The organism is Paenibacillus alginolyticus DSM 5050 = NBRC 15375, from assembly GCF_000422905.1.
Classification (GTDB): Bacteria; Bacillota; Bacilli; order Paenibacillales; family NBRC-103111; genus Paenibacillus_E; species Paenibacillus_E alginolyticus.
In genome coordinates this window covers 1-56,330 of record NZ_AUGY01000053.1, presented here as the reverse complement: position 1 = coordinate 56,330, position 56,330 = coordinate 1, and the positions used below count along the sequence as shown (strand labels likewise).

The 56,330-nt window shown below is 43.8% G+C and carries 50 protein-coding genes, 1 tRNA gene and 4 pseudogenes; 8 read left to right on the top strand and 47 right to left on the bottom strand.

What is annotated here, in order from left to right:
* Window positions 1-467: 467 nt before the first annotated feature.
* Together G519_RS0122695 and G519_RS0122690 are read right to left on the bottom strand one after the other, a co-directional pair.
* Window positions 468-971: an LURP-one-related/scramblase family protein gene (locus tag G519_RS0122695; protein WP_029196656.1), complete on the bottom strand. Its 504-nt coding sequence runs from the start codon at window positions 969-971 to the stop codon at window positions 468-470.
* A 40-nt stretch (window positions 972-1,011) separates the two neighbouring features.
* Window positions 1,012-1,923 (bottom strand): DMT family transporter, encoded by a 912-nt coding sequence (locus G519_RS0122690; protein WP_036633621.1) that lies wholly within the window; start codon window positions 1,921-1,923, stop codon window positions 1,012-1,014.
* Between the two features lie 169 nt (window positions 1,924-2,092).
* On the opposite strand from G519_RS0122690, the gene G519_RS0122685 reads away from it, so the two are divergent.
* Window positions 2,093-2,935, top strand: a complete 843-nt coding sequence (locus G519_RS0122685; RefSeq protein ID WP_029196654.1) for a TrmB family transcriptional regulator — start codon at window positions 2,093-2,095, stop codon at window positions 2,933-2,935.
* A 101-nt stretch (window positions 2,936-3,036) separates the two neighbouring features.
* Here G519_RS0122685 and G519_RS0122680 read toward each other — a convergent pair whose 3' ends face one another.
* The 11 genes and pseudogenes from G519_RS0122680 to G519_RS0122640 form a co-directional block, all read right to left on the bottom strand.
* Window positions 3,037-4,608: an FMN-binding glutamate synthase family protein gene (locus G519_RS0122680; protein WP_029196653.1), complete on the bottom strand. Its 1,572-nt coding sequence runs from the start codon at window positions 4,606-4,608 to the stop codon at window positions 3,037-3,039.
* A gap of 243 nt (window positions 4,609-4,851) precedes the next feature.
* A complete protein-coding gene (locus G519_RS0122675; protein ID WP_029196652.1) occupies window positions 4,852-5,355 on the bottom strand; it encodes an AAA family ATPase in 504 nt (167 codons plus the stop codon).
* 91 nt (window positions 5,356-5,446) lie between these two features.
* Window positions 5,447-6,013, bottom strand: a pseudogene (locus G519_RS51080) (sugar phosphate isomerase/epimerase family protein); the annotation flags it as partial.
* 153 nt (window positions 6,014-6,166) lie between these two features.
* A pseudogene (locus tag G519_RS52285) lies at window positions 6,167-6,880 on the bottom strand (ABC transporter permease); the annotation flags it as partial.
* Between the two features lie 33 nt (window positions 6,881-6,913).
* Window positions 6,914-7,576 carry a TVP38/TMEM64 family protein gene (locus G519_RS0122665; RefSeq protein ID WP_029196651.1) on the bottom strand — a complete coding sequence of 221 codons (663 nt, stop codon included), beginning with the start codon at window positions 7,574-7,576 and terminating at the stop codon, window positions 6,914-6,916.
* A gap of 113 nt (window positions 7,577-7,689) precedes the next feature.
* On the bottom strand, window positions 7,690-8,982 hold the full coding sequence (locus G519_RS44085) for a polysaccharide deacetylase family protein (RefSeq protein WP_036633620.1): 1,293 nt from the start codon (window positions 8,980-8,982) through the stop codon (window positions 7,690-7,692).
* 40 nt (window positions 8,983-9,022) lie between these two features.
* The gene (locus tag G519_RS44080; protein WP_051253598.1) at window positions 9,023-10,135 is read right to left on the bottom strand and encodes an MGDG synthase family glycosyltransferase; all 1,113 of its coding nucleotides are present in this window, start codon (window positions 10,133-10,135) and stop codon (window positions 9,023-9,025) included.
* Between the two features lie 101 nt (window positions 10,136-10,236).
* Window positions 10,237-10,395, bottom strand: a complete 159-nt coding sequence (locus tag G519_RS49155) for a cation transporter dimerization domain-containing protein (RefSeq protein WP_084160277.1) — start codon at window positions 10,393-10,395, stop codon at window positions 10,237-10,239.
* 26 nt (window positions 10,396-10,421) lie between these two features.
* Window positions 10,422-13,031 carry a phosphoenolpyruvate synthase gene (gene ppsA / locus G519_RS0122650; protein WP_029196650.1) on the bottom strand — a complete coding sequence of 870 codons (2,610 nt, stop codon included), beginning with the start codon at window positions 13,029-13,031 and terminating at the stop codon, window positions 10,422-10,424.
* Between the two features lie 472 nt (window positions 13,032-13,503).
* Entirely contained in the window at window positions 13,504-14,730 is a 1,227-nt protein-coding gene (locus G519_RS0122645; protein WP_029196649.1) for a multidrug effflux MFS transporter, read from the bottom strand.
* Window positions 14,731-15,080: 350 nt separating this feature from the next.
* The gene (locus G519_RS0122640; protein WP_029196648.1) at window positions 15,081-16,244 is read right to left on the bottom strand and encodes a DUF4317 domain-containing protein; all 1,164 of its coding nucleotides are present in this window, start codon (window positions 16,242-16,244) and stop codon (window positions 15,081-15,083) included.
* 539 nt (window positions 16,245-16,783) lie between these two features.
* Between G519_RS0122640 and G519_RS0122635 the strand changes: the two genes are divergently transcribed.
* On the top strand, window positions 16,784-17,548 hold the full coding sequence (locus G519_RS0122635; protein WP_029196647.1) for a ParA family protein: 765 nt from the start codon (window positions 16,784-16,786) through the stop codon (window positions 17,546-17,548).
* Between the two features lie 15 nt (window positions 17,549-17,563).
* Window positions 17,564-17,764 (top strand): hypothetical protein, encoded by a 201-nt coding sequence (locus G519_RS53620; protein ID WP_369073731.1) that lies wholly within the window; start codon window positions 17,564-17,566, stop codon window positions 17,762-17,764.
* A gap of 113 nt (window positions 17,765-17,877) precedes the next feature.
* Here the strand turns inward: G519_RS53620 and G519_RS0122625 are convergent, their stop codons facing one another.
* From G519_RS0122625 to G519_RS0122595, 7 genes are all read right to left on the bottom strand, one after another.
* Complete coding sequence (locus tag G519_RS0122625) at window positions 17,878-18,732, bottom strand: protein phosphatase 2C domain-containing protein (protein WP_029196646.1); 855 nt, start codon at window positions 18,730-18,732, stop codon at window positions 17,878-17,880.
* 139 nt (window positions 18,733-18,871) lie between these two features.
* Window positions 18,872-20,419, bottom strand: a complete 1,548-nt coding sequence (locus tag G519_RS0122620) for an extracellular solute-binding protein (RefSeq protein ID WP_029196645.1) — start codon at window positions 20,417-20,419, stop codon at window positions 18,872-18,874.
* Window positions 20,420-20,472: 53 nt separating this feature from the next.
* A complete protein-coding gene (locus tag G519_RS0122615; RefSeq protein ID WP_051253597.1) occupies window positions 20,473-21,351 on the bottom strand; it encodes a carbohydrate ABC transporter permease in 879 nt (292 codons plus the stop codon).
* Window position 21,352: 1 nt separating this feature from the next.
* Complete coding sequence (locus tag G519_RS0122610) at window positions 21,353-22,318, bottom strand: ABC transporter permease (protein WP_051253596.1); 966 nt, start codon at window positions 22,316-22,318, stop codon at window positions 21,353-21,355.
* A 169-nt stretch (window positions 22,319-22,487) separates the two neighbouring features.
* On the bottom strand, window positions 22,488-24,782 hold the full coding sequence (locus G519_RS0122605) for an AraC family transcriptional regulator (RefSeq protein ID WP_029196642.1): 2,295 nt from the start codon (window positions 24,780-24,782) through the stop codon (window positions 22,488-22,490).
* 129 nt (window positions 24,783-24,911) lie between these two features.
* On the bottom strand, window positions 24,912-25,853 hold the full coding sequence (locus tag G519_RS0122600; RefSeq protein WP_036633618.1) for a DUF1861 family protein: 942 nt from the start codon (window positions 25,851-25,853) through the stop codon (window positions 24,912-24,914).
* 126 nt (window positions 25,854-25,979) lie between these two features.
* Window positions 25,980-27,245, bottom strand: coding sequence for a hypothetical protein (locus tag G519_RS0122595; RefSeq protein WP_029196640.1), 1,266 nt, complete (start codon window positions 27,243-27,245; stop codon window positions 25,980-25,982).
* 118 nt (window positions 27,246-27,363) lie between these two features.
* Between G519_RS0122595 and G519_RS47745 the strand changes: the two genes are divergently transcribed.
* Window positions 27,364-28,275 (top strand): helix-turn-helix domain-containing protein, encoded by a 912-nt coding sequence (locus G519_RS47745; protein WP_161632948.1) that lies wholly within the window; start codon window positions 27,364-27,366, stop codon window positions 28,273-28,275.
* On the opposite strand, the gene G519_RS0122585 is transcribed toward G519_RS47745, so the two are convergent.
* From G519_RS0122585 to G519_RS0122575, 3 genes are all read right to left on the bottom strand, one after another.
* Window positions 28,265-29,155 carry a carbohydrate ABC transporter permease gene (locus tag G519_RS0122585; RefSeq protein WP_084160275.1) on the bottom strand — a complete coding sequence of 297 codons (891 nt, stop codon included), beginning with the start codon at window positions 29,153-29,155 and terminating at the stop codon, window positions 28,265-28,267. The genes G519_RS47745 and G519_RS0122585 overlap by 11 nt on opposite strands.
* Window positions 29,156-29,167: 12 nt before the next feature.
* On the bottom strand, window positions 29,168-30,046 hold the full coding sequence (locus G519_RS0122580) for a carbohydrate ABC transporter permease (protein WP_029196637.1): 879 nt from the start codon (window positions 30,044-30,046) through the stop codon (window positions 29,168-29,170).
* A gap of 100 nt (window positions 30,047-30,146) precedes the next feature.
* A complete protein-coding gene (locus tag G519_RS0122575; protein WP_244280180.1) occupies window positions 30,147-31,499 on the bottom strand; it encodes an ABC transporter substrate-binding protein in 1,353 nt (450 codons plus the stop codon).
* A gap of 422 nt (window positions 31,500-31,921) precedes the next feature.
* Between G519_RS0122575 and G519_RS0122570 the strand changes: the two genes are divergently transcribed.
* Window positions 31,922-33,016, top strand: a complete 1,095-nt coding sequence (locus G519_RS0122570) for a hypothetical protein (RefSeq protein ID WP_307720103.1) — start codon at window positions 31,922-31,924, stop codon at window positions 33,014-33,016.
* 309 nt (window positions 33,017-33,325) lie between these two features.
* On the opposite strand, the pseudogene G519_RS53300 reads toward G519_RS0122570, so the two are convergent.
* From G519_RS53300 to G519_RS0122500, 16 genes and pseudogenes are all read right to left on the bottom strand, one after another.
* Window positions 33,326-35,233 (bottom strand): annotated as a pseudogene (locus tag G519_RS53300) (glycoside hydrolase domain-containing protein); the annotation flags it as partial.
* A gap of 679 nt (window positions 35,234-35,912) precedes the next feature.
* Entirely contained in the window at window positions 35,913-36,410 is a 498-nt protein-coding gene (locus tag G519_RS0122560; RefSeq protein WP_029196634.1) for a hypothetical protein, read from the bottom strand.
* Window positions 36,411-36,500: 90 nt separating this feature from the next.
* Complete coding sequence (locus tag G519_RS50400; RefSeq protein WP_154669601.1) at window positions 36,501-36,665, bottom strand: hypothetical protein; 165 nt, start codon at window positions 36,663-36,665, stop codon at window positions 36,501-36,503.
* 165 nt (window positions 36,666-36,830) lie between these two features.
* Window positions 36,831-37,376: a tyrosine-type recombinase/integrase gene (locus tag G519_RS44065; protein ID WP_307720102.1), complete on the bottom strand. Its 546-nt coding sequence runs from the start codon at window positions 37,374-37,376 to the stop codon at window positions 36,831-36,833.
* A gap of 123 nt (window positions 37,377-37,499) precedes the next feature.
* Window positions 37,500-37,673 (bottom strand): hypothetical protein, encoded by a 174-nt coding sequence (locus G519_RS52275; RefSeq protein WP_244280178.1) that lies wholly within the window; start codon window positions 37,671-37,673, stop codon window positions 37,500-37,502.
* 460 nt (window positions 37,674-38,133) lie between these two features.
* A complete protein-coding gene (locus G519_RS0122545; protein ID WP_029196633.1) occupies window positions 38,134-38,487 on the bottom strand; it encodes a DsrE family protein in 354 nt (117 codons plus the stop codon).
* Window positions 38,488-38,509: 22 nt separating this feature from the next.
* On the bottom strand, window positions 38,510-38,818 hold the full coding sequence (gene trxA / locus G519_RS0122540) for a thioredoxin (protein ID WP_029196632.1): 309 nt from the start codon (window positions 38,816-38,818) through the stop codon (window positions 38,510-38,512).
* Between the two features lie 259 nt (window positions 38,819-39,077).
* Window positions 39,078-39,782, bottom strand: coding sequence for a Crp/Fnr family transcriptional regulator (locus G519_RS0122535; protein WP_051253594.1), 705 nt, complete (start codon window positions 39,780-39,782; stop codon window positions 39,078-39,080).
* Between the two features lie 262 nt (window positions 39,783-40,044).
* Window positions 40,045-40,119, bottom strand: a tRNA-Ala gene (locus G519_RS0122530).
* Window positions 40,120-40,309: 190 nt separating this feature from the next.
* Window positions 40,310-41,353: an alpha/beta fold hydrolase gene (locus G519_RS0122525; RefSeq protein ID WP_051253593.1), complete on the bottom strand. Its 1,044-nt coding sequence runs from the start codon at window positions 41,351-41,353 to the stop codon at window positions 40,310-40,312.
* Window positions 41,350-41,619 (bottom strand): hypothetical protein, encoded by a 270-nt coding sequence (locus G519_RS0122520; RefSeq protein ID WP_029196629.1) that lies wholly within the window; start codon window positions 41,617-41,619, stop codon window positions 41,350-41,352. Before G519_RS0122520 ends, G519_RS0122525 begins: the two co-directional genes overlap by 4 nt.
* Before the next feature lie 206 nt (window positions 41,620-41,825).
* Window positions 41,826-42,260, bottom strand: coding sequence for an ankyrin repeat domain-containing protein (locus G519_RS47740; protein ID WP_084160274.1), 435 nt, complete (start codon window positions 42,258-42,260; stop codon window positions 41,826-41,828).
* A complete protein-coding gene (locus G519_RS53615) occupies window positions 42,227-42,580 on the bottom strand; it encodes a copper amine oxidase N-terminal domain-containing protein (protein WP_084160273.1) in 354 nt (117 codons plus the stop codon). Before G519_RS53615 ends, G519_RS47740 begins: the two co-directional genes overlap by 34 nt.
* Window positions 42,581-43,646: 1,066 nt before the next feature.
* The gene (locus G519_RS0122510; protein ID WP_051253592.1) at window positions 43,647-44,429 is read right to left on the bottom strand and encodes an N-formylglutamate amidohydrolase; all 783 of its coding nucleotides are present in this window, start codon (window positions 44,427-44,429) and stop codon (window positions 43,647-43,649) included.
* A gap of 189 nt (window positions 44,430-44,618) precedes the next feature.
* On the bottom strand, window positions 44,619-45,062 hold the full coding sequence (locus tag G519_RS0122505) for a hypothetical protein (protein WP_029196626.1): 444 nt from the start codon (window positions 45,060-45,062) through the stop codon (window positions 44,619-44,621).
* Between the two features lie 123 nt (window positions 45,063-45,185).
* Window positions 45,186-45,482: an HDIG domain-containing metalloprotein gene (locus G519_RS0122500; RefSeq protein ID WP_029196625.1), complete on the bottom strand. Its 297-nt coding sequence runs from the start codon at window positions 45,480-45,482 to the stop codon at window positions 45,186-45,188.
* Between the two features lie 280 nt (window positions 45,483-45,762).
* On the opposite strand from G519_RS0122500, the gene G519_RS0122495 reads away from it, so the two are divergent.
* Window positions 45,763-46,827 (top strand): LLM class flavin-dependent oxidoreductase, encoded by a 1,065-nt coding sequence (locus G519_RS0122495; RefSeq protein ID WP_029196624.1) that lies wholly within the window; start codon window positions 45,763-45,765, stop codon window positions 46,825-46,827.
* A 422-nt stretch (window positions 46,828-47,249) separates the two neighbouring features.
* On the opposite strand, the gene G519_RS0122490 is transcribed toward G519_RS0122495, so the two are convergent.
* The 4 genes from G519_RS0122490 to G519_RS0122470 form a co-directional block, all read right to left on the bottom strand.
* The gene (locus tag G519_RS0122490; protein WP_029196623.1) at window positions 47,250-48,071 is read right to left on the bottom strand and encodes an NAD(P)-dependent oxidoreductase; all 822 of its coding nucleotides are present in this window, start codon (window positions 48,069-48,071) and stop codon (window positions 47,250-47,252) included.
* 60 nt (window positions 48,072-48,131) lie between these two features.
* Window positions 48,132-48,518: a MerR family transcriptional regulator gene (locus G519_RS0122485; RefSeq protein WP_029196622.1), complete on the bottom strand. Its 387-nt coding sequence runs from the start codon at window positions 48,516-48,518 to the stop codon at window positions 48,132-48,134.
* Window positions 48,519-48,910: 392 nt separating this feature from the next.
* Window positions 48,911-50,383: an MFS transporter gene (locus G519_RS44055; protein WP_051253591.1), complete on the bottom strand. Its 1,473-nt coding sequence runs from the start codon at window positions 50,381-50,383 to the stop codon at window positions 48,911-48,913.
* Between the two features lie 23 nt (window positions 50,384-50,406).
* Window positions 50,407-50,985, bottom strand: a complete 579-nt coding sequence (locus G519_RS0122470; RefSeq protein ID WP_029196621.1) for a hydrolase — start codon at window positions 50,983-50,985, stop codon at window positions 50,407-50,409.
* Between the two features lie 127 nt (window positions 50,986-51,112).
* Here G519_RS0122470 and G519_RS0122465 point away from each other — a divergent pair, with 127 nt between their 5' ends.
* A complete protein-coding gene (locus G519_RS0122465; RefSeq protein ID WP_029196620.1) occupies window positions 51,113-52,000 on the top strand; it encodes a TetR/AcrR family transcriptional regulator in 888 nt (295 codons plus the stop codon).
* A 244-nt stretch (window positions 52,001-52,244) separates the two neighbouring features.
* Here G519_RS0122465 and G519_RS0122460 read toward each other — a convergent pair whose 3' ends face one another.
* Window positions 52,245-52,913: a TetR/AcrR family transcriptional regulator gene (locus tag G519_RS0122460; RefSeq protein ID WP_029196619.1), complete on the bottom strand. Its 669-nt coding sequence runs from the start codon at window positions 52,911-52,913 to the stop codon at window positions 52,245-52,247.
* 114 nt (window positions 52,914-53,027) lie between these two features.
* Here G519_RS0122460 and G519_RS0122455 point away from each other — a divergent pair, with 114 nt between their 5' ends.
* Window positions 53,028-53,855 (top strand): SDR family NAD(P)-dependent oxidoreductase, encoded by an 828-nt coding sequence (locus G519_RS0122455; protein WP_029196618.1) that lies wholly within the window; start codon window positions 53,028-53,030, stop codon window positions 53,853-53,855.
* Window positions 53,856-54,107: 252 nt separating this feature from the next.
* Here G519_RS0122455 and G519_RS49135 read toward each other — a convergent pair.
* The 3 genes and pseudogenes from G519_RS49135 to G519_RS0122445 form a co-directional block, all read right to left on the bottom strand.
* Window positions 54,108-54,296: pseudogene (locus tag G519_RS49135) on the bottom strand (SUMF1/EgtB/PvdO family nonheme iron enzyme); the annotation flags it as partial.
* Window positions 54,297-54,370: 74 nt separating this feature from the next.
* Window positions 54,371-54,775: a VOC family protein gene (locus tag G519_RS0122450; RefSeq protein WP_029196617.1), complete on the bottom strand. Its 405-nt coding sequence runs from the start codon at window positions 54,773-54,775 to the stop codon at window positions 54,371-54,373.
* A 202-nt stretch (window positions 54,776-54,977) separates the two neighbouring features.
* Window positions 54,978-55,925 carry a helix-turn-helix transcriptional regulator gene (locus G519_RS0122445; RefSeq protein ID WP_029196616.1) on the bottom strand — a complete coding sequence of 316 codons (948 nt, stop codon included), beginning with the start codon at window positions 55,923-55,925 and terminating at the stop codon, window positions 54,978-54,980.
* Window positions 55,926-56,330: the final 405 nt, after the last annotated feature.

The following is a 56,330-nucleotide window of genomic DNA, read 5'->3' as shown; positions in this document are numbered from 1 at the left end:
CTCGGCCTGAGTACAAATGAGAACAAACCTCATCAGCGAAGGAAAAGTCAACGAGTTCAGCAGCCCGACTCCAAATCGGATGTTCAGGAAGACATGCAAACACCTCAATGTCACTGAAAGATAATTGCTCAAATTGTTTATATCGGACTCTGCTCATAGGAATCCCTCCGGAAATGGTATATTTCAAGTATACCATTAAACGAGAGTATTGGAGAGTAAAATAAAGAAAACAAGCGATTATTTGGAGAAAATCACTCGTTTTGGAGTTTGTATATACGACAGAATATTTAGATTGAATCGACAGTCTCCATTCTACAACTTCAACATGCCAAATGGCCTTTGAGAGTGGGAATTGTTGTAGAAAATGCAACATTGGTAACCATAGATGCTCATTTACATGAAGTAGTAATTGAAAGACAACAAGGTGAGTTCTGATTATTCATATGAAAATCTATTTTGGTCATCATTCAATGAGTTGTGTTGTTTGTCGCAGCGCTCTGCCTTTTCTGAATCGCATACATGCCCATGATCACCGCCACAAGTTCGTAAGTATCCAAATGTTCGCATTGATTGTTCAGAAGAAATGCTCCTGAAGAAAACCAACCGTTTACTTGTTCGAAACGAGCAACAATTGCACCGGATTCATCGGATATCTCATATTCCTTTGAAAATGCCGGGGAAATAATCTCATAGCTGCCTCGCCCTTCGGTTTCATATGTGAATTTCTTGGTGAAAAACGCAAATCTGCTTCTCAACACGCCTAACTGTCCCCCATCGGCATCGGTAACTTCCCATTTGCCTGAGAATATCGGAAAGCTTCCTTTGCACAGCAGCTGGCTATTCTGCCCATACACATCGATTGCAGAGCCAAAAGAGCTCTTCAAATCTAGGTGACCGACGTTTACTTCCTGTTCGTCCAGAATCTCCGTAACACCGGCATTAAAAAAATTATCCCGAAAGTATAAATTCAATACACTCGCCTCCCTCACGCGGAATACTCCGATAACTAGTTCACTTTTCCCTCACACTCAGAATAACCCCAACAATTATAATCATTCCACCTATCAAATCAAATATATGTAAGACTTCATGTAGGAATACGCTTGAGAACAACACGCCAAAAAGAGGGACGAGGTTCATCAGCGCCATTGCAGTACCGGAGCTGAGGTTGCGCAGTCCATAATTATAAAGCATAAAAGCTGCTATTGAGCAGAAAACCCCAAGATAGAGCAGCATCCAGAGAGACTCTACGCTAGGCACCTGCCATCTTGACCGCTCAATCAGAGCAAGCGGAATGAATGCAAGCGTCCCTGCAATCGTCTGGTAAAACGAAACGGTTACCATTGAATAGTTTTTGACAACTTTGCGGGTAGTAAAGTTATAAGCTGCAAACACAACGCCTGCCAGAATTAAAATGATGTTACCCGTCAGCTGACCTGAACTCTCCTCCGAACTGCCGCCCGAAATCTGATACACTCCGAGAACTGCCATCACAATCCCAAGCCCCTTCAGCCAGGAAATTTTTACACGATAAAAAATGAACTCAAGCAGCGCTGTTATGGCCGGGTAAGAAGCGACGATCAGCGCGGCACTCGATGCCGTTGTCAGCTCAAGCCCGATATTCTCCAACGCAAAGTAAAGAGTCGTTCCCAATATTCCGCTCAGCGCCATCAATCCCATATCCTTCGGTGCAGGCCTTATAAATTCTTTTCTAGACAGCATAATCGCGCCTAAAATGACCGAAGCAATTAAAAAGCGTGCCGCCCCCAATGTAAGAGGAGGAAAGGAATTGAATGCAATCTTAGTCCCAACAAACGAAGTGCTCCATAGTAAAATGGCAGTAATGACGGCGATTAGGTAAAGGCTGCTGCTTTTTTGGGCCTTTGCTAATAGTACCTTTCGGATTTCATGTGATGTATCCATGCTGTACCTCCAAGTAATTCTATGGAATTTCATGTAGTAGCTACTTTTGTAGCAACTATATGCAATGGTACACCATTGGCACTATCGTCTGTCAAGTGTAATAATGGAGTAGATCGGATCCGTGAAAAAATCGGCCTAATGTACGATGCGGAGGGTAGGAGGTTAAAAAATGAAATTAGAAATCATTAAGATGTTGCAGGATTTGAATTTTACTGAATATGAAGCCAAAGCGTACCTTGCGCTTCTAGATAAATCTCCTTTATCGGGGTATGCGATTTCTTTGAACTCGGGTGTGCCGCGTTCTAAAATTTATGAAGTGCTAAGCGGAATGGTGGAGCGCGGCGAAGTTATGGTCAGTCACGAAGATCCTTCGTTGTACACGCCACTGCAGCCGCAAGAACTGATCCGGTTGAAAAAAAGCAAAATCGAATCCTCTTTTGAAGCTGCTGAAACTGCGCTTGCCCACTATTCTTATGTATCCTTAAATCGAGAAAACATTTGGAACATCACTGGGTTTGAAGCCATTTTGAGCCGTGCGGCGGAAGCGATTAATCGGGCGACTGGGCGTGTTTTGCTAGAAATCTGGACAGAAGAAGCCAAGCTACTGGAACCAGAACTGCGGAGGGCTGCTGCACGTGGTGTCGAGATTCTGATTGTCGTCTATGGAGAACTACAGTTCGATTTTGCGCAAGTGTACCCGCACGATTCGAGTGAAGAGATTACACGGGAATACGGCGGCCGTTGGATTGTGGCGAGTATAGACGACCGCGAAGTGGTTGCCGGTATAGTTTCTCTTGGAACGGACAGCCGCGCCGCTTGGACCATGCACCCCGGTCTCGTCATGCCGATCACCGAGGTCATCATCCATGACTTATACATCTATGAGATTATGCAAGTTCACCGTGGAACGCTAGAACAGACATTCGGACCCAATCTGATCGAACTGCGAAAAAGGTATAACTTCGGGCCAGCTGGCTACAGCTTGGCGATGAAGCTAGGCTTTGGAAATTAACTTAAAAGCATTTTGAAGTAACGCCGTATCTAACCTCAATGGTTGATACGGCTTCTTTTTTTAAACTTCGGAAGTGGTAGGTGCTTCATATCCTATTTATATTAATCAGATTCTGGATAAGGAAACAAATCAACGATTCGCACACATTGACCGCTTTCGTTCGTAAACACAACATGTTCTCGCCTAAATCCACGAGGGCTCTCCAAGCCACAGGCCGCAGCCAGCGAGAATAAGCCTTCCCTCAGTTGAAGAATGTAGTTCATTACCCGCCATTGCTTTTCCTCTGGCGCCAGCGCAGCCTGATACTTGGAATCCGTAGTTGTAATGCCTGTCGGACACTTACCGGTGTGACACTGCATCGCCATGATGCAGCCGTTAGCCATCATAAAGCCGCGAGCGGAGTTAACACAGTCGGCACCCAGTGCTAGGGCGATTGCAACTTTATCAGGCGTTATGAGTTTACCGGAAGCGAAAATTTTGAAACGGTCGCGTACGCCGAATTTTCTAGCTAAATCGTCGAGGATGAGTAAAGCGGCAAAGAGCGGCAATCCCATACCATCCGCCATCGCCTTAAATGTCGCTCCAGAACCACCCTCGGAACCGTCTACGGTAATGAAATCCGGATAGATATCCAATTCTAGCATAGAACGGAAAAACGGCTCTAGCCGCTTCGGATCACCGACGACGATTTTGATGCCCACCGGCTTACCTCCTTCTTCTTGTAGGGTGCTTATGAAACGGAGCGCTTCCTCCGGATTGGTTAGAAATTCAAACCGATTCGGTGAATTCACCGTTTTCCCAACAGGCACCAAGCGAGCTGCCGCGACTTTCTCGGTTACCTTTGAGCCTTCGAGGTGCCCGCCACGTATTTTGGCGCCCTGATGAAACTTCAATTCAAAAGCCTTGATATTGGGGACCTCAGCTTTGTGCTTGTATTCTTCTATGGAGAAGCGGCCGCTATTATCTCGGAAGCCAAACATGCCAGGCCCGATCTGTGAAATGATATCGACCCCTGTTGCAAGATGTACATCAGCAACCCCGCCTTCACCGGTATTGATCCATGAGCCGCTCGCCATCCTTGCTCCGCTACCTGTGGACTGAATATAATGCTCGCCGACTGCGCCGTAGGAAGTGGCTGAAGCACCGAACATGCCTTTGAGCCGCCAAGGGTTTTTGCGGTTTTCACCTACCACTATGACATCGTCATCATCCAGCAACCAAGGTCTCACTTGTTCTTCAACGAATTTTTCCTTCCGAGTAAAAAGCCCCTCGTCGGTAATTACATATTTTTTTCCGGGTACCACCCCTTTGTTATCCACCCTAAGTTCGCTAGTCAATTTCGGAAACATGGCATTGGACAAATAGAAACCGGGCTTCTCATAATCGCGCCTGCCGCCGAATGAGATGAGATCCGTTCGGTATTTCGCCGCATACACAATACCCACAAAATCGGCTCGCGAGAAAGGCTTCCCTTCCGTATCATTGTCAAACCAGTATTGGCGGAACTCAGGCCCGAGCTTTTCAAGCAAGTATCGCAGCCAACCAAGGAACGGGTGGGAGCGGATGATGGAATGCTTTGGTTTTTTGGATAAAGCATACATATAACCAAAAAAAATGAGTGGTGGCAAAATAATGATAGCCATCAGTATGACCAACAGGACAATATGTACCATATAGAAAAACCTCCGAATCTCTAAACGTGAATTAAATATAGTATTCCATCTTATTCCAATTTAAGACATATTAGTAATGGTTAGCTCCGTTAATCTGCCCATTCATACTACGTTGCCCCGTTTAGGCCATCAGCAAAAAGAGACCCAAAGCAACGGCTGCGGGTCTAAGTCTTATATTTTAAGGGAGGTCAGGTTCAATTATTGGGGAAGTATAAGATTCTTGTAATTCTCCTATTGGTGAACTTACCCATGCATATGTCCACGCACCCATTCACTTATTTGAAAAGCCACTTCATGTACCTCCGTTTTAGACGTATCGACGGTCGGCATCGGTGGTGTATATGCTTTGTCAGCATTTTCAAGCAACCACTTTGCAAAGGATTTATGTTCTTGAATCATCTCCTCTGGCCAATTCCTGGCGCGTAATCGTAATTCACGGGTTTCATCGTCACAATGTAGGTTCAAATAGTAAATATGCTTGAAATATGGATAATCCTCACACTTTTCAACATCCCAAGGCATCATGGTTCCGCATATTAGTGATACTCGCCCACTTCCGGCAATATTTCTTGCAACACGGAGCCAAATATTTTGAATTTTGCTCCAGTCGTCTCCAACAAATGGATGAATGGAATCAATATCGAAAATATCAACATCAGGCAATAATCCTCTGAGCTCCTTAATCACTGTTGTCTTTCCTGCACCACTTGCACCTGTCACAATAAACAACGGAATTTTAACGTCCATGCCTCTTCCCCCTTGAAAAAGTAGAAAACCCAAATATTGTAAAGTGAGAAAAAACAGCCCATCCATTCTGGACGGCTGCCTTTGTCTTCACCTAAATTTCATTCCACAACTTTCTTAAGTTATTCATACCAATTCGCGAGCCGATTTCGCAGTCTTCCATCCCTTCGAATTCTACGGTTACATAGCCGTCATAGCCCGTGTTTTTGATCAGCTTTATGATTTCCCTGATCTCGATGTCCCCATGACCAACGATCGCGCCTCTTAAATAATTGCCGTTTGTAGTCCGAAACCAATTGCCTTCTCCGGGGTCTTGATAGTACGGTCTGAAATAAAAATCTTTAAAATGGATTAAGGAAGCGTAAGGCAGATTTTTGCGAACGCCGACAAGCGGGGCTTCGTCAACGCACATAAAGTTGCCTACATCCAATGTCGTTTTAAAATTGGGACGGTTCACTTCGGCCAGCACTCGCTGCACCCGGTCACTCGCCTGCACCGAGAAACCGTGATTTTCAATCGTTGTCGTTATGCCGTAGTTTGCCGCATAGTCGGCAATAATTTGGCTTCCACGAACGATGAGAGGTAAACTGGTTTCAAAGTATTCGATTGTCATTTTCTCCGGAGGCAGTGTAAAGGCGGTAACATCATGGCGCATATGCCTAAAAATGATGAAATAGACAACAATGACTGTGACTGAGAACGGTAATGTCATACTTGCAATATTTGGAGAGCCATTGAGATATTGAGTCAAATCCGTATTTTCGAATAAGTAGAATTTAGCCCAATTATATTGTGCTAAGAAACCAACGATGCTTGTACCAGCAAACATGATCCCCACAGATAATGCAATGGCAATCGAACTGCTTCGCGAAACAGTGGAAATCATAAATGCCATAGTCACGATCATCACCATCTGAATACATTGATATAAATAAGTGTTAATCGCATGCTGTACAATATTTGTTTCATGCGCGATTGTATCACTTGAAGCGTAAATATACGGGGCACTCATATCGTGAAAACCATGTAATATCCCTGAGACAAGGAAAGCCGTAATAAACAAGATCACAAACAATACAATGGAAAAGGTAAAGGTTGATATATATTTCGAAAGAAGAATTTTAGCTCGAGATGCGGGACGTATTAGAAGAAGTTTAATGGTACCATCGGTGAATTCACCCGCCACACTATCTGCCGCAATAATGACTGTCATAACTGAAACAACTATCATTAAGTCCGCGGCATTTAGCATATTCCCCCATAAGGTTTCTTCAGTGGGCGGGATATTGTGATCAATATGATACTGATTCATATTAATCCTTGAAGTAATCCTTGCTTTCCAATCTGGTCCCCTATTCATATTATTCAGCAATTGTGTATCATTTTGGATCTGCTGCTGCATATTAATTTTCCAATCCGCACTAGCTACCTGCGAAGGTTTTACACTGTATGTTTGTGCAATTAGAAATCCGATTGTAGTAAGAATTAAGCCCAATATGAGCAACCACGTCCGTAAACGTTGATAAATTTTAGTTTGACTTGAACCAGGCTTTATTATCTTTTAAATCTTACTTTTGTTCCCAATTTTTCTTTGAATCATCCAACTTATACCGAACAGCAAGATAAATACAACAAGTCCAATCGCCCCCCACATAAGCGAACCGCGGCGGACTCCTGCATAAATACCGCTCATAGCTAATGTGTAAGGAAGAATACCAAGACCTGTTGTCCAGATAAAATTCCATAACTTCACATTCAAAAAACCAGCAGCATAATTAACAAAGTGATAAGGAACAAGCGGAACGAAACGAATTAGCAAAAGTCCAAAAATCTCATACTTATTGATAAACTCTTCCACTTTCTTAATAAACGGTTGGGCCATTTTACCGAAAATAGGTTTAGCGACCCATTTAGTGAGATAGAGAGCACCTACCGCTCCTGCCAAACCGCCTATCCATGAGAAAATGCCTCCCCATATCGGGCCATAAATTTCCATAAGGATAATGGATATAAATTCTCCTGGTACGGGGAGGATATTAGCTGCCGATTGAACGATAACTCCGATGAGCATACCGATAAATCCTAAGTTTTGAATAGTCTTCAAAAGCTTCTGTGCTTCTCCGGTATGAAGAAGATAGATGTAATAGCCGATTATGGCTGCGATAATCAGTAAACTTATTCCACTGATGAGTCGAGTATTAGGAATACTTTTATGGGCTAACACTTAATATTCAACTCCATGAAATAATTTGGCTAAGTAAGACTAGTATTTCCTGTACATGCATATAAAACCCATTTAACGTGTAGAAAATCCTGTTGCAGACAGCAGTTCAACAATCATAGAGATGGTGAACTGCTGTCTGCTGGATATCTTCTTATCACTTCACTCGCTGAGATAGCTACTATTCGGGGTGATAATTGACCCTTCATTAAACGTTTTCTGCCTTGGGGGTGAAATATAAACATAAGGAATCTTAAATAGATATGACTAAGCAATCTAAGCATACCTTTAGGTAGTTCTTTTACGGTAAATCCCATTTGTTTGGAGCCTCGATGAATCATTGTTATTCCATAAATGCCTCTAACTTCTTGATGAAGCTTAAGGTATTGAGTCAGCGTTGGAAGAAACCGTTGTACGTCTCGTATGAGATTTACAGCTAACTGAACACTCGTGCTCGACTGGGAAATCATTTGAAACAATTTTTCGTTATTAAAATGAAGTTCAACGACTAAATCGCCGTCGCTAAGCTTCTCATCATTCTCTAAATAGATCGTACTCCCATGATACTTGCATAGTCTAATATAAAAGATCTGATAGTTAGGATCTAAAGGTCTTACATTAAATAACCAATAAAAGAGCATCTCCCACTTCAACCAAAAGTAAACAATCGTTTTTTTTAAAAGCTGCAAGGGTTCTTGTTTGCGCGGCCCATCTAATTTCATCTTGCTATCGATTCGAAGAAAGATGTATTCTCGTCTTTTACACTCCTCCAGAAATTCACTCAAAGCCTCAAGCATAAATATCGGAGCGTTTTGATCGGCACCAAAAGTCTGACCGCTATCGTGCAGCAAAATAATATCATTATTACTCAGCTTAGAAAGCAGTTCGTTTCTAATTCGGTTCTTTCCACCGCTGCTTCTCCAATCCCCGACCATTAGCGACCATAAGACCATATGGAATTGCTTTAGTAAGATTAGATCGAAGATATTGATAATCCCCCAAGGAGGGCGATAATAAATGGGTTTTTCGCCAATTATGTTCTCAATGGCTTTTACAGAGTCGCTTAATTGTTTTTTGACCTTCATAGGGGTCATTAAGGCATTTGCCCAGTGGACATAATTGTGAATCCCAATTAAATGCCCTTCTTTATGCATGCGCATAATCAATTCCGGGTATTTCTCAGCTTTTGATCCAAGTACAAAAAAAGTGGCCTTTACCTGGTAAGCCGCCAATAGATCAAGCAGTTGAGGCGTATAATCCGGGTCCGGACCATCGTCGAATGTTAAAGCAATCCCATTCGCCCTCTTCCCCTTTGTATAGACACCAAATCCACCTAAACGAACTATAAGCGTGGGTAAAATAGTATACACCAACAAAATTACCAGAAGAAACCAAACTAATTTACTCATAGCTATCACTCTCTTCCCAAAAATACTACTGCAAATTTACTTAAGAATAGGTGGCAGACTTCCTATCATATAAGTTCTTAAGTATATCTTTAACAATCGTATCGGCAGCTTTTGTTTGATTTAAAGCAGCCATTTGTGATTTCAATCGCTTTGCATAAGAAGAGTTGGTTAAAAAACGTTCAATTTGCTCCAATAAATGATTAATATCATGAGAAATAGCAGCAGCACCTTTTCTGGAAAAATAAATAGCGTTATCTTTCTCTTGTCCAGGGAATGGCCGATATATAAAAACTGGAATTTGCAGTGTAAGTGATTCAGCCAAGGTTAATCCTCCTGCTTTACTAATAATACATGAAGCTTGAGCCATTAATTCAGTGATCTGTTCGACAAACCCATAAATGGTTACATTCGGAAAATTGTCAAAGCGGTTGTTAAGCATTTGTTCTAATTTTTTATTTCGGCCGCATACAACCGTAAGATGATAACCGTCGATGAATTGAAGCTTTTTAATCAATTCTTCCGTTAATTCACCATTAGGATGTGAACTAGCAAATAGAAGAACCATCTTTCGATTCTTATGTATGCGTTGATTCGTTTCAAAAGCTTCTCGAACCGGAATCCCTGTAACTTCAATATGGGATTCATGTATACCAACGTTCAACATATCTCGTTTAAGTTCATTAGTTGCCACATAGTATTTATGTATATGGGGATGGAGCCATCTTGCATGGATAACATAATCTGTGATGATGGTGTAAGTCGGAATCCCAAAAGCACGACCGATAGCAGGTGCAGCACCGTAAGGGAAAGTGTTGATAATGACGTCAGGTTGATAATTAGATACAATGTTTTTGAGATGTCTATACCCCAAACGATTTAAAACAGTAAGTAAGGGATTATGGGACTTGGCATCCTGTGTTAGATAATAACTCCATCCATAATAATTGAAACCGTATCTAGCTGCTCCAAAGCTTCCCTTATACACGTTACATGAGATTTTGTTGATGAGAGGATGTGCTTCTTGCATTAAATCAATAACTTGTACAAATTCAACGCCAAGTTTTAAAAAATGCTCTTTTAATGCAATTGACGCAAGTAGATGCCCTTCTCCATAACCAGCGGTAAGAATTAAAATTCTAGAGTGGTAAGTCAACTAAAAGCCTCCCAATATGCAGGTAAGATCATATCTATTATATAGAGTATGTGTTATTTACATAACAACAATTATAAACTTTGAAACTTTTCCGATAAAGTCTATTCCCGTTCTAAGGGTTCAATATGAACATGAGTGATTTTATGCTCAGCCATCATACGTTCTTCTATTTTTTCTGTAATTTCGTGACTTTCCACTACATTCAAGTTGCCATTTACGTGGATCGTAACATCAACTAAAATATGATTTCTCGTCTCCATTACTACAATAGATTTACTGCATTTAATTACAATATTTCGATATACCCTTCTGTTCCATTCACGCGAATTCGTTGCCCGTCTTTTATCAGCTTGGTAGCATTTTCCACTCCGACAACTGCTGGCAAGCCATATTCACGTGCGATAACTGCTCCATGGGTCATCAATCCACCAACTTCGGTGACTAGTCCTTTAATGGATACGAACAATGGTGTCCAGCTAGGGTCAGTAAACGTGGTGACTAATATATCTTCATCTTCTAGATTAGCATCTTCCATGTTTAAAATGACACGCGCTCGCCCCTCTATAACTCCGGTAGAAACAGGTAGACCTACAATCGCTTTGTCTGGCAGATTTTCTCGTTTGTACTCACCCGCAATGATTTCACCATCAGACGTGATTACACGTGGGGGAGTTAGTTTTTCAAAAAATTTGTAATCGTCTTTTCGTTTGCTGATGATCTGGTCATCCAGTTTATTGGTGCGTACGACTTCGTGAAGTTCTTCAAAATTGAGGTAGTAAATATCTTCTTTTTCAAGAATAACGCCCGCTTGTACGAGTTGCTCGGCTTCTTTCAGTATAGCCTGCTTATAAACGAAGTAGCGATTAACCCAGCCGTATTTTGGATATTCACGATAACCGATGAAATTCCGGATTAGGTCGATCACTCGTTTTGTTTCTTTGGCTTTTTGTTCCCCATCCGGTAATTGCTTCAATCGATCTAATAATTCTTGTTCTTTTTTCAAAGCTTCCTGACGCCCTTGCTCAAATTTCCGATTGCTGGCATTAGGCTCAAAGTTTTTGATGTTACCCAGAATCATGGGGACAAGTGTACTAGGTTTTTCACTCCATCGAGTTCTGGAAATATCGATTTCTCCAGCACATCGCATTCCATATTTGTGGAGATAATTATAGAATGCGTCTTGAGTTTCCTTGCCACCATCAAACTTAACCAGTTCATCCAAAAAGTGATCATCTTTTACATGGTGTAAATAATTTATTACTTCCGGATAAGGACGAATCACATCTGCTACATCCAATAGCGACAGACCCATTTCCGAAGTAATGTTGTTTGGTACAGATTGAGAAAGCGTATCTGCTGCGTTTTTTTCACCTAACCACTCGTACATTTTTTCATTGATCCATGACGAAGCATTCATAGCAGTCATAAAAACCTTTGAACTTTGTGGGTCAAATAAGAACTTCTTTAATTCCTGGAGATCTTCCAGAATAAAATCAAATAAATCTGCTCCTGATTTCCTTTGGATGTTTTGTTTTAATTCTTCTATCGATGTTTGACTGTTCTTAATCAAATCAGAAACGATTGCCGGATCGTTTTCGATTTGTGCTTGAAAACCTGCAGACGACCTACCTTTACTGCTATTACCGGGACTCAGTTCTTTTCTATCATCTGGTAACAATTTTATAAAATCTCGTTCTATTATGGTCATGAGTGCGCCTTTTATGAGCGGATCGGATCCCACGGTATTTAATAAAGCTTCCCGGCCGACAGATGTAGCCAGTCTAGGTGCAACATCAACAAACAACCTCCCACCGACTTTACGCATAGGTGCAGGAGTAATTAACAGGTAAAAAGACAATCCCAATGGTTTTATGGGATCTGTCATCATTTGTTGATGACCAACAGATAAATAGACGTGATTTTCTTGATCATTCGCTTCAGGGATCGGGTATAAGGTAGTGATCGGCCGACTCTGGACAATATAAAATGTATCATCAGCCAAACACCATTCGATATCTTGCGGGCAACCAAAATAAGCTTCGATCTGTCTTCCGATTTGTGCCAGCTGTAAAATTTGTTGCTCAGTGAGTGTTTGAGACATCTGCTGATCAGGATCGATATGCTTTGTCTCTGTTCCGCCTTCTTTCCTTCCATAGATAGCCAATTTTTTGGTTGCGATCCTCTTCTCGACGATTTCCTCTTCACGCACTTTATAACAATCGGCAGATACCAAGCCGGAGACCAAAGCTTCTCCAAGTCCAAAACTGGCATCGATGGATAGCAATTTTCGGTTAGAAGTAATGGGATCAGCGGTAAATAAAATCCCTGAAGCCTGCGGGAAAACCATCTTTTGAACGATAACGGATAAATAAACTTGACTGTGGTCAAATCCATTTTGCATACGGTAGATTACCGCGCGCTCCGTGAACAGGGAAGCCCAACATTTGCTGATATGCTGCAAGATCGCATCGTTGCCGATGATATTTAAATAAGTATCTTGTTGACCGGCAAAAGAAGCATGCGGCAAATCTTCAGCAGTCGCGCTAGAACGCACTGCATAAGCATGTTCCTCGCCAAATTGGGAGAGATAGTGAGCAACTGCTTTCACAACATCGGAAGGGATTTCTACTTCCGTAATGATTTGTCGAATCTTTCTGCTGATTTCACCAATTTGGTCACGATCCTCTACTTTTAGCATGGTTAGTCGATTGAGCAAAGCATGATACGTTTCGTTTTGTTCGATGGCTTTTTGGTACCCCACTGTTGTAACGCAAAATCCCTCCGGTACTTGTATTCCTTCAATTCTTGATAATTGCCCTAAATTTAACCCTTTTCCGCCAACGAGCAAAAGCTGCGTTTTTTCCATTTCCTGAAAACCGAGAACCAAAGAACTCATTCAATATCTCTCCTAACCATTAAATTGAAAAAACATTTGACAAGAGTTTACCGGCATGGTACACTTAAAGTGTAAGATTCAAACTTTATGTCAACATAAATCGTAAAAAACCGTAAGCTGATTATATCATCGTGTCTGTTTATATGCAATATTAAAGAACCTGATAAAACTATCCAGGTTCTTTTTTGAGATGAAAATTTGAAATTGACAACGATTTCGGACGCATAACGATTATGGAATTTCACACAAAAACAAAACTGAATCCTTCTGGAAATATTCAGGAACACAAACAAATGTGATATTCCATAATTAAATAGATAACGGAGCCCGCAAGCCTGCGGCGCTCCGTTTTTGATATTTCAAAATTGATTAGAATTTAATGTACCCAGCGGTAAAAATAAAGGATTGTAGCAGAATTCATTAGAAAAAAATTCTTAGCCTTTTAACTACGTATGCATAAATATACAAAGTCTTAGCTTGATATTGGAAAACGCTCCAAGCCGTCTTTTTCGACCCTTTTTTTCACTAAGAAGAAATAAGACAGCATCGCTGCTGCGCTAGTGGTCAAAATAATGACACCCAGCGGTACAGCCGTGCCTTCCCCGGCAATGCCGACTAGCGGAGAAACGACCGCACCGAGTAAAAAGGGAATGACGCCCATCAGCGCAGCCGCACTGCCCGCCATATGCCCCTGGCTCTCCATCGCAAGTGGAAAAGCTGCCGTGGATGTGATACCGATGGCCGCTACAAAGAAGACGAGCGGAATCACGAGTGCGTACAGCGGCCCGTGGAAAATGGCCACCAATAAGACGGCTATGCTGGCTGCGCCGGCAAGCCCTAGACCGAACAGCAGGAAGGTCTGCTCCGACACACGGTGAGTCATTCGACCGACCAATTGCGAGCCGATGATCAAGGAGATGCCGTTCGATCCGAACAACAGTGCAAATACAGTAGGGGAAACTCCATAAATATTTTGATAAATAAAAGGTGTTCCGGAAACGTACGCGAAAACCCCCGCGATCATGATCCCCTGCGCGAGCATATAGCCCGTAAATGAGCGGTCTCGCAAAAGCGATCCGTAGTTTCGCAATTGCTGAGCAAAATTGCTGGGACTGCGGCGCTCGACAGACAGCGTCTCTTGTAGGCTCCATTTTGTCATGGCAAAGAGGTAAGCCCCCAGCAGCGCCAAAGCAATAAAGACGCCGATCCAGCTCGTGAGCGCTAGAACACCGCTTCCCGTCACCGGTGCCACAAGCGGGCCCAAATTGCCGACAAGCAAGAGCAGCGAGAAGAATTTGGTGAGCTCGTGACCGCTAAACATATCGCGTGCGATTGCACGGGAAATGACAATGCCCGCCGATGCAACAAACCCCTGCACGAGCCGTGAAAGAATCAACAGCCAAATACTCGGCGAAATCGCACAAAATACGGATACCACAACATATATAGCCATGGAAATTAGCAGCGGCATGCGTCTGCCATAGACGTCGCTGAGCGAACCCATGACCAGTTGGCCGATGCCAAGTCCCAGTAAACAGGCGGTCAGGCTGAGCTGAACGAGGGAAGCTGTCGTACCGAATTGTTCTACAATCTGAGGAAAAGCTGGTAAATACATATCGATGGTAAAAGGCCCGAGTGTCGAAAATAAACCGAGCAGCAGCGCTAGTCTAACGGCATGCTGATTGTTTTTATTGGTCATCGTATGATGTTCTCCTATTCTTCATTCCATATCCGGAACTCATATCTGTTTTTTGTTACACCATATCATAACTGTATTGTTTTTGACAACAGTTTTATTGTGATGTAACAAAAGCAAAAAGCAGCCGATTCAGGAGTTTCCTGTACCAACTGCTTCTCGACTAATAGACGGCCGACATCACGGATGCCAAAAAATTAACTCACGGGAAAGAAATTGACACTTAAAAATGTATTTTAGTTTTACGTATTTTCCATTTTCATTGTTCTCGATCCCCATATAAAAAGCGTATCGAATGATGTTTTCATGGATAGCGTCTGGCATGCCGTAAATTTCATACATATAAGCATGGGCTACAACGTCTCCGTATTGAGCGTAAATCCTTCGATCACGACGTCTTCATCAACCTCGATCAAGATGCATCGTTTTCCTTGATAATTCACCTGTCTCACGTACTTCAAATCTTGTGGACTGACCGTAATCGTGGCTACCTTCGTATCAATCTTAATCGATTTCGATGTGAACTTCGGAAGGACGCTGCTCGCTTTGATTTCATAGTTTTTGTCGTCAACAACGTTTTGGAACGCTCGTTCCACCTTTTCCATCGTCACATTCTCCACGCCACTCGTCGATAGCATGCGTTCCACATCTTTATAATCCAACTTTGGAGGCTCTTCCTCCTCGTTGGACTCAATGACACGATGAATTTCCTCGTACACATGAGCAATCGTAGCGGCATCAAGCTGATCGCCCGCCACTTCCTTCACGATGTCTTCAAAAATGGCTCTCTCTTCTAACGCTGTCACGGTCTTCTCGGCATTTAAGACTTGATCGATGAAATGCCAATTCGGTTCATGCGCTCTCCCCGAGCAATACAGAATGCGATTCACGTCGGAATAGTTGTCCGTCACACTAGGGTAGAAAAAACCTTGTTCCGGCGTGTTCAATTTGATTATCGGATCTACGAAGACATTATACTTATATTCCCTCTCCACATAGTCGAACATGAGCGTTTTCTTCTGTTGTTCCGTAGAATTCACGCTGCACAGAATGAATAGATTCGCGAACATCTCGTTCTTTTCGCTCTCCATGGCATCTTCGTTCCTACTCTTAGTCGGCCGTGAATATTGTCCGCGAACGAAAGTAACCACTGTATCCTGCTCGTATGTGGTATCCACCAACATTTTCTCCACCAACAAAAGCATCAGATCTTGCCATTCTTCCGCATTACCAGTCACCAAACCTTGATGGAGAAGCACCTGTGTAGGCTGCTCCGCTTCCTCCTGAAACCTTAACTCATACATCTTCTGGTCTAATTCACCGGTCAGCAGTTTTTTGAAATTGAGCATATATAGTTCCTGCTTCTCCCTGTCCACTAAGGCGAACGGTTGGCGCTCATAATGGTAGATCTCGTTGGTTTCCTTCATAATATACACGTTTAAAATATCGTGAATTTTAAGCATTTCGTGATCCAATTTAAAATGCTTGCGAATATGGGCAATTTCTTTCTTTATCATAATCCGTTAGCCAACTCCTAAGAAGTGAAATAGCCTTACTAGCAAAAACCATAAACTATGGTACAAAAAATTGTAAAGGATGATCTACCTTCCTGAGCGTTCACATCAAAACAAAAACCCTTCATGAGAAGGGCTTCCACCTTTACTTCCCTTTATTTCCGTTCCAAACTTAGAGTGAATAGCACTGCACATGTCTCGTAATTGGTTTAATAACTCTATTTTTGAAGACTTGGATAAACTACTTCCTGTATGTTAATGCATTATTATAGATTTCTCAACAATTTTGAGAATCTATCATCACTAATTCTGAAAATTTTCTCAAAAATTATGACAACACAGACACAATAAAAAGAATCGAGAGAGAACAACAAAGTGACCTTATGGATAAATATAAAGAAAATTGATTTGAAAGAGAAATTCCTGGAGCTATGGTTGCATAATACACTCTCGACTTGACCGTGCATGACCCCCTTTTAAATAGAACTATTGTAGAACTATATACAGGAATAAAGGTTTACAGAAATAAGGAGGAATGGGTTATGGGAGCCATTATTTCAATCGGTAATCAAAAAGGCGGCGTTGGCAAAACGACAACCACGGCCATCACGGGGTATCTTCTCTCTAAGAAGTACAAGGTTCTCTGTGTCGACTTCGATAGCCAAGGCAATTTGACACAGTTTCTTACTCAACGAGATATACACGATTACTCCAAAATGACTATTTTTAAGGCATGTAAAAACATGAATCCCACCCCCTACATCCGCAAGTTAACCTACAACCTTCACTTCATTCCGGCTGATGAAATGCTTGCAACTCTGCCCATGCTTATCCATCAAAATCCTTCAATGAGTTCGACCATTTTGAGAGATACACTACATAAAGTAAAGGCCAGATACGACTACATACTTATTGATTTACCTCCAAATCTCGGAGAGCACACTATTAATGGTTTAGTGGCTTCCGACTATGCAATCGTCATGCTACAATGCGAACCAATGTGTTATGACGCGCTGGACAGATACATCGCAACAATGATTCACATCAAAGAGGTTAAAGAGCTGGACCTTGTTTTATGCGGCATATTGCCAACAATGATTGATTCTAGAACAATCATTGATAAAACAATCATTGATAGGGTAAGGAGAGAATACGAGGGAGTTGTGTTTCGAGCGGAAATAAAGCGAAGAAATAGAATCAAGGAGTTTTCTATTACAGGAATACAGGAATACAGTAATTCAGATACATCGGCACTAAGCAATTATAGAAATTTTGTCGAGGAGCTGGAGCAGCGTGTCCAAGCGTGATGCGATTGAGCAGTTATTAGGAAAACGGCGGAGTCAAGAAATACAGGTATACAGAAACCTGTAAATAAGAAAAAAGCAACTTTTGATTTCGATGATCAATTCCATACTGAGTTAAAGATATTCGCCGCGAAACAGAATAAGAAGATGGTTGATGTTGTGGTAGAGGCCGTAGAAGAGTATATGCGAAGACATAAAAATACCCCACCGGTCGAGTAGTGAGCAATGCCACTTGCAATCCAAACATGCTCGCTCTCAAGTGAGGATGCATCCAATGGAGAGCCTGGAATGCAAACATATGTCTGAGGCACGCTCTGCAGAAGCATGCCTCTTTAGAATTCTAAAAGAATGGCTGTTTTATCATCAGACTTTTTCACTCTTGGGAATTGCAAGCACTCTGGATCTGTTTCCTCCAGTTCGATGAGCCACTGGATATAATTTTCCAGTCCCATGAATTTGACTTTCAGGATGATCTGCCTTAAATCCTCCTCATAGGAATGCTCCCGCTGAGGATCAATTAGGCCGTCAGAAAATAGAAGCAATGATGTTAATTGTGCTCTGCTGATTCGACCATATTCCATATGATCTGCCAGTTCTGGTTCACCATTTAATACGGAATACCCTTTTGATGTATTCATCAATGCCCTTCCTGCATGAATCTGCGGCATAACAAGCTGCCATAATTCATCGCGGGAAGTGAGTCCTGACGCAATTCCCTCCGCCCAAAGCTGACGGGTGGGGCGGTCCACAACCTCCAATTGGTCTCGGGTTACAAGCCTAATTGTACCATCTTCATAAATGGCGATCAGCATGCAATCACCTGCATGTGCGAACTCAACATAGGTGTCATATACACGAACAAGTAGAGCACAAGCGCTCCACAATTGTTCTTTACGTGTCACATCCACACCTGCCGCGAGCATCTCGCTGCGCAGCTGCTTATTGGCTTCAAGCAGCATAATAGGAAGAGGCAACTTTTGCCCAACATTATCCTGGGACATATTTATTATTGTTTTAGCACTCAGCTGTGCAGCCAAATAACCGCCCGTTTCACCACCCATGCCTCTGTAAGGTTCTAACGACGTAGCCCCATCAATGACTCCGTAAAGTTGAATAATATCGTTAACAATTAGTGAATCCTCGTTCCATTCACCGTTCCCTTGCGTTGAGATCGTCTGTATCTTCATATTAACCTTCACACCTCGCAACAGCTATCTTCTGCACGATATAAAAGATGCACTTCGCCATCACTATACATGTCAATATTCCCCTCACTCATAGATGAGGCTACTCCAGTCTTTCTTATGGAGTAGCCCACGTAGTTCATTATTTTTTGGACGCTTTATAGGCATCTAGTTGTTTTTGATACTCAGCTATCACTTTATCGATACCTGCTGCTTTTAGTTTATCAATAGCTGCTTTGCTCTTCTGATCATAATCGAGCACACCATCGTAGATAGGCATGATATCTGATGTATAGACAGCCTGAATATTAGACATCTCTGATTTAACCGCAGTCGGATCGAAGAAGAAGTCTGCTGCGAAGAATGTTTGCGCATTCGGATCCGATACGAATAAAGCTTTATTAGCACTTAGCATATTCGGATCGATACGAATGAACTTCAGGTTCCCGATCATCCAGTCATCCTGCACGTAGAGATTCGTCTTACCATCGGCATCCTTCAGGTATTCAATGCCACGGTCTCCGACTTTTTTGTGCGTTTTGCCTTCAATGCCGTACATGAACAAATCATAATTTTCCTGTGAAGTGTACAGCCAATTCAAAAACTTGACTGCGGCTTCCGGATGTTTGCTGTTCGCAGCTACGGCATTAACGTTCTTCGCGTTAAACATTCTGTAATGCGGTTTATCCGGATTTAAACGTTGAAGCGTAAAATCTTCGTCTTTCATGTTTGGATAGGACTTTTTCATTTCGTTAACGTTATTAGGCGTTCCGAATAAGAATGGATATATGCCGCTATTGATTTGCTTATCGATCTGTTCTTGCTTAACGACTAGAATATCTGGATTCGTAAGTTTTTTCTGATAAGCCGTACGAAAGAAAGCCGAATCCTTTTTAAACTCTTCTGTTTCAGCCCAGCTTTTAACTTTGCCGTCCTTATCAATCAAAGCAATTTTATCTTTCACTGCAAATGGATACGAGTCATACGCCCGGTGCAGCACATCGGATGCATCACGCAACCCTCCGCGAATAGGAAGATACGGCTTAGAAGCGCCCTTATCTGTTGCCATTACCTTTTCCATAGCTGCAAGCATCTCTTCCTGGGTCTTAGGAACTTCCTTGACACCTGCTTGATTCAATAAGATGCGATTTGCCGTGAAGGAACCGTCCACAGCTGGTTCATACCAATAGGATGGAATACCATATGTCTTTCCGTCTTTTTGTACGCCGCTCCATACCGAATCAGGTATCGCTTTCTTTAATTCAGGCCCGTATTTGGCAACCTCTGGACCAACATCCTTGACAGCTCCGCGACCAATATAATTGGCCAAAGAAATCCAGTCATTCATGACGTGGAACATATCAAAATCTTCACCAGTTGAAAGCTTGAGGTTCAGCTTCTGTTCCCAAGCTCCCCAGTCAATATATTCTTTGACGATTTTCACATTCACACCGTCTGCTTGCAGCTTTTTATCAACTGCGTCTTTAACGGCTGCCCACTCTTTCGGTTCATTTCCGGGTAACACATATTTCAAGGTGACGACTTCTGCGGGTTTTGCCGATTCTTTGACGCTCTTATCATCAGTTGTAGGCGTTGCAGAAGCTACGGGCTTATCATTTGTTGATCCGCAGCCTGCAATGAAGGATACTGCCAACAGACTAGACATTGAAATCATGGATAATTTTTTCAATTTGACCCTCTCCCTTTGAGTTAATCTTATATAAACCTCTTTCGAGGAAAATATCAACCTTTAACGGAACCTACGATAAGACCTTTAACGAAATATCGCTGGAGAAAAGGATACAAGAACACAATCGGGCCAAGTGTTATCACGACTGTTGCCATCTTGGCGGATTCCGCAGGAGCCGTATACTGACTGCTTGCACCAGCCGGAATCATGCTGAGCATTTCAATGTTGGACCGGATTTTAAATAAAACGTACTGAAGAGGGTATAGGCTTTTATCATCTACTAACATGATGGCATTGAACCAATCGTTCCAGTAGGCTAGCGCATAGAAAAGAAGAATGGTCGCTAGCACGGGGACGCACAAGGGCAGGTAAATCTGAAAAGCAATTCGTACATCATTAGCTCCATCCATATAGGCTGATTCCCTGAGCGCATTAGGCAGTGCTTCCATAAAGTTGCGTACTAGAAACATATTGAATGCATTGAATAGCAGCATAGGAACAATAAGAGCAAACAGATTGTCTACCAGACCTAACTTTTTGCACATGATATACCATGGAACCAAACCGCCATTAAAAAGCAGCGTAATGAAAAAATATAAATTAAGTCCTGCTCGGTATTTCACATTCGGATTGGAGAGCGTATAAGCAGCCATGGCGGTGATAATCACTGCGATCAGGCTGCCGACCACGGTTACCGTTATCGTCACCAGATAGCTTTTGAGCAATACGGTCTTATTATTGAGTAATGTGCGATAAGCCTCTAATGAAAAATGCTCTGGAATCAACTGATACCCGTGCCGAATAATACTGTTTTCATCCGATATAGATACCATCACCGTAAGAAACATAGGCAGAATACATAGGAGCGCATAGATGGCCAGCACGATATAGATCAACATCCCCGCCGTGTCGAAGCGTTTCAGTGTCTTCATCTTAATAAAGCGCCCCTTCCTTGAAATATCTGCGGGTCAACCAATTCGCAACGAAAACAAGCACTAAACCTACTGTGGATTGGAACAAGCCTACAGCCGCTGCATTGGATGGATCTCCTATTTGACGAAGTGATCGAAACACATACGTATCAATGACATCTGTCGTAGGGTACAGCACACCATTATCACCGATAATGGCATAGATCATGCCGAAGTCCCCGTAGAAGATTTTGCCTAAGTTTAGTAAGGTCAATATGGCAATTGTCGGTGCCAAGAGAGGCAGTGTAATCCTCCAAATCTTATCCCACCGTGTAGCCCCGTCGATTTCAGCAGATTCATAAAGCGAATGATCGATGCCGGTTATCGCTGCCAAATAAATAATCGAGCCCATCCCGGCTTCTTTCCAAATCTTCATAGCCACGAGAATCCATGGCCAGGCCTCCGCTTTGGTGTACCAATTCACGGTTTCCATCCCGAAGAAAGTAAGCGCCTGATTGATCATTCCAAAATCGGTAGAAAAAAGTCCATACATCATGTAGCTGACAATAATCCATGAAAGAAAATTCGGAAATATCATCGTTGTTTGTGCGAATCGTTGAAACAAACGGCTTCTTATTTCGTTAAATAGGATCGCGATGAATACCGCGCTAACGGTGCCAGCGATAAGAAACATGACATTTAACTTCACCGTGTTTATGGTAATCAGCAGCGCATCGCTCGTTTTAAAGAAAAACTCGAAATTTTTGAAGCCGATCCACTCACTGCCGAAGACACCCTTTTGATAATTAAAATGTTGAAAAGCTATTAAGAGGTATGGGTAAGTGGCATACGAGAAAATAAATACATATAGGAGGGCCGGGACAATTAATAAGTAGGAGAACCGGTTGATGAAAAGTTCTTGCAGTACTCCTGTTTTCTTCTTGACTTTGGAAGCGTTCTCTTTTGTTAAGGACGTTCGTGTCTGCATACAGCACCTCTCACATTCGGGTTGACTTCAGCATAAAAGATTGCACCAGCGCTGTAAATTTCGAGTATCCGCATTACTTTCAATAATTCGTTTTTCGACTTATTAAAAATAAGAAATGCTATCAAAAAAGACGATTGAGTGCTCAATGAGGCCCCAATCGTCCGTATTTTTACGTATTTTGTTGATGTTGTTCCCGATAGCGTGAAGGCGTAACTCCGTATTTTTTCTTAAATAGCGTTGAAAAATAAGAAACATTGTAAATCCCGACTTGCTCGCCAATCTGAGCTACGGTTTCGTTTGTGCCTGCCAACAGTGTTTTTGCCTGCTCCATGCGAATATGTGTGACATGATCATTAAAAGATGCGCCCACCATACTTTTGAACATTTTACCGATGTAACCCGAAGTTAGTCCTACCTGATCAGCTACGATCTCCAGCGAGAGATTAGGATCGTGGTAGTGCTGCTGTAAATATAGCTTAACCTCTTCAATCACCTTGGAGTTCTTCAAAGCGGCCAAACTCGTTTTATTTTCTTCGATCATATCTACAATTCTTAAACAAAAAAGCTTCATCATGGTTTGAATTTCGTCCAACGTTTCCGCCTGTGGAAGTTCATTCAAAGCCAAATATAGCTCCTTGGGATCCGCATCCCACCACTCCACCATACTTTCAAATTCTCGCGTGATAGCCAGATGTAAAAAGCTTACATACTGTAGCGTTAGTGACGGAGAACCGCAGCGGGATAATAGGGAGGTCCATTCCGCGATCTCTTTCTGGATGGTTTTGGGCTGACAAAGCTTGATTGCATCGATAATCTTGCGCTCCATTGCTGCTGGATAACGAATATGTTCGCTAGGAACGATCGATTTCGTCGCATCGAGCAAGCTGCCATATCCCCAAAACAGCTTCAATGCCATATACCTTTGTGTAGATCGATAAGAGCGCTCTATGTCTCCAATAGCTGAAACCGTATCACCCATACTTACCGATAAAGATGTCTTGTAATAGTCTTTAACAGTCCCTTGAATTTCATTAAGGATGTAATATAACTGCATATCCGGTGAAGACTGCTCCAATTGAATAATCATCGTGATTTCATTTTCTTCAAGAATAACCTGATCCGTTCGATAGAGCTTGCTGAGCATTTCTTGTGCAATATTGCTTATGGCGAAACGAATGAGTTCCCTGTCTAGAGCGCTGAACGTGTTCTTAAAACTATGGTATTGATCAATTTGAATTTGAATAACGGCAAAGTAAGGGCCTTGCATACGAGCAAGCAACTGCTGCTCAATATCCCCTTTATAACCAGATGACTGCAAATGTCCTTTCAGCATGCTGTACATATAGCCGTTTTTCAGTAAATCAGAAGAGCGTGACAACGTCATTTCCATCGATTTGGTCACCTGCATGGAGTTAGAGAATGCCTCCGATAACAGCTTGTACTCATCCAGCCGAAGAAGTGATTTGCCTTCAGAAGCTCCACTCTCCGTTACCTTGTCTACGAGTGCTTTGATTGGGTTATACAGAGTACCAGTTACAATTAATGATATGCAAGCCCCTGTAAGGAACAGAAATAGAGCAATAAGAAGCGTCCAATTACGAAGCTCATAAATGTTCGAAAGCAATTGATCGTAAGGGCGAACGCTTACAAACACCCAATCCAATTTTTCTGACTTCACATAAGTAATGAGGAATTTATGATGGTCAAGAGATTGAACAAAACTGCCCTGACTTCCCTCATCTGATAAAATACGTTGAACATAATGGCTTTCCGAGAAGTTTTTCATAAATTGTTCAGAATCCGAATGAGAGATGACGGTGCCTTTCGAATCCATAACAAAGGTACTTGTATTGCTTGACGAACTGCTAATACTGCTCATCGTATTTTGAATATACGTTTCTTTTAAATCGAGTACGATAGCTGACTTCGTCGGCCCTGAAAAGACAGGTTCAGGAATAATTTTGAACGTTAGCAATTGAAGCGGATTGCCATTTCCATCTAAGACTTTACGAGGATAAAAGCCAAGATAACCGGTTTGATTTCTTTCCCCCATTTGCGGGTCTGGAGGCAGAGAAGCGACATCCACATAGGCGTTATTGGTGAAATTATAAATGCTGATGTTGGCTAAGAACGGATAAACGCTTTGCATCTTCGACAATAGAAGATTAGCATTATAATTCGCGACTTTATCATCATCATTGGCATACATGAAGGTGATAATCTGGTTATCACTCATCAGTTGGTTCGTAATGTTCTGTACTTGTTCAAAAACGACATTCGCCGTATAGCTTACTTGCGAAAGCATTTCTCGAGAAGAGAGATCGATTTCTTTGACTGCTCTATTTGAAAACATGGAATATAAAATGGTGCATAATAAACCGATCGTCACCATAATTAAGAACAAGTAGGACAATATTAGTCTTCTATATACGCGATAGTGTTGTATACGCTTTAAAAATCCCATGATGTAGTCCCCCTTGACTCCATCATAACCCATCCACCTTCATGAAAGCATCCTTGAAAAAGATGACTCTATTTTAAAAATCAGCAAAAACCCCACCTGATCGATAATCAGGAGGAGCGATGTTCTTACCTATTTTTCGTATTCCTCGAATGGATCATCAATAAGCAGTTTATGTGCTTCTGCATCGCTTACACCTGCATACAGCATCGCCCTTCCATCCTCTAATCGATGAAGACCTCCGCTAAAAATAACATCAATGAGATCGTTTCTCTTGGCAGGTCCTTGTGGAAATTGATCACGTGTTGCGATAATCTTAATTGGACTTCTTTGTGAAGTCTTCGGATCGAAAGCAAACGTCATCGCATGATAATGGCGAATCTCGCCTTCTTCCATGTAAGAGATGTGACCAAGAACACCCGCGAGACCGTTGTTCAACAAGTGTACTTCATTTACGCCGCCCCATTCATCCTTCAGAAACTGATCCGTGAATACAGGAGCTGCATCGATCACAGCTTCATTCAAATCTTCGAGCTTTTCAATTTCTGTATAACCAATGACAGCACGGGCTCCGTCAACGCCAAATGGTCGTGTAAATACACCTATTCGACCGTTTGCATACTCGATTAGGCGGATATCTTTCATATGATCAGGACCGCAGGCAAAGTAAGTTAAATCTTGTATATCCGTTCCCTTATAGAACAAGGTACGCCATGTTACGACCTGCTTAGGATTCTCCGTATCAAAGACGACCTCGACACCACCGAAAACTAACTCCCCGGAGATAAACGTGATAAACGGATCCTGCAAATCAAAGGAAACGCTCCCCTCCCTCGGTATCCATGTACCGCTGTGATTTACGAAGAACATAACCTCTGAACGCTCTGAATCACGAGACTCCACACGACCAGCAAGAACCATCTCGCCGCCGTCTATAAAAGGAGCCGCAATATTATATACATCCTTATCGCCAACGCCTGCGAAAACAAGCTTTTCCGCACCGTAAGCTTTCTTGTTGAATGCCTCTAGCAGCTGCTTGGAGGACTTTACTTCGTTACACAAAGAAAGTGTCAATGTACCTTCTCCCCATTCCTATTTGTGATGTTTTTGATCATAAAGTAGGCATAGAGAAAAGTAAATTTCGATTTTTAGGAATTACTATTGAGAATTTACAATCGTTGGTTTTTATATAGGTAATAGCTATTTCTCTTCGGCAGCAGCTATCTCTTCTGCCTTTCGAACTTCACTGAAAAAATGATCTAACTCATGCTTCGCAACTTCACGTATAAATCCTAGTTCTTCACCAAATAGCTCAGGAGTCCATGTACGGCCGAAGGAAGCATGGACCACCTCATCTGCCCAATCGTAATCCTGGAACTGAGTCATTAATGGATGCTTCACTTGATCTCTGCAGAATTCAAATTCCCCTACTTTCCCCGGTCGCTTCATCGCCCCTTCTTCGATTCCAATACTTAGCCACGCGTATTGGGCACTCGGGATTTTTTCTATATTGATATCATAATCAGACGTATATTGCGGGCGTGAACGCCAATTCAACCCTTCAGCCTCCAGAGCTGCTTGACCAAACAACGCATGGCGAACCTCATCCCACAAGTGCCTTGCTAAGTCCCGATAGAATGCCCACGGCATTCCTTTTTGTGACCATAACACAGCCGCAATCAGTTCCGCCGCCGTCATCTCTTCCTGACGTACTCTCATCATACCGACAAGTCTGTCATCATTCGGCTTCTCGAATTTCATTCCCATACTTGTACGGTAAAGGGTTGTTTCACCCATACGTGCTTCTCGTTGCGATTTTTTGGGCAATTGATAGACCTGGAATGATCTTACACGTTCTGGTATTTCTGTAGACCTTTTCATTTCGTTGCTCATTCCACCTGCTGCAAGGATGCATCGCTTTAACAATGTACATAGTTCTTCAGAACCAGCCTCTTCCCATTCCCCCTCGTTCTTCAGGTGAGCAATTGCTGCTTCCCCCCAATTTACTTGTTCCTCCAGATCGAGAAGGATTGAGCGTAATATACGAATAGTCGGTTGATCTACAATTTGTTGTGTACGTTGTATATGGCTCTTATAAGCTTCAATAAGCGCTGGTTTAATCACTGTATACACGCCAGCTATCCATTCGGAATCTGTACGAGCATGAAGAATTTCGTCCATAAGCAGCGTTAAAGCTGGATCTGGTTCCTGCCCAACGTTAGCAAGAGGCGTACGCAGATGGCTCACACGTGTACGAAGCTGATCCGCTGCTTCTGCATCCTCATAGATGTGTCGTCCCATCGCAGTTTTGATGTCCCAGTTATGTCGTGCAGGCAGCTGAGCTGCACCTATAAACATAAGACGCTCATGAATGAACCTATATCTCTGCAGTATCTTAGCGTTTGCATCCACACCAAAAGCACCAATTGAATGTGGATTAGCAATTCCTGTAAATGTAATTTCCAACTTGATTCCCTCCTATAACGAGCGCTGAATAATTTCATTTTCTCTTAATGTGAATTCGTTTACAATAGATAAAGAAAGGATTTCAATGGATTTATTTGATCAGAAAGGGTGCCTCCAATTGAATGAAAAATTGCCTACTTTACACTACTGCGGTGACTTTATTGTTCGACGTAACTGGAAGCTGGGACCACGTATTTTAGACGATAATGAGTTGGTGTTTTTCCCTCAGGGAAATGGAACTATCTACCGAAATGGAGATCAAGTTTATACATTGAATCAGCCCTGTTGGGTCCTTACGAAGGCAGGGGAAACTCACAGCTATCATTTCGGAGAGACCGCAGCAACTCGTCATCTTTTTCTGCATTTCAATGGTGGTGAATGGTTCGCGCCTACGCTATTTAGTACGAAATGTTGTGATGTAATACCGGTTAGGGAAGGTGGACTACCATCGGCTATAATCAGCCAGATCCTCCACATCGCTCATGAAGAGAAAGATATTAATCGATGCAATATCTTATTGTCAGCTCTGCTTAGCGAACTTGAATACTTGGGCAATAAAAGCAAAAACACTTCAGTCCTCTCTATGGAATATTTAAAAAATAAAAAAGAGGCCGTAACCGACCCCGCCTATCCGCTCGTGGTGAGCAAAGCATTAACCTATATTCGTAATAGGCTCCTTGAGCCTATCACCGTAGCCGATATTGCAGCTCATTGTCAGTTATCTCATGAACACCTGACTAGAGTCTTCGTACGTGTCATCGGAATTCCTTTGCGTCAAATGATCATTCAATTGCGGCTAGAACGCGCTTCTCATATGCTTCGTCATAGTACACTTAGCATTAAAGAAATCGCCTCGCAGTGTGGATATGCTGAGAATCATTACTTTTCACGATCTTTTACCGCCTATTACGGTATGACAGCGACAGAATACCGCAAAGAATACACAGACCCACGTGTCCAACACATCGTTCCTGACGAACGATTAGAAGAAAATTATCCGATTAATGTTTATTTTCACATTAACCCTTAATGCCTGTCATAGATATGCCCTCGATAATATTACGTTGAAGAACAAGATAAACGAGCAGTACAGGCATGACGGCAATAGCAGAACCGGACATCATTAACGTCCAGTCAGTCACATAGAGTCCCTTAAACGTACTAAGCATCAAAGGTACGGTAAAGTTGTCGGTTGAGCTCAGGAAAATAACAGGTTTAAAAAAACTGTTCCAATTTCCCAAGAACGAAACTATCGCCAACGAGGCTAGTGCCGGACGAATGAGAGGGACCATGATACGCCAGTAAATCTTCCACATGTTCGCACCATCTACGTAGGCTGCTTCTGATAAGTCACGTGGGATACCCATAAAAAATTGCCTCAATAAAAATACACCAAAAGCACTGAACAATGCATCCGGAACAATGAGCGATAAATGCGTATCGAGCCAGCCGAGATTTTTCAAAATGATGTATAGCGGAACGATCGTAACCTGTTCGGGAACCATCAACATGGAAAGAAACAGGATAAAGAGAACATTACGAAAGGGAAAATCAATTTTAGCAAATGAAAAAGCAGCCATAGAGCATGTTAACAATTGACTCAGTACCACGATCACAGAAATATAAGCACTGTTTATGTATGCCTTATCAAATGGCATAGCTGTTAGAGATCGGCTAATATTCTCCCATCTCCATGGATTTGGAAATAAGGTCGGCGGTACTTGAAAGATTTGGGCTAAGTCTTTTAAACCGCTGAATGCCATCCATAGAAACGGGCCAAACATGACTACAGAGGCTAAAATTAACAGCACATGCAGAATGATGGTGGATACTTTACTACCTATCTGGCTGCTCTTTTGTTTACTGGATACTGTTCCTGCTGGAACTAATTTCTGATTTACCGTTTTCATGCGAAATCCTCCTTAATCCGCGTAATGGACCCATTTGCGTGAAATATAGGTCTGTGCAATGGTAAAAGTCAGAATAATAACAAAAAGCATAGTAGCCGCTGCCGCACTGCGTCCGAATTGAAAGTTTTTGAAGGCTAGCTCGTACAAATGATACACAATCGTATAACTAGCTTTTGCTGGACCACCGCTCGTCATAACGAAAGCCGTATCAAAGATTTTAAACGAGTCAATAATGCCAATAATGGTAACAAATAAGGTAGTTGGTGACAAAAGGGGCACAGTAATTTTCCAGAATTGCTGTGACCTTGATGCACCGTCGATCATGGAAGCCTCATAGTAATCTCTGGATATTCCTTGTAAACCAGCCAGAAAAATGATCATGTTAAACCCCAATTTTTGCCAAATGCTTACAATCGCCAAAGATGGCAGGACAAGGTTCAAGTTGGTCAACCATTGTGGCCCTTTAATGCCGAACAAGCTATGCAGCAGAAAATTGATGATACCGAAGTCACCATTAAGCAGCCACATCCATACAATCGCGACAGCGACAGAGCTTGTAACTACTGGCATGAAGAAAAACAAGCGATACATAACACGATATCTCACTTTATTCAAAGCAACAGCGACCAATATCGCAAGAAAAATACCCATTGGGACCGTTAAAAAGGAATAATAAAGGGTATTCACTAGTGCCTTCTGGAAATCAGGATTATGAAAGGCGTAACTGAAATTATTAAATCCAATAAAAGTCGCAGGCTGAAATCCATCCCAATCTAATGTACTCAAAACAAAGGTTGTGATCAGAGGGATAAGTGAAAAGGAAAGCAGTCCGATTAATTGTGGAGCAATAAAGAAATACCCCCAGAATGTATTAGAACGTTTACGGTTCATGCAAGTCCTCCCCTATAAATGGTTTCAAAAAGAATAAAAAGGAGGGACGGAATACAAACATCCTTCCCTCCTTCATGTCACACATTACCGTACATGCATTCTATTTTTTCGCTTTTACTTCGTCGATCTTCTTATTAACACCTTCGCTTATTTTCTTTAATGTCGTCTGAGCATCCTGTTTGCCTAATAACAAGAGGTCGTAGTTATCTTTCACAACATCAGAAGCTCCAGGAACAGCTGATTCGGAAGGCCATAGGGCATAACCAATCTCACGAGCATCGAGGAAATATTGCGCATGTGCCGGCTGTGCATTCTTATCCAATACGAGATCATCTACACCGCTAATCGAAGGAACTGCATTCCCCCCCTTAAGACGGAAGTTTTGACCATCCTTGGAAACAAAGTAGGATAGAAACTCATAAGTCTCTTTAGCATGAGCTGTCTTTTTATTCATAACCATGTAAGCTGTTGGAATGCCAGCTGGTTCCATTTTTTTGCCAGTGTTAGTTGGCAGTGGGACAATGTCGTATTTTAAAGAAGTGTTTGCATTAAACTGCGGAACCCACCAACGGCCAGCAATCCCAAATCCGACTTGGTTCGACATGAACATGGCATCTGGGCCTTGTCCTTTAGGAAGTGAACCTGAGAATACAAAGTTTTTGTTCTTTGTGTTTTCCGCAAGATATTGGAAGGCTTCAACCGTTTTCGGATCCTGATCTCCAATGAATTTGCCATCCTGAGGCTTATCGTAAGCTTTACCTCCGTTTAACGTTACCCATGAATAGACCGGGGATGACCAATCTTCAAGTACAAGGCCATATTTATTTTTGGACTTTAGCTGCTCCGTTAATTCTTGTAGCTTCTTCCAATTCCACTGCCCTGATTCGTACAATTTCTGTGGATCGTCGGTGATACCTGCTTCAGTCAATACTGTCTTGTTGTAGTACATGACTAACGGATTACAGTCGACTGTGACTCCATATATTTTATCGCCTTTCTTCGAACCGCCCCATAATCCTTCAGCAAAATCCTCGGCTTTGATTGGGCCATTGCCTACTTTCATCAATGGTGTCAATTCTTCGATTGAACCGTTACTAATAAGTTTAACGACAGTTTGATCTCCAGCGTAAAATGCGTCTGGCGCAGTGCCACCCTGCAGTTGAGTAATGATTTTCTCTTCGTAGCCATCGTTCGGTACGGGTACCAGCTCCCATTTCACATTCGGATGATCTTTATTATACTGATCTGTCAGTTCATAAAAGCGCTTTAACTCTCCTGGATTACCCCAAGTACTCCACTTTAATTTGATAACCTCTCCATTTCCAGCCTTAGACGTTGATCCCTTCGTTGCATCCGCTGCATTGCCGCCTGCCGGTGCAGAAGAGCTGCAAGCAGTAACAATCATCGTTAGCATCAGGACGGAGCTGGTTGTTAACCCCCACGTTTTTTTCATTACCATTCTTCCAATCGACTCCTCTCACATATTTAGATATAAAACCACTGGAATAAATTGGACTGCTATGAGTTAAACATATTTTAGAATATGATGATAGCGTTTTCAATGAACTTTCCCGAATAGTAGATGGATTTTTTTGATCAAGTATCTATTATTTTTTAGATCCAATTATCGTCGTATTTTGCTGATTAATGTGGAATTTTCACTCACTATCATTCGACAAAATCAACGAAAAAAAGTCAAAAAAGTTAACCTTAAGACTATGAAATTGATCCATACTCAATTTACAATGGAACTTTGAACCTAAACATCATACAATGGTGCTCTATCACATATTCATAGGAGCAGCCCAATCCTCATTTTAAAGTTTGACTTGTATGAAGACGTTCAAAAAAATATTAGTCGTTGGGGGCATTCACTTGGCTAAACATAACGAAATAAAGTTAAGTCATAAGCTTCAACAAGCTTCCGTGAAAGTCGGGTCTGCGCGAACTGCAGCGGCTAAATGGGTCATGCACCACGCCAGCCTAGAAGCTTATTTCCATGGGGCGTATTTCAGCGGCTCGACGGTAGGGCTGCCTGATGACGCTGAGTTGTCGGCAGCCTCCGATATCGATGTCGTGATCGTTACCACACATGCAGAGCCCCCACTCAAACTTGGGAAGTTCATCTACGATGGCATCCTTGTGGAGGCCACGTATTTGTCTTGGAACGAACTCGCCTCGGTCGATGGGGTTCTGGCGTCCTATCACCTTGCAGGCAGTTTCCGCGTGCATTCGATCATTGCTGACCCCACCGGACAGCTCCGCAGACTGCAAACACAGGTATCTCGCCACTTTGCTGAGCGGGTGTGGGTACGTCGCCGATGTGAGAACGCTCGGCAGAAGATCGAGAACGCGCTTCAGGCCATAGATACTTCTGCACCGTTGCACGACCTGGTGACGTCGTGGTTATTCCCGACCGGCGTAACAACGCACGTCCTCCTTGTAGCCGCACTTCGCAACCCTACGGTGCGGCTCCGCTACCTCGCCGCACGCGACGTGCTTACGGAATACGGCCACGCTGACCTCTACCCAGATCTGCTGAAGCTGCTAGGCTGTGCTTATCTGACCCCCAAGCGCATCGAACATCATCTCGCCAAGCTCGCACTAGTATACGACGCCGCTGCAACCGCGGCCAAAACACCTTTCTTCTTTAGTACCGACATCACCGCCACAACACGACCAATTGCAATCGACGGAAGCCGTGAACTCATCCGGGCCGGCAACCACCGTGAAGCGGTCTTCTGGATCGTCGCAACCTTTGCCCGCTGCCACAAGATTTTGGCTGCAGACGCTCCACCGGACCTGCACCGTTCATTCACTCCAGACTTTGAGGCTATCATCGCCGACCTCGGCATCACTTCCACCGACTCCTTCATCCGCCGTGCAGAGGACGTCATGCAGTTCCTACCGAAGCTCTGGGAGACCACCGAGGCAATCCTATTCGCCAACTCAGGCATCGAGTCTGAGTAGCGCATTTCAAATGTCGTTTTTTTGCACTAATTTTGATGTTATTGTATTTATTCTTGGCGCCTTCTTGATTATGTTTTGTCATTTCGTTTGGATATTGTAAGATGATTTGTCGCAAAACCATCGTTTCTGCACAAAAAAACACGATACCAAATTGGCTCGTGTTTAAGTTTTCAACAATAATGTTCCTAAGATGTCTTTATTTCAGGCTTTTGAATGGTACAGTGTTTGTGTCGCCGAACGCTTGCTCGAATTTTCATCAAAGGTAATGTATTGTGGAGAGCGATCGTAATCGATCGGCGGAAAGTTGGGCTAATTGTTCATACGTTGATCTAGTTCACTTAGTTTTACGCGAACCGTCATAATATAAGGCGCTCTCGTATCTTGTGGATCAAAATAACCATACGATGTCAGCACATAAGTGCCATCAGCCAACACGACATTTCCGGCGTACCCGGTATCTCCACTTCTGACTGAAGGCGTATAATCCTCCATTAACCTCACGCGATACTGGCCTTCCCTGAAATGAACGAGGTCATCGTAGGTGCCGACCCACGCTACCCAATCTCCTGCTACCCAATCATCCAAATTAGTAGCACTTCTTCTAATGATTTCGCGGAAAGTGATCAAGAGTCTACCTGACACCGGATCATACTCTGCCTTGTGTCTCTCGCCCATCAATGCACCTTGCATTTCCTTCGTCTCGGTCCAAGTATTTCCTTCATCATTGGAGAATGTGATCATCGCATTGGTCTTTTTAAACTGTGCCCATGCCAGCAACGCGAGCTGCTTTCCGTCAGGCGACCTGATCACTTCAATTTCGCAAAGCCCCGCATACTTCTCAATCACGTCATGCTCGGCCAGCAGCCTCACAGGAGTACTCCACTGTTCATTCCCATTCGCATCGAACGTAAGATATGTTTTCCAGTTGTTATACGAAAAGTCGTGGAATATGCCCATCCAGCGATAGGCCCAACTATCGTCTGGGTTTTTAAGCCTTGTTAGGCTTGCCAGTGCAACAATTCCCGCTTTACCTTGATCTTGAAAATAAGGCTTAAGCTCACTCCATGTTGCTCCATTGTCTTCAGAGTAAGCGGTTTGAAAGCCCACATTTCCATCAGTAACTAAACCGCAAATCAATTCGAGTCTTATTTTTCCGTCCGGTTTTTCAATTTTATAAACCGTAGGTGTTTCCTGACTCGTTGCCCAACTTGCAGTTGTGCTAAGACGTTCACTCCAAGTAAGGCCACCATCGCTGCTCTTTTTCAAGATAAGCTGTCCAATACCTTGACCTTTCGGATACACGGTGTATATGGTTCCGTCATTTAAAAGCACAGAATCCGGTTGTCCCAGATATTGGCCGGGTTCTCTGTCCGTAAGTACCTGCTTTTCTTTCTCGGTTGACAGATCAATAAAAGGTATTGTAAATCCTAAACAAATATATGGAACTCCGCTCGAGGACTCGGCAATTTTACGGTTGATTTGCTCCCTTTTCCCAAGAAGCCAGTCGGCATCGTTCGGATAATCGCTGAACGTGATCGGCTTCTCCAAGCATTCTTCCAGAAGTAGGAGTACAGCATCCCGGCCGATTTGGCTTTCCAGCAGTTCAAGTGCACGTAAATCCTGAATGGCTTCGTAAAATACTTCCAGGCGAAGCGATTCAACGGGTCCCTGCTCCCCAGGATAAACGAGGAAGGCATCTCCGGATGGGAACCCTTGACCGGCATCGGTTACGCGGAACGGATCGATCGCTTTTTTGGAATACTGTGAATACCAGAAATTGTATCCCCAATGCAGGAAACCGGCGATTTGGAATTTATACAATTGTAAACCGAGCACCCGGTTCCGGACCGACGGGAATACGAAAAAGCGGTTGGCAACATCACGATACTGCACGCAACAGTAGTACGTCCACAAGTTCGGCACGTTGTTCTCGAGGAACGGCTCCATGTGATTGTTGGCCGGTATTGGATATTCCACAAGACCTTTATCATAAAAGTCGTAATCTGACAAAGCGTCGATCATCGGGAAGCCTTCCAGAAAACCTTTTATTGTCTCGCTAGCGCTTCGGTACGACTCCAAATGATCCAAATTGGGTTCGTCGGATACGTGGAGATAGCTGCGTTCATTCAACCCGTTTGCCCGAATAAAGTCGACGAGCGCCGGTAAAAATTGGCCGAGAAACGATTTGTACGCCTCGCCGTGAGCATCCGTTTCCCATTAGGGCTGTTCCTCCACCTCAATTACAGAGGTTTCATCAGTCGTGCCCCTGCCCTCACAAGGATAAATTCATTTCGGCGAGCGCCTTATTGCAACCGTTTCGGGTAAACAGCCCTTCATGCAACGTCCCTTGTTTTCCAAGTCCCTTACAGCCTAGCTATCTTTTCTGAACTTAGATGCTTCCTCTAAGCCTGTGAGATTGATGCCGCCATAGTTCGGCATAGCGTATTTCATAGGCGAAAGTCTTACTTTACGCCGCTCACCCCATCATTTGATGGTACATACGTTTCCGTATGCTCTAACTTTAGACCTGTACATTCGGAAGTTCGTCAGCTCGCTTCTATGCGAGTATTCTCACCATATCCAGTTTTTCAGCCGCGCGACATATCCGTCGGCATACCTTTTTTTTCAAAATGGCTCTAGCTTTCGTTCTGTCGAATCTACCTGAACTCCACACCCCATGTTCTGTTAAACATGACGCGTGCAGGAGTGTTGGCGGGATGGTTTCGGGATACATGGTTCCGTCATTCCCATCCTCCGTTGTAAAGTTAAAATTACCGCTGTAATCTCCTGCTTTTCACACTGTTTGGTGCTTATAGCAGAACTTGTCGTACTTCGCCGTTAGTTCAACGATGTATAACAAAATCCCCTCAGAAATATACTTGCCATAATTTTATTCTCAATTTCTAAACCAAGGTATTACTTTCCAGTTACTTTCAATCTCATTTATTTGATCAAATTCAAGCATGAAATGCACATTCACATTATTATTAGATTCATTCGGATCAAACATTTGTATTATTTTAGTCTTATATATTCCATTAACCATTTCAAAAACACAATCCTCTAACTCCTCTTCAGGTAAAACAACATCTTCAAACTGTGCCCCCATAGTTAAACTCTCGTAATTTATAAGACACAACCTACCATCGGTTACTTCAATTTTACCTTCAATTTCCCTGAAACCTGTTAAGTTAGAAACCTTATTACTCACACCAACTGTCCAAGTCCCTTCTCTCCCTGTTCCCCATAACAATAAATTATTTTTCTGAAATTGATTTATAAAGTGATTGACTAGCTGATCAAATTCCCAATCTTCATGGACGAATGATCTGTATCTTTGGGGATTAAATAAGCCTAAAAATCCTGAATCGTCTGAAATTCGAAATAATTTCATATAAATTCCTCCATATATTTTTGTTTTTGTCATGAATCCCGTGGATAATCATGTTGGGTTTTCAACTAGCTATATCTACTCTTTGTTTTTTCAACTATCAATTTCATTTTCCTTTCCTGTGATCGGATAGGCACGTACTATCTCCACAATTACTTTCAAACACTCGTTACTGGATAGATCAGCATCATAAACATACCCTTCTATGTATTTACGCAACTTCTTTATGAGAAACTCTTCCGTCTCCTTGTTTTCCATGCACGCAGCCCCTAGCTACTATTATATGCCTTGTTTAGTTTCCCCAAAAAGCATAATGACCGCCTAATTAAAGCCAAATAGGCGGTTTAGTTCACCTGATTACCACCCTGTAGTAAAGGTGCCATTATTCTGATTCAAAGCATCATTACTGAGGGCGGTGAAAGCCTAAAAGAATCGACGATAAAGTTCTCTTCTGCGCTCGCCGCGGAGCTGTGCATATATTTGAGTGGTCGATGCCTTCTCATGTCCCAGCATGCCTTGAATGAAATCCAAAGGTGCTCCGTTGTCCAGCAACTGGCACGCATAAGTATGACGAAAACGATGAGGGTACACGTTGGTTGGGATCTCTCCTCGGTCTGCAAGCCGTTTTATTGACCACCTGATCGTGGGAATGGCCATCCTGCGAGTAGGATAAGTGTCGGTTACAAACAAGGCTTTACAGGAGTCCTTGCGACTTGCCAGATACTTCTTCAACCAGACCTTGCACTCGGTTGTGAAATAAACTTCTCTTTGCTTCGATCCCTTACCATTAACGATTGCAGAGCAATTCTCCCAGTTCAAATCTTCAATGTTTATCTTTTGTACTTCTCCAACTCGGCAACCGGTAGTGTACAGGAACTCTAGAAGAGCTCGTTCCCGCATGGATAGACAAGAGATCTTCAAATGGATCACATCTTCCTCGATTAAAAACTTCGGAATACGTTTTTCCATCTTAGGCTCTCTTAATTTTAGAGATGGATTTGATGTTAGGTAGGTTTCTTCGTAAGCAAAGCGAAACAAAGATCTAACAAAGCGGATACGATGCCCTAAACTACTTGGCTTCAATCGATCAGATTATTTCGCTAAATATTCCTTTAACAGCTGTAGGGTAACTTCTGAAATATAGATATCGCCAAGTTCATTAACCAGCATTTTTAGCTGCAGGGCGTAGGCTTTTAGAGTTTGTATAATAAATCCCTGGATGCGCTTATCGGCCTCATACAGTATCCACAATTGACTTATATTCATAATAAAACCTCCCATTAGTCTATTAAATCTAGGATTTCTTCTAATGGGAGGTTTTAATATTTATATTGAACTAGCGTTCTTCGTTAGCTTAAGGAGACATACCAAGTGGCTGGAACAAGAATGGCTCCCCATTTATGTAGGCTCTCAATAACGCTTGAGCATAGGGTTGCTCTTCGATCAATGGAGACTGATCGAACCCCTGACCTCATCGCTACCAGCGATGCGCTCTCCCAGCTGAGCTAAAGACCCATATTTTATCAATTATGGTATCTTGTTTAATTTTTTTGCAGTCTATAGGTTGTAAAACAGGCAACAGTGTGCTCCCACCGTTGTAGCTGCACTGACCCAAAAATCATAAAAACTTACAATCAAATTGAACGCTTATAAACGAACAAATAACAAAAGATCGCAAGCACTGAAAACAATTAGTCTTCAAGCTTTACGATCTTTTTACAGTTTTTTACAGCGTAATGATTTGATAATCTTCAGCAATCAGCTTTGCGATGCTTGGATGTCCATCTCGTTCGGCAATCGACGCCAAACCCGAGGCCTTCACATCTTCACTCACACCGAACGCACTGGAGCAATATTCGCACACTCCTGCGATGACCCCCATGTTTTTAGCGGCTTTGTACACCGGGTGGTAATCACTTGAAGGATCCTCGAATTTTTTCACCCATACCGTACCGGCACCGTCGAAAATAACCTTCACTTGATGACCCGCTTCATGCAGCTCCTGTGCATATAAAAGCGAATGCAACGCACGTCCGAGTTCATTTTCCGTGGAATGCACCAAAATTGCGATTTTCTTCATCTATTGTTGCTCCCTTCATTTATTATTGTTGCAATTTTTTCTTCAATACTTCTTTACTTTGAAGACCGACCATTTTATCGATCATTTTGCCGTCTTTGAACACCAGCAAGGTCGGAATGTTCATTACACCGTATTCTGATGCAAGTTCCGGTTCATTATCGATATTTACCTTCGCGATCGTTGCTTGATCACTCATTTCATCGGACAATTCTTCGACGATTGGCAGTTGTATCTTACACGGACCGCACCAAGGCGCCCAGAAATCGACCAACGTTACCCCTTGTTCAATTTGCTTGTGAAACGTTTCTTTTGTTAAAGCGACAGCTCCCATGGTCTCAACCCCTTTCTGTAAGTTGAGTCCATCTTAGCTCAAACACTCACTTCCTTCTGTAATGTATCTTACATTACGTTGGATAGTACCCGCTTGCGGGTCACTGTCTGATATTATTCTTTTCCCAATAAGTGGATTTCATACGATCGAAAGGGTAATCGATTTAGAACGGAAGCGCAAAAAGGCCGTTAAGCTTCATCTCAAAGAAGATCCTTAATGGCCACCTGGTTAGAATATAATCTGCAGATTATATATTTTTTTATTTTTTACAACCAAGTGCAAGACACTCTTTCGCCTTGCTTTGATGAATTGAAATCGATTTCCTTCCGGTTCGAATCATCCCTTCTTTCATCAGCTCATTTAAGATCACGGTGACCGCCTCGCGCGTCGCACCGATCATATGGGCAACTTCTTGATGCGTTATGGGCAAATCGATTTTCACCAGTCCTCCATCCTCCACTCCGAACTTTTCCGAAAGCTTGAGCAGCAAATGGAGAACGCGTTCTCTCACGTCTCCAAGCGCTAGTTTCTCCAACATCTCGTCTCTTTCCCGAAGCATTTTGCTTAATTCCGTCAAAAATTTCATGGCTAATTGAGGCCTCTTCGCTAAGAAGTTCTCAAAATGCTCCTTAGGAACGGAGCAAATCAACGTTTCCTCCATGGTTTCAATGTAGATTCCCTTTGTTCCGAACGAAAACGTATCGATTTCCCCGAACATGTTTCCCTTACCTAAGATTCCGACGGTGAACTGTTTGCCTTCAACATTGATTTTGTATAAACGAAGCTTCCCTTCCTTAATAAAAAACAGTCCGTCTCGATAGGTGTCCGGGGTCTGAATTAATGTATCTTTGGGTAAGGCGTTAAAATGTGTCATGGGCGCCATTCGATCCAATTCCAACAAGTCTTCCTCGGGAAGCGCCTCAAAAATACTGATTTTAGATAAATACCATAGTTTATCCATCATGTCTTTGTAATGCCTCCTCAATTTTCTTAGGATCGAACGTATGAAAAGTTTGGCTGCCCACGATAACCAACGGTGTAGCAATTCCTCCGAGCCTAAGCATTTCATCAAAATTTTGAATCCAAACAAAGATGCAAAAGTCCGGGGAATGGCTGTGCCGAAGAATTTCGGCGGGACGATAAAATCAACGTCAACCGTCTCTACGTCTCGGAAATGATAGAGGACCAAATAAAAAAACGGCATCTCTGCCGTTATTAATCAATGTTGGTGGAACGTGGGGGATTCGAACCCCCGACCCCTTCGCTGCCAGCGAAGTATTCTCCCACTGAACTAACGTCCCAAGTATTCAATTATTATAACCACTTTTGTGGTAGTAAAACAGGTAATGGTGGACTCCCAGACTGAGCTAATTCCCCGTGATAATTTCTTGCGCACTTTTTTATGGTAGTGTTACCACCCATACTTGGACTCCCTCCATGGTCGGTTTCACAGCCCTCATTATGAGATTGTGAATTTCAAAGAACAATCACTTAGAAAGCCAGATCTCTCCATGTAGCGTTCAACCATTCCGCAAATAACTCTTTTTCCTCGAACTGTGGATAATGAGCTGACTCTTTGAAAATAACAAAATCCTTTTTAGACGCTTCCAGCACATTAAAATAGTCTCTTGCCGCATTTACGGATGTCATGTAATCATATTGCCCCATGACAAAATAAAAGGGAATCTCCAATCTATCGACAATGTCTGTTATATGATTTTTTGACTCTTCCTCCAATAAGATTTGCTGCGAGATCGAAACCCCCTTCAAATAACGAATGACATCAAGTAAATTATATTCCCGATTAAAAAGAAAGCCTGTATAATAATCCCTGTTATCGTCAATTAATCGTGCTGCTCCGCCGTATTTCCGAATCATGTCTCTAGGAGTAAATTGTTCCCCTCGTTCGATGGGATCTCGAAGCTGTTCTAATCGTACCGCATCTTTTAGATTCCCAGCTTGCTTTGCTTGATCTATGGTATAATCCAAACTGTCCAATTCGCTTTGCACATGAGCAGCAACCTGTCCAATACCAATATAAGCAACAAATTTCTCCGGGGCTTTAGCCGCAGCTTTCATCCCTATGTATGTACCAAAAGAATGGCCTATCAGCAGCACTTTCGATTGTCCCAACATCTCTTTCACATCATCTGTAAGCTCCAATAAATCATTCACGAGCAAGTCTGTTGATAAATTGGAGTAGTCTTCAAAGAAATGATATGATTTCCCACTGCCTCGTTGATCATAGTGTACAATTGTAAAATTTTTCTCAAGCAATCTTTGGTATTTCCGCACATACGGAATTTCGGAACAACCTGGGCCGCCATGCACAAAGATCACTATCGGATTGCGCCGGTCGTTCCCCCTAATCATTACTTCATGCCTAGTGCCATTGATGTCGATCTGCTCTAATAAACTCATGCTGTTTTCGCCTTTAATTGCAGGTGTCCATGTAGGGGAAATTAATCCGACCGCAACAAGAAGAGCAACAATCAATATACTTATCTTTGCTATTTTTATGCCTTTTCTCTTCAATGGACAACTCCCTTTCTAAGCATTTCCTTCACCAGCTCCCGAATGTCCGTTGAACATAGCTTTGGATGTTCTTTCGTACCATGTCGTTCCCTATTTCCCGTGCGTGATTGGTTTAAAGATGAACAACCACCGGCATCATGAATGATATTTGTGGTTGACGGTGAAGTAGCACTCCATGTGTCTATGTTAAGGACAAATCCTAATGGGTTCTTCTTACGCCACTCAAGGTAATCAGGTGCTTCGCGTTCCACTGTGAACCGTCTCAACCTATTCCTCCGAATCTGCTCTCAGCAGACATCCGTATTCAAACCAAACTTGGGTTTCCTTTACTTAAGCAATCATAAGGCTGGAAGTAGCTAGGTTTCCCTATTTTACCATACTAAACTGCCCGTCCCTCAACGCGGCTACCGTTCCATGTCGGCAGCCGCGTCTTATTAAGCTATAATTCCCCGTTTAGAGATTTGCGAAGATGTTATTTCGACGCCATAGCTTTTTCAAGAATTTTGGTAATTTGCTCCAACTTTTGTTTATCTGCATCATTCTTTTGTTCCTTCAGCAGCTTCTTTGCCGTGTCCAGCGCCGTACCTTCTCTAGTTGTATGTTGAACGTCCGCACCGTAATCAACTAAGAGCTGGACTATCCTCGGATCTTTATCAAAAACTGCTGAGACTAATGGTCTTAAAAAGTCGCCAAAGCCCACTAAACTTTGATTCGGATTTGCACCGGACTTCAAGAGCAATTCAAGCATTTCGACGTTATTAGGGTTTAACGCGAAGCTAAGTGTTGATAATCCGTCATTTTTATTTTTAAAATTTGGCCCACCACCGTTGTCCAACCAATACTTCACCCGTTCTAAATCGTTCTTTGCCGCAGCTAAAAAGACATAATAGCCCTTATCAGTGACGATATCGAAGTGTTTGTCTTTTCATCCCAAGTCACATCCCCGCCGACGCTTTCTGCAATAAATCTGAGCGGCACAAATGTACTCTCATTCATAATCCTTGGAACAGCCGATATTTTAACGGCCTTTCCATTAACGGTTGCCTCCGTCGAATTCACAGTCATCCTAATCAGCAATTCATTCTTAGTTCCCGTGATCGTCTGTGTCGATTCATCCCATTCGACCTTAATATCAAGCTCCTCATAGATTGGGCGCAGTGCACTAAGGTGCCTCCCTCCTCCACTACTGGAAGCTGCGTAAACAGCACTTGGAAGCCGTTGACGAATACCCGGACAGGCTCAATAGATGCCGCATAGCCCGGTGATGAAACAGAGAACATTAAAAGCGCCATTATAACAATCAACGTTCCAATGTAACGGAATTGTATCACTTTCATATCTCCTATCTAATTGACTTGTACGCCATATGATCGACTACTGCGATCTGAAGGAAGTAACTTCCTTTACAATCAATAAAATTATAACAAATAATGGATTTATATGTTACCACCACACTTAGTCTCATTTTCCATCCATAAGCTCCATGCATAACTGCCCGTCCCAATCCCACCCTGTATTTTCAAGTCTGATATTCCCCCGAATTTCGCCGCGGCAGCCGATTTCGCTACCGTGGAACAATGGCAAAAAAACGGCTCTGTTCGCATCAAAAGCGAAAGAGCCGTTCTTCGTTTTTCTTAGGATTTCTCGAAATAGATAGGCAAGTCACTTAAAAAGTGGTCTGGACATGTTCACAAAATAACGGTTTTTGTACATATGTCCCCGTAACAAACAAACAAGCACGGTTATCGGGGTGGACATAATATATATAGGTTGAAATACACAAGAGAGAGGTGAATACCAGTGTCTTGCCCTAAATGCCCTACTAGTCAGGTTGTAGATCCCCCCCAAGTCGTTTATAGAGATTTTTATCATCCACAAATAGTTCAAATTATCCATCCGATTGAAATCATTAACCGCCATCATTGTGTGCCTGTTCCTGAGCATATCTATACGTGCACCGTTAGAGATGAATTTTGTCCCACTCCACTAACTGCTCCAGTTGCACACGTCAGAAGCGTCAAGAAAAAAAGTGCTAAAGGCTAATTATTACTTCTTCTGAATTTTGAATTTCTAAACCTATAGGTGTAATCTTTGTTTCTTAAAAAAAAGGCCCTTAAGCCATTTTCTTTTCCTCGATCGAAAGCTACTTCGACTGAGACGGGAAAATGGGGAATCAGGGCCTTTCTGTTTATTTAATGGCATTTGTGGTGAAGACCGGTTACATGTTCATAAAATAAGCGATTTTTTGGTTGTTTTGAACTAACGTGGCCGGCTGCCGTCACTTCTTATTAGCTTAATTTAAACCTGCAATCATCACCTTAATCTTCTTAAACACTTGAATCAAACGTCCCTGTGTTTCACTGAAGAGTGTATCATTCTTTTTAACTACCTCTTCTTCACCAAACTCACGATTTTCTATATATGAAGTGTACCTTAGTTCGATTTGTATTGCTTCAACATTATCTAAAGAACCATAATGTGAAACAATATAACCACCCGTTAGGCCCTTTTCGTCAATCCTTACTACAAATCCTTCTGAAGTAAACGCATTATAAACAAGGTATAAAAACTCCTTGGAACAAGTCTTACCTTCGCATGTCCCTAACACCACATCAGCCGCAGATTGAACATAAAAACTATGCAAGTCAAGTAAGAACACTCTGTTATTTTCCTTTAAAGCTGTATCTATTTCTTCTGATAAATGATTATGGTACGGCATATAAAATGTCTGTATTCTATTTGAGATTATCTCATCAACTAAAGGAGTATCATAGATTTCTTTTCCAAAGGTAGATTTTTGGTAGATTAACGATCTAGTGTATTCTTCGTTAAGATGTTTAATATTAATATCTCTATTAACATCTATCACATATCTACTATAGTTGGCTGATAATACTGTAATATGTAGTCCCGCAAGAAAATTGTAAAGTTCATTTAAAAACCAATCGTTATTAGCCAACAATGTATCAGACTTCTTATTTTCTCTCATTTCAGGAGTAATCTGTGATGAACCATGCGGAATACTAGCTATTAAAGCAGAAATAGGATTACTTCTTTTGATTTCAATAGGGTCCATTCTACTTATCGCCTCTGCTTTTTTCCTTACTTTACCACAAAATGGGGTTAAATTAGTAAATCACGCGTACTGTTACGCAAATCTGCCCGTCTTACTTTAATAAACAACAGAGGAGCCGCTACGAAGCAAGCCCCTCAACTATCGTTTTCCGTTAGCGGAATGATCAAGGCAGCCTAAGGTTGTTATTTCTTAAAACTTTCGATTGTAATATTGGTTGGAAGAAATCCTTGTGAGAAGGATCACGATCAGTACTGCAAACAGCGTGATCGAAATCGTAACGTTAAAGAAGCCCAATACAATCGACGCCAAAGAGACGGAAAACAAAGTCACGTACAAACTCAAAGAATTCGCCTTTTCCATGATCAGCTTCTTCCGTTCATCATGCTCTTCGATGTATAGCTTCTTCAGAAACGATTCGTTTCGCAGCGCGGCCCGCAACTTTTTCCCGACCAACAAAATTATGATCTGCATGCCGATAAAAATCCCGACTTGCACTCCGTGTACGAAATCGCCCGCGTCGCTTTGGACCTTATACCCGTATAGCGCAGTCAAAATAACGATCAGTGAAAACACACAGGTTGCACCGATTAGCCATCTTAATCTCCGCGTTAAAACCGTCCGAAACTCTGTCATCACCCTTCAACCTCCACATCACTGAAATTTAATTCATCCTCATCCCACTATAACAAATAAGGTCAGACGACAATGCATAGCCGACTGACCTTATTGTATATTTATTCATTTTGATGTATAAAATCATTTTTCTAAGAAATTCTGCAACAATCCGTCTAAGGAATTATGGAACAATTCTAAAGGATTATGGAATTTCTTTTTAGGAATCACGTTACTTATATCATGAAGAAAAGCCGCTTGGGATGCGAGATCGTTATCTAAGTTGAACATATTTGCTATTCGAACTGCTTCATCAGCTACAGAAATAGTATGCTGGTATGTATCATACTCATTATGATTAACAAGAAATCGTTCAATATCTTTCTTAATCTCTCCTGTAAAAGATATGCCCTCGGTGTACCTTTCATATAATATGCTCATACAAGTCCCCCCAAGTTTTTAATCATTTGATTATTTTAGTTATCTTCAAAAAGACTCCAGAAAGTGGAAAAAAGTTCAAATCTGATTATAACTAAACTGCCCGTTAGCACAGCAGGCCACCGAGCTTATCATCGGCAGCCTGCTTATTCTTTGTTAAGAGGGTGGCTCCGGTACCGATATTATGTACGTCACGCCAGCTGATAACCGTCTTAACTTACTTTTATTGAGTTACATCAAAATATAAAGTATAATAAGCGCATCTAGAAGGGAGCGAATCATTATGTCCGATCTTACGACTTCTTCAATCGAAATAGGACTAAGCACATTCCTCGAGGCTGCTCCGAGAGCCGGCGGCGTCACTCACGCCGAACGGCTCCGACAAGCGGTAGAGGAGATTAATCTGGCCGAGCAAGTCGGTCTGGACGTCTATGCGATCGGCGAACATCATCGCGCGGATTACGCGAGCTCGGCACCAGCCGTTATTCTGGCCGCTGCCGCATCCACGACAAAACGAATCCGGCTCTCGAGCGCCGTGACCGTGTTGTCTTCGGACGATCCGGTTCGCGTGTACCAAGCTTTCTCCACCTTGGACGGCCTGTCCAATGGACGGGCGGAAATTATGGCAGGCCGCGGCTCGTTTATCGAATCTTTCCCGTTGTTTGGATACGACTTGAACCACTACGACAGACTATTCGAGGAGAAGCTGGAGCTTCTGCTCGCGATCCGCGAATCGGAGAAAGTAAGCTGGCGCGGCGGCCACCGCCCCGCCATCGACAACCTGGGCGTCTATCCGCGATCCGTACAGGAACCGTTGCCCGTATGGATTGGAACCGGCGGAAATCCGGAGTCCGCGATTCGCGCCGGCATTCTAGGATTGCCGGTCGTCTTTGCGATCATCGGCGGCATGCCGGAGAGGTTCGCTTCTCTAGTCAACCTCTATAAGGAAGCGGCCGCGAAGGCCGGACACGACGTAAGCAAGCTGCAGATCGCGACGCATTCACACGGCTTCATCTCGGATACGACCGAGAAGGCCGCCGATTTGTTCTACCCGTCGACGGCAGCCCAGATGAACACTATTGGGCGCGAGCGCGGCTGGCCGCCATACACCCGCGAATCGTTCGACGCCGCCCGCAGCCTTCGTGGAGCGCTCTACGTCGGCGATCCCGAGTATGTTGCGGAGAAGATCGTGCTGCTTCGCAAGAACCTGGGCCTAACGCGCTTCCTCCTGCACGTGGACGTCAGCACGATGCCGCACCACGAATTGCTGCGCACCATCGAACTGCTCGGCACGAAGGTCGCGCCGATCGTCCACAAGGAGCTTGCTCGCGGGGCCTCGCAGGGGTGAGCTTGGCTGTGAATGTAGATTTTTATCGACATTCACGAAGCGTTCGCAGCACGTGGAGGCAAGCATTGCGGTCCCATCACTCAGCAATGGGTCCGAACCAAGGTGTAAACCTCTGAGTTAATTATTTATCCATATTACCAGATATCCCCATAATATTGATTCACTTTTTTCTAAAACTGGATTTAATTGCAAAGGCAGCCGATCAACTTTGACCGGCTGCCTTCATCTTAATATTGAACTCTTGTTTCCCGTTAGCGTAATGACCTGTACTATGATACGGTTCAGCGTAACGGGGCTATCGGCGAAATGCGGCCCTGGGGCCGCCTATCCTTTGAGCGTATTGAATTGAGAGCCGAATGTCACTTATAACCGCAACCAGGCAGACCGGTTATACAAGTGTACGAATAACATCGACCGTAGCCTTATGTTCTGCTCCGATCTCCGTTCTCCAGCATATCAAGCAGCAGGCTGGAAAGCGGGGCTGGAACTTGTGCATTTTGCGCCGCCGACAGCAAGAGGCCGACATCTTTCTGCGGAATTTTACTTTCGGATATGGATGACTTCTCGGCTATCATTTTGCCATAGTTTTGATAAATTGGGGCGGTAAACAGTGTGCTGGTAAGCATATTGACCGCTGCTGTGGGATCAACCCCGCCGCGCTCAGCTATTCCTAGTGCTTCTTCCAGTGAGCGTGCGGCGGAGACGATTAGAAAGTTACCGATCAGTTTGACGAGTACAGCCGAACCGGCTTCCTCGCCAAAGTCAAAGATCCCTTTAGCTCCCATCGCTTCCAGCAGCGGCCGCACCCGCTCCTTTGCTTCCTGCGGACCCGCTATTGGAATCCACAATTGCCTGGCAGCGGCTGCCTCCGGCCGTCCAAAGATAGGCGCCTCAACATAGACGGAACCGTGCCGCGCGTGCAGATCCGCCAGCTTCCTACCCGTATCCGGCGACACCGTACTCATTGATACATGAATACCGCCTATGCCCAGGCGTTCTAAGAAATCTTCGCTTTTGACGACGTCTTCCAATGCTTCATCGTCCCATACCAAGGTGACGACGATGCCACCGGTTGTCACGGCGTCAGCTGGACGGACCGCCTGCAGCGCACCTTGGGCTACGAGCGGTTCCGCTTTTTCTGGGGTGCGGTTGTATACGGTCAACGCATATCCTGCTTGGAGCAGATTGGCAGCGACTGGCATACCAAGCAGTCCGAGTCCGATAAATCCAATGTTTTCAGTCATGAATTTAACCTCCATAGAATACTGAACATGACGTTAACGTCATGTTTTAAGTAAAAAAAATTAATCGCTTTCATTGGCCTCGAGCCATCGCTCGAAACGTTCTATATTCGACTGCAAATCGCTGCGGAACTGCCCGAGTGCTTCAAGCTTCTGGTCCGTGTCGGCCAGATGCTGGCGCAGTATGCCGAGGACTTTCCGTTTCGGCAGCACCCCGCTCGTATCCGTAAAGTAAAGCTCGATAACGTCCCGAATTTCCTCCAAACTTAGGCCAATCTTCTTCAACTGATCGATCTTTTGCAGACGAGCAACCGTTTCTTCCGTGTAGTAATGATGACCATTGCCTTCGCGCTCGCCAGATGGAAGCAATCCAATGCTCTCGTAATAGCGAACCGTGCGCTGGGTTACCCCGGCTCGTTCTGTCAAATCGCCAATGCGCATGCGGTTCATGATGTATCACTCCTTCTAAGATATAATATGACGTTAACATCATGTTTGCATGATAGCATTTGGATTGGAAAATGTAAAGGCACCTGAACTTCGCCCTACTTATGATACGGTTCACCGTAACACTGTAACGGCGAAATTTTATAACTAGAGACAAAGAGCAAAACATCAGTTTTGCTCTAAAAACAGTTGTTTTCATCCCAGCTATTAGTGGCGGTAAATTTGTGGCCAACTCTTTAGTGAGATAGCCTTTCTTTACGTTCTTGTAAACCCATTCACGCTGAATGCCAGCATCACTACTTGTCGTTGCTTGTGATGGCTAATCATGTTTAGAATGACCTGAAGTGCTTTTCCATTCAGCGTAAATTTCATCGATCAGCCCCCCATACTCGAATTCAGCTGGCTGCGGAAGAACCCTCGTAGGCTCTGTTTTTCGGATGAGGACGAAACCACGATGCTGCAAGGGCCAATAGGGAAGTCCATAGCAATGCGATGATGACCCAGCGGTAGCCGTGAATGATGAAAGTAAAATCAACGTCCGAAATCACAGCGTTTTTTCCGGAATACAGCACGTTCTTCATATGGGCCGGTAGCGCCGCACTGACAATGGTTAAAGAAAGGGCCGTACTCAGCACCTGGCCCAAGTTATAGAGCATGGACCGCAGCCCATTTGCCACCCCTCGGCTGTTCTCAGGAACGGACGACATGATCTCCATCGTATTGGGAGTAAGAAATAAGCCAGTCCCGATCCCGATTAACAGCATCCCGCATGCGGTGGCCCCGTAAGGGAAATTCCCTCCGAGTACGAATAAGAGCAGCAGTAGTCCTGCTATGGATAGGAGTATTCCAAGCGAGGATAGGACTCGAAGGGCGATTCTCTTGGTTAACATGCCGGCAATGGGGGATATGATCAACATTCCTATCGTAATTGGAAGAATCCTTAGACCGGCCTCAAGTGCGTTTTGGTGGAAGGCAAATTGGAAGTACAGCGCGAAAAGCAGGGCAACTGCCGTGCGAGCAAAGGAATGAAAGAAGGTAGCGATATTCGCCATACCGAACATCCAATTTTTAAAAAGGCTTATATCCAGCAAAGGAGAAGCCGATCGATGCTCATGCCATAAAAATATAGGGGTTATTATCGCGAATACAGCAAAACCTCCAATCACTTGCTTGTCTCCCCAGCCCAACTCTCCCCCCTTGGATAGAGCTATGATTAAACCAGCTAAAGCGATAAAGACCAGGATACCCCCATATCGATCGACTTTGGTACGAGGCCCTGTCAGCGGCTTCTCTCTTAGAATCTGGAGGCCCCAGATGAAGGCAACGATCCCGAAGGGGACATTGAACCAGAATACCCACCTCCAGCCCCAAGCAGTCGTTACCAGGCCGCCGACGACAGGGCCAAGCACCTGCGCGATGGAAGCGGACAAGATATTCAGGCCTAGACCGGTGCCAAGCTGTGTTTTGGGAAATGCGTCAGTGATCAGCGGCGTTGTGTTCGTCACCACTAGGGCTCCTCCGGCAGCCTGTACGATGCGAAGAAGAATGAGGATCTCCGCATTTGGGGAGTAGCCAAGTAAGAAACTGGTTATGGTAAACACACCCAATCCGATTAAATACATCCGCCTTCTTCCGAATATATCCGATACTTGCCCAAAGACCAAGATCAGAATGGTGTTTACAAGCATATAGGAAAGTAAAATCCAGCCGGATGTTGCTGCATCCGTATGAAACTGCCGGCTTAATTCAGGCAATGCGACATTGAGCGTTCCGATATTGATTAGAACCAAAAACGCACCGAGACTGGTTACGGATAAGACATACCAAGGATACATCAGATCGTTCTGGAGACGTTTCCTTTGGGTCATGAGATCAACCTCCTGCAATAACCTTACGATCTATCTTCAGTAAAGGTTGAGATGATTTCTTGTGTGGTCCGAGTACGCCCAATACGCGGGAAAATATGGCCTTTTACGTAATCATGCTCGGCCTGGGAAAATCCGGTCATCGCATCAATCGCAAAAATCTGCTGATAGCCATGCATAAACGCTTCCCGCGCAGTCGTATCCACACCAAGTCCAGTTGCGATGCCACATAAAACGATGGTATCGATTCCCCTGCGGCGCAGCTGCAGATCGAGCTCCGTTCCGTAAAAAGCTCCCCACTGCTTCTTGGTAATGATGTGGTCTGTGGCGGCGACCCGCATTTCTGGGACGATTTCATCCCAACCCTCAGGCAGATTCAGTGCAGGTGCAGGGGTATCCAGCTTCGGTTTAGGAATATCCTTCAGGTCCTTGCTGGATACCCTGACCAGGGCAACCATCGAGCCTTGTTCACGAAAAGCATCGGCCAAGACGGCCGCATTTGATACCACCTGCTCGGCGGAATAAGGGGCGTATTGGTTCCCTAACCACTTTTGCAGATCAATGACAACCAGCGCTGTTTTTTGCGGATCAAATAATTTTTCCATACCGATATTCTCCTCATTATTCTAAATTTGACTGTAAGTCACCAATCGTGAACTTTCGATCATTTGACTTGATGTTTTATATTTTGTACCATGATTCATAGTAAGTCAAGGAGGGAGAATCTTTTTTATGATTGTGACAAGGGAAGAGGTCGTTCAATCAGCGACGAGGCTTTTTAAAGAACGCGGGTTTCTTTCGACGACGATACAGGATATTGCCGATGATTGCGGTATTGCCAAAGGATCGGTCTATAAATACTTTCCTTCCAAAGAGGATCTCTTTAGCGAGGTATTTAATCAATGTCATAACAACTATTTTGATCAAGTCGATGAGCTGACACGTCTTCCCGGACTATCGCCGGAAGAACAGTTTGTTCAGCAGATCGTTTTGCGATTCCGCTACTTTATGGAGTACAAACATATTCTGGTCGAATTTACTGAGCTCCCTATTCAACAGGATCCCAAGTTCCAGCCACTCAGACACAAGGTTAGGGGGCGGCTCATCCGATGGCATAGAGATTGTTTGCTGCATGTGTATGGCGAGGAAATCCAACCGTTCCTATGGGATTTGGTTGCCATCTATCGGGCGATTCTGAAGGAATATCTATTTTGGATTGTATATGAGGAGAGGTCGTTATCACTCGAGGAAACGGCGAAGTTCATCTTGGAAAAGCTCCATGTGCTCATTAAGCATATGATGACGTCCGATCTTAAGTCTATGCTGAACCAAGCTTCATTCGAGAGGTATTTAAACTGGGGATTCGAGGACCGGCAGGGTGGGAAGAGGCAGATTCTTTCAGAACTGTTTCGGGAGATGGATAAGGCCATTAACACGATCCCGGCCGGCGCCGTACATCGTTCGGAAATAAGGGAGCTTTACCGTTTTATCCAGACTGAGGTTAGCAAGGAGACAGCGAATCATCCGTTAATACAGGCCTCGCTGCACTATTTGGAGAGGGAGAAGGAACTTAAAAGTCTGGTCGTTCAGTTGAGGAATATTATATTCTCGGGTATTTAGCCTGATGCCTTTCCTACATTACTTCTCCCCTTCATCCTGTCTACTCGGCGACAAAAGCAGGTTTTCAATCACTTTGTTCAAACTTCGTTAAATCCTGCGGACACTCCAATTTTGCATCATTTGTCATACGGTTCACCGTGCTGTCTGTAACGGCAAGTTTTAAGGCCATCCTTTTGCTGGATGGCCTTTCATCATGACCAATACGTGGGGGGCTTTTCTTTCCACAAGCAAAAGGTCGCCTTCCTTATTCCGTTTCATTTGGAGATGTTAACGGATTTTTGAGGGCAGGTAGTAGGACGCCGTCGATTAGTGAAGTGTAGAAGTGCTTGTCGAATGTTTTGCGCTGTACCAGTCCGCGATAAGAAGCCATTGAAGTAATAACCTGGCAAGCCATTTCAATGTCCGCGCGGGTGGAGATTTCACCGCGGCCGACGGCCCGGTGCATGAGCTCACGATTCACTACAGCCCACGGTTCGAAAATTTCTCCGTTAACCGTTTCCGGATTCTGCGATAAAAAGGAGCCCAGGCCTGCGAGTACTCGAAGTTTGCGTTCACCTTCTTCGATCGATTGCGGCTTCAATAGCGCAAGCAGATCATTGCGCAAGGTTCCCGTATCGGGCAAGAGGTCAAGCTCAAGATGATTTCGATTCATCCAGGTTAAGGCATCTCGGACTAGCTCTGCCTTGGAGGACCAGCGGCGATACACCGTCGCCTTTCCGGCCTTCGCTCTAGCTGCGACCATGTCCATTGTCATTCCATCAAAACCGGCTTCGGCGAGGATGTCGATTGTCGCTTCCAGGATTTTAGCATCCCGCGTGTGATCTCGTTTACGGCCTAATGTTTTCGCTGGTTTTTCCACTACTTTGTCAGCTAATTTGGATCCGACTGACTCTTCATTTTTAATCTTATTCATAAAATTTAACCCCCTTTTTCGATACTTTATATTTCCAGAACTTTACAGTTCCGTATTTGGGTGCTTTAATTTAAGTATCCCACACAGAACAGGGAATTTAAAGGAGGAGTATACATGGACAAAAGAGTCTGGTTCATCACGGGAGCCTCTCGCGGTTTAGGACGCATATGGGCAGAAGCCGCGCTCACGCGTGGCGATAAAGTTGCAGCTACCGCCCGCAAATTGGAGGACGTTGTCGATTTGAAGGAACGTTTCGGAGATCTCGTTCTTCCCATGGCACTCGACGTAACGGATGCTGACCAGGTCCGCCAAGTCGTTCAGCGGGCTCATGCCCATTTCGGCAAGCTGGACGTTGTCCTCAACAATGCCGGTTATACTTTGGTCGGAATGGTCGAGGAGGCAAGCGAAGCCGATGTCCGCGCTCTGTTTGATGCGAACTACTTTGGTTATCTTCGAGTCATCCAAGCCGCCTTGCCATTGCTGAGGAAGCAGGGCAGCGGGCATTTGCTCAGCGTTTCAAGCTCCCTTGGGATCGAGGCAAGGCCGCTCATCGGCTTCTATTGCTCCTCCAAATGGGCGGTCGAAGGACTCCACGAAAGTCTGGCGCAAGAGGTCAAGGACTTTGGGATTAAGGTGACGCTGCTCGAACCCAGTGCCTATGCGACTGAGTTTGGCGCTTCAGGTAAGCGAGTACCGGAAATGGACGTCTATGCCGATGTACGGAAGCAGGTGTTCACGCGTCTATCAAACGAAAAACGCGGCAACCCTCAAGCGACTGCAGAAGCCGTTCTCAAGATCGTGGACGCAGCGGAACCCCCACTACGATTTGCGCTCGGCTCAGAAGTCTTACCTATAGCGCGCGGCATCTATGCTGACCGTCTAGCCACCTGGGAAGCCTGGGAGAATGTCTCGAATGCAGCGCAAGGCAACCCCATGCAATAAGCCGTTGCCATTGGACTGGAGCGGACGTCAACATCACTTAGCAGAATATATATCAGCTAACCAACCGGCTTTCTATTATAGCAAGGAACCTCTCCGACTTTGTCGAAGAGGTTCCTTGCTATAACCATAAATTTCGCCCTACTTATGATACGGTTCCCCGCGCTGTCTCTAACGGCAAGTTAAGGACCATCCTTTGCAGGATGGCCCTTACGGTGATTTTAATTCGATTTCGGCATGCTCGATGTCTTGTCCTCAAGGTGTTGCAAGTGCGGTTCTAAAATCGAGATCATCTATCTTGAAATCGGGCATACTTTTCCTTATTCTCGTAGAACCACAGTTGCTCTCAACTTCAGCCCAACTGCCTCCCCGGAAGACTGTATACTTCCCATATCGTTCAGTATCATATAGGTCCCAGCACCATTCCCAGACGCTCACAATCATTCTGCACTCGAGGACCATATTTTACGAATCGTTGCCACTCCCTAGATTGAAGCCTCGCTCACTTTAACTGTCCGTCAACGCCTACCGCTGAACCGTTTGATCGCTTCCTCGGTCACCGGCTCGAAGAGGTTAACGAGGTTGCCGTCGGGATCGCGGAAAAGCACAGAACGGTTTCCCCACGGCATCGTAGTCGGTTCCTTTACCCATTCATCGACAAATGGCTTCAAGCGCGCGTATTCGGCTTCGACATTCTCGACGCGGAACTCGATGATGACAGTGTGATTGTTGGCCGCAACTACGGAACCAGCGCCGAATAGTTGCGCCGTCTGGGAGTGGCCGATTGCCAGGGTACAAGATGGCACAACGAGTTCGGCAAAAACGGGCGCGGGGCGCTCCGCCGAAACACCCATGACTTTCTCATAGAACTCGACGAGACGATCCACGTCGTCGGTAATGATGCGTACAGAAGCGAAATTCACACAATATCATCCTTCCTATAATAAATGAAACAATACCGTACTATCGTGGGCCAGAACCAGCGAAGCTTCCTTAAGGGGCAAAGTAGCTGTAAATAATAGATTGGCTATGTACCCCAACCGATGCAACGTACTTCGCACTTATTCTCACCACTCCTTACATTTACATACCCGATTATAAAACAACGCTACTGACAACGTTATGTCAGTAGCGTTTTAACATCTTTTGGGCTTCCTCACGAATACAACTTCGGAATGATTCGGGTTCCAATACGATCACACCCGCTCCCCAGCCAAGCACCCATTGCAACAATTCATCCAGTTGACGAACACGTAAGACCACATGCAATCCATCTTGATGCTCTTCCATATCCTCTATGTAATGATAGTTCGATTCCTTCACCTTATCTGCGATATCATGGTTAAATCGAAGGCGAACTCGCAAGTGGCGATCATCCGGAGGAGTATACTCCCTTAAGTTAAAATGCGCCGGTAGCTCGAAGCGTTCTTCCAGATCGATAAGTTCGGCCATTCGGGACAAACGGAAATGGCGAATGTCTTGACGTAGATCACAACGGGCCACGAGCATCCAAGATCTTTCAACCAGTACCAGGCCATATGGGGCGACGGTACGATCACTATGGTGATTCCCCTTGGAATCCCCAATCCCTTTCGAATAATGAAATCTGATCTTTCGTTCCTCTAATATAGCTCGACGGATCTTTTCGAAATATTCCCTTTCTTTTGACAGCACGTCCCGTTTACCGGGAGTGAGCAAGCGCAGCGCCTTACGCACACGAGAGGTCTCATTGCGAACGCTCTCCGATAGAATAGCTTCGATTTTCCTCCGAGCGGCTTGAGCCCTGACACGATACTCATCATCAAATCGTTGCTCGATAAAGTCCGTTCCTATAAGCAAGGTTACGGCTTCTTCTACGGTGAAACTGATCGGCGGCAGAAAATAGCCTGTCATCAAAGAATATCCTGTGCCTGGTGCACCTATAATCGGCACACCCGCTTCACTAAGTGCCTGAATGTCACGATAGATGGTCCGCACGCTTGTTTCGAATAGGTCTGCCAAATCTTCACCCCGTACCACTTCTCTGCTTTGCAGCTCCAGAACGATGGCTAATAAACGGTCTGTTTTGTTCATAGACTGCCCCCCTTGAAACTTAATGCTGTTCACCAAAAACTTGCCCTTATTTATGATACGGTTCACCGCGAACAATCTTCAACTATCCTGCCCGTCCCTCGGTTTTAAGGGTTTATCTCACATATTCTCACTCATTCGCAGGATTTCGTCGCCTTGGAATACAGTTGCCGTTCGAATAGCAAGCTCATTAGACATCATTAGACACCGTTGTTTCGATTTTGGGCATGCGGGAACAGAAGAAGCGTTGGAACATTTCTCCAAGTGTTATTCTTCTGCACGCATACTCCACAATTTCCTTGGGGGTTCACCATCCCAAGACTCTACGGGTCTATGCCCTCACATTCCTTCGTTACACCTGACCAAGGCGTGGAGACCGATAACGTTTAGCTGACGGGTCTGAGCCCT

Coding starts and splice junctions, on each gene's coding strand:
- G519_RS0122640 (WP_029196648.1), bottom strand. CDS start 16,244: ATGATAAAGAAAGAAATTGCCCATATTCGCAAGCATTTTAAATTGGAT.
- G519_RS0122545 (WP_029196633.1), bottom strand. CDS start 38,487: ATGAAGAAAATCGCAATTTTGGTGCATTCCACGGAAAATGAACTCGGA.
- G519_RS44085 (WP_036633620.1), bottom strand. CDS start 8,982: ATGAGTAAATTAGTTTGGTTTCTTCTGGTAATTTTGTTGGTGTATACT.
- G519_RS50400 (WP_154669601.1), bottom strand. CDS start 36,665: ATGGAAAACAAGGAGACGGAAGAGTTTCTCATAAAGAAGTTGCGTAAA.
- G519_RS0122585 (WP_084160275.1), bottom strand. CDS start 29,155: ATGAAAACGGTAAATCAGAAATTAGTTCCAGCAGGAACAGTATCCAGT.
- G519_RS0122495 (WP_029196624.1), top strand. CDS start 45,763: ATGTCCGATCTTACGACTTCTTCAATCGAAATAGGACTAAGCACATTC.
- G519_RS0122485 (WP_029196622.1), bottom strand. CDS start 48,518: ATGAACCGCATGCGCATTGGCGATTTGACAGAACGAGCCGGGGTAACC.
- G519_RS0122510 (WP_051253592.1), bottom strand. CDS start 44,429: ATGGACCCTATTGAAATCAAAAGAAGTAATCCTATTTCTGCTTTAATA.
- G519_RS0122460 (WP_029196619.1), bottom strand. CDS start 52,913: ATGAATAAGATTAAAAATGAAGAGTCAGTCGGATCCAAATTAGCTGAC.
- G519_RS49155 (WP_084160277.1), bottom strand. CDS start 10,395: ATGGAGACGAGAAATCATATTTTAGTTGATGTTACGATCCACGTAAAT.
- G519_RS44055 (WP_051253591.1), bottom strand. CDS start 50,383: ATGACCCAAAGGAAACGTCTCCAGAACGATCTGATGTATCCTTGGTAT.
- G519_RS0122500 (WP_029196625.1), bottom strand. CDS start 45,482: ATGAGCATATTATATGAAAGGTACACCGAGGGCATATCTTTTACAGGA.
- G519_RS52275 (WP_244280178.1), bottom strand. CDS start 37,673: ATGAATATAAGTCAATTGTGGATACTGTATGAGGCCGATAAGCGCATC.
- G519_RS0122505 (WP_029196626.1), bottom strand. CDS start 45,062: ATGACAGAGTTTCGGACGGTTTTAACGCGGAGATTAAGATGGCTAATC.
- G519_RS0122560 (WP_029196634.1), bottom strand. CDS start 36,410: ATGAAATTATTTCGAATTTCAGACGATTCAGGATTTTTAGGCTTATTT.
- G519_RS0122675 (WP_029196652.1), bottom strand. CDS start 5,355: ATGGACGTTAAAATTCCGTTGTTTATTGTGACAGGTGCAAGTGGTGCA.
- G519_RS0122580 (WP_029196637.1), bottom strand. CDS start 30,046: ATGAACCGTAAACGTTCTAATACATTCTGGGGGTATTTCTTTATTGCT.
- G519_RS0122605 (WP_029196642.1), bottom strand. CDS start 24,782: ATGGGATTTTTAAAGCGTATACAACACTATCGCGTATATAGAAGACTA.
- G519_RS0122575 (WP_244280180.1), bottom strand. CDS start 31,499: ATGAAAAAAACGTGGGGGTTAACAACCAGCTCCGTCCTGATGCTAACG.
- G519_RS0122535 (WP_051253594.1), bottom strand. CDS start 39,782: ATGATGGATAAACTATGGTATTTATCTAAAATCAGTATTTTTGAGGCG.
- G519_RS0122685 (WP_029196654.1), top strand. CDS start 2,093: ATGAAATTAGAAATCATTAAGATGTTGCAGGATTTGAATTTTACTGAA.
- G519_RS0122465 (WP_029196620.1), top strand. CDS start 51,113: ATGATTGTGACAAGGGAAGAGGTCGTTCAATCAGCGACGAGGCTTTTT.
- G519_RS44065 (WP_307720102.1), bottom strand. CDS start 37,376: ATGGAAAAACGTATTCCGAAGTTTTTAATCGAGGAAGATGTGATCCAT.
- G519_RS0122625 (WP_029196646.1), bottom strand. CDS start 18,732: ATGAAGATACAGACGATCTCAACGCAAGGGAACGGTGAATGGAACGAG.
- G519_RS0122680 (WP_029196653.1), bottom strand. CDS start 4,608: ATGGTACATATTGTCCTGTTGGTCATACTGATGGCTATCATTATTTTG.
- G519_RS0122635 (WP_029196647.1), top strand. CDS start 16,784: ATGGGAGCCATTATTTCAATCGGTAATCAAAAAGGCGGCGTTGGCAAA.
- G519_RS0122615 (WP_051253597.1), bottom strand. CDS start 21,351: ATGAAGACACTGAAACGCTTCGACACGGCGGGGATGTTGATCTATATC.
- ppsA (WP_029196650.1), bottom strand. CDS start 13,031: ATGAGTTCTTTGGTTCTCGGTTTTCAGGAAATGGAAAAAACGCAGCTT.
- G519_RS0122690 (WP_036633621.1), bottom strand. CDS start 1,923: ATGGATACATCACATGAAATCCGAAAGGTACTATTAGCAAAGGCCCAA.
- G519_RS0122455 (WP_029196618.1), top strand. CDS start 53,028: ATGGACAAAAGAGTCTGGTTCATCACGGGAGCCTCTCGCGGTTTAGGA.
- G519_RS0122445 (WP_029196616.1), bottom strand. CDS start 55,925: ATGAACAAAACAGACCGTTTATTAGCCATCGTTCTGGAGCTGCAAAGC.
- G519_RS0122645 (WP_029196649.1), bottom strand. CDS start 14,730: ATGACCAATAAAAACAATCAGCATGCCGTTAGACTAGCGCTGCTGCTC.
- G519_RS0122490 (WP_029196623.1), bottom strand. CDS start 48,071: ATGACTGAAAACATTGGATTTATCGGACTCGGACTGCTTGGTATGCCA.
- G519_RS0122470 (WP_029196621.1), bottom strand. CDS start 50,985: ATGGAAAAATTATTTGATCCGCAAAAAACAGCGCTGGTTGTCATTGAT.
- trxA (WP_029196632.1), bottom strand. CDS start 38,818: ATGGGAGCTGTCGCTTTAACAAAAGAAACGTTTCACAAGCAAATTGAA.
- G519_RS0122610 (WP_051253596.1), bottom strand. CDS start 22,318: ATGCAGACACGAACGTCCTTAACAAAAGAGAACGCTTCCAAAGTCAAG.